The sequence below is a fragment of the Microbacterium sp. p3-SID336 genome (assembly GCF_025143365.1).
GTDB lineage: Bacteria > Actinomycetota > Actinomycetes > Actinomycetales > Microbacteriaceae > Microbacterium.
Genome location: NZ_JALXPE010000008.1, coordinates 1 through 57,671 on the forward strand (window position 1 = coordinate 1; position 57,671 = coordinate 57,671).

Below are 57,671 nucleotides of genomic sequence, written 5' to 3' on the forward strand. Positions count from 1 at the left end.
CTTCAGCTGCGCGTTCTCGAGGTGCAGCTGACCGCCGCCCTCGACCCAGACGCCGTCGACCTTCGTGCTGGTCGCGGTGACCACGGTGGACTGCAGCGGCACGATCAGCGGCACCTGCTGGTTGATGATCGTCTGCACGGTGCCCCACTTCTCGGCGCGTGCGGCCTCGTCCGGCTCGGCGACCGCGGCCGCGAAGGCGGACTGGAACTCGGGGTCAGCCCAGTTGCACTCGCAGCGCCCCTCCAGATAGAAGTTCAGCGAGTAGGCGGGCTCGGGCGGCGTGGACTGGAAGTTCGGCACGATGTAGCCCGGGTAGCTCTTGCCCGCCGGGTAGAAGGAGTCCACCCAGGTGCCGATGTCGTTGTTGTCGATCTTCAGCGTGATGCCGATCTCCTTCAGGCTGGCCTGCAGGATCTCGCCGCTGGTGTTCCACTCCGGGTACTGCCCGGCGACGCCCCACCAGGTGAGCGTGCTGCCCTCGGTGACGCCGGCTTCGGCGAACAGTTCCTTCGCCTTGTCGAGGTCGTAGGAGTAGTCGGTCAGGTCGCCGCCGTACCACGGGTTGACTTCGCCGAGCGCGTTGTTCGTCGGGGAGACGGTGCCCTGGCCGTAGTAGGCCGCGTCGAGGATGGCCTCGCGGTCGACCGCGTAGGCCAGAGCCTGGCGGGCGCGCACGTCGTCGAACGGCGGGGACGTCGTGTCCACCTCCCACGACGGCCACTGGCTCGGATTCTCCGGCTTGACGAGCGCGATGTCTCCGCCGCCCTCGAGCCCGGCGACATCGCCCTGGGGGACCGACCACAGCACGTCGATGTCTCCCGACCGCAGGCCCGTGACGGCGGCGGTCGACTCGGCGGCCTTGACGATGGTGATCTCGTCGAGCGCCGGCGCCTCGCCGAAGTACTCGGGGTTCGGCACGAGCGTCAGGCTGTCGTCCGGTGTGAACTTCTCGACGACGTAGGGACCGGTGCCGATGGGCTCCTTGTCGATCGTGTCGAGCGCGTCGACGTCGAGCATCTTCACCCAGACGATGCCCGCGTCGAACGTGGCGATCGGCTCGGACAGCGTGACGACGACGGTCTTGTCGTCGGGAGCGGCGACGTCGGTCACCATCTCGATCTTGTTCTTCTCCTGCGTCGCCGTCTCCGGGTCGAGGTAGTAGTCGAACGAGGCGACCGCGTCCTGTGCGGTGAACGGCTCTCCGTTCGAGAACGTCACTCCGTCGCGGAGGGTGAAGGTCCAGGTCATCTGGTCGTCCGAGGTCTCCCAGCTCTCGGCGAGATCACCGACCACCTCGCCGGACTCGTCGGTCTTGGTCAGGCCGTTCCAGAGGAGGGGGAAGAGCACCTCCTCCCACGCGAACGTGCGGATGGCGGGGTTCAGCTGCGGGATGCCCTGGGCGGCGGCCACGGTGAGCGTGCCGCCCTCCTGGGCCTGGCCGTCGGGGGCGGACGAGGTGCTGCAACCGGCGGTGACGAGCGCTGCGGTGAGCAGCACTGCTCCACCGAGCAAAAGGCGACGACGCGACATGGGTGCCTCCAGGTGTCGGGTGACGATTCGGGTGAGAGGTGTTTCGCTATAGCATGTAGCAAGTGGGTGAGGTTGTCGAGAGGCAATCGCGTGGACGAGGTCACGTTCTCGTCACGCCCCATCGATTCCGCGGCATTCCGCTTCGTCGCCCGCGAATGCCATAGCATCGAGCGAGCGAAAGAGCCGCCGCTCGACGAGCGGACGGCACCGCCGACCGGGAAGGGCTCAACGATGCGCAGCGTGTCGGATCAGAACATCGCCGAACAGGTCGCGGACGAACTGCGCGCCGCCATCCACTCCGGCGAGCTCGCCCCCGGCGAGCGCCTGGTCGAGCGCAAGCTCGCCGACCGCCTCGGCGTCAGCCACATCCCGGTGCGCGAGGCTCTGACCCGTCTCGCCGAAGAGCGCCTCATCACGCGCGAACCCCGACGCGGCGCACGCGTCGCCAGCCTCACCGCGCAGGACCTGGAGGAGATCTCGAGCCTGCGGATCGTGCTCGAGCAGTACATGGCCGTGCGCGTGCAGGAGAGGTGGAATGCGGAGTCCGCCGAGCGGCTCGGCGCGATCATCCGCGCCATGTCCGCCGCGGCTCCCGGCGACATCGACGAGGTGCTGCGCCAGGACCGGCTGTTCCACGAGGCACTGGCCGACCTCGCCGAGCACCGATTCCTGGATGAGCTGAGCGCCCAGCTGCGCGGCCGCATCGCGGGCTTCCTGCACGCCGCGAACGCCGCCCTCGACCCTGCGGAGCAGGAGGAGCACGTGCGGAGCCACCAGCAGATCGTCGATGCCATCGCGAGCGGAGACCCGGACCGCGCACGCACGGTCATCGCGGAGCACGTCACGCGCGCCGTCGAGCGCATCACGCCCTCCCCTGAGGCCTGAGCCGGCACACGTCGCACGCCGAGCGCATCGGGCTGCGCCGCCGCCCCCGCACACATCGTGCGCCTCACTCCCCCGGAGCGTGAGGCTTCGCCCCGCGCCGCACCCCACGGAGCCCGACGGCCCGACCCTCGTCGGCCCGGGCTGCCCCGCGTCGGACTCCGCCGCCGCAGGCCCGGGCTCCCGCGTGGGACTCCGTGCTCAGTCCTCGCGAGTGTTGACGTAGGGATCGAGTCCGGCGTCGCGGAACGAGTCGAGCATCCCGGCGCCGTTGTCGATCTGCAGCTGGCACGGCTCCCCCGACCCGAGCGCGCCGCCGGCGTTGAACCGCACGAGCGCCTTGAGGTTCGGGTGCTCCTTGAGCGCCGCCGGGATCTCGCGGTGCCACCGGGCCGCCAGGTCAGGATCGCTGACGTTGTACGACGTGCCGTACTCGGTGAGGATCTGCGGCTTGGTGGCGAGGCTGCCCTCGGTGAAGAAGTGGTACTTCTGGTCGATCTTGTCGCCGAAGGTCGTCCACGGGGTGCCGTTGCAGGTGTAGAAGTTGTACGGGTCGTACCCCACCCAGTCGACATAGGCATCACCGGGGTACGCGGCCCTGATCCGATCGTCGTTGCCGTCGCCGAGGTACCCCGAGGAGACCCACGCCCACGCCACGTTCGTGACGCCCTTTGCGGCGAAACGGTCGTGCACCCGCCGATACGCCGCGACGTAATCGGCCATCGACCCCTTGTCGCGATTCGGCTCGATGTCGAACTCCGGGTCGAAGGCGATCATGACGTCGTGCCCGAAGGCCGCGATCCGATCCGCCGCGGAGTCGATGTAGCCATCGAGCTCCCCGCGGGCGATGCGCGACCAGGCGATGTCGGTGTCGGTGTCGGACACCCGCGCCTGCCACGAGAACAGCAGGGTGCGATCCTGCCCCAGCTCGCGCTCCGCCTCATCGGGGAAGACGCCCTGCTGAGGGTGCGTCGAGAAGTCGTGGTACCGCATCGTCATGTCGAACCGGCGGCCCACCGTGGCCTCGAGGTCGGTGACGCCCGCCGCGAGATCGTCGCCGTCACCGGTGTCGTACACGCCCCAGAGTGCGCCGCACTGCGGTGCGAGCATGCCCTGCGCGCCGCAGGTCTCACCCTCCGGCTCCGGAGAGCTGGAGGCGGACGGCGACGGGGAGAGGGACGGTGCCGGCGACGGGGAGGCGGGCGGTGTCGGCGACGGGGACAGGGAAGGACTGGGGGACGGCGCGGGGGAGCTGGACGGTGCCGGGACTCCGGCACCGCCGATGTCTTCGCGGACCAGGTGCGCGTCGAAGCTGAGATTCCGCGTCCGGCGGTGGTGCGCGAGCACCTGCACGGCGATGGTGTTCACGCCTTGGTGCAGCAGCGCCACGGGAACCGAGAACGAGGTCGGGTTCGAGCGGGCCGCGCGGGACGACGGTGCGGCGGTCGCCGCGCTGTCGGCCGTGACCTCGCCCTTCGGCGCGTTCTTACGACCGACCTCGACGCCGTTCACCCAGACCACGATGCCGTCGTCGGCCCAGGTGTTGATCCAGCTCCACTCGGGCAGGTCGTCCGTGAGGGTGAAGCTCTTCGAGAAGTACACGGACGGCGGTCGCTCCGGTCCGGCGTCGATGCGGGTGGTGATCCGCCCCGCCCTGGACCCGAGGCCGAACGGCGCGCTGCCCACATCCCACGGGAGCGCGGCGGTCTGCCACCCCTCGGCGGGTGCGTGGCCGGAGGCGTCGTACGACCACTCCGACCCGCGTTCGATGATCGAGGAGATGACGTCCGAGGGCTCGCTCGCGGCGGCAGGCGGCGCGGCGATCACCGCCCCCACGAGGGCGGCGGCCGCCGTGAGAGCGGCGGCCAGGATTCGACGGGATCGCGCTCGTGCGCGGAGGAAAGCGTTCATCATCTCGCAGGGTGTCGGGAGGCCCGGCCGCATCAGTCAGCCGGAGCCCGCAGGGTTAGACGAGTCCGGCGGCATCGCGCAGCCGGAGCCCGCAGGTTCGGTAGGAGCCGAGCCCGCAGGGGTGGGACGAGCCCGGCGGCATCGCGGAGTCGGAGCCCCAGGGTTCGGGAGGGGCCCGGTCGCATTGCGCGGCAGAGTCGCGTGTTCGCGGGAGTGCCCGCCGCCGGGCCGACCGAAGTCGCGCCGACGGCGGGCGTCGCGGCGGTCAGTCCTTCCGCGTGTTCACGTAGGGGTCGAGCCCTGCGTCACGGAAGGAGTCGAGCATGCCCGCTCCGTTCTCGATCTGCAGCTGGCACTGCTCCCCGGTGCCGAGCTCGCCCTCCGAGTTGAAGCGCACGAGGGCCTTCAGGTTGGGGAACCCCTTGAGGGCGTCGGGGATGTCGCGGTGCCATGCGGTGGCCAGTGCGGGGTCGCTCACGTTGTACGAGGTGCCGTACTCCGAGAGCAGCTGCGGCTTGTCACCCAGGCCGTGCTCCACGAAGAAGTCGTACTTCGGCTGGATCTTGTCCTTGAAGGTCGTCCACTCGGTGTCGTTGCACGTGTAGAAGTTGTACGGGTCGTACCCGATCCAGTCGACGTAGTCGTCGCCCGGATACCCGTCGAGGATCCGATCGTCGTTGCCTGCCCCGAGGTACCCGGTGGAGACCCAGGCCCACGCGACGTTCGTGACTCCCCGCGCGGCGAACCGGTCGTGGACGCGGCGGTACGCGGCCGCGTAGTCGCTCATCGAGCCCTTCATGCGGTTGGGCTCGTTGTCGAACTCGGGGTCGAACGCGATCATGACGGGCTTGGCGTACGCCTTGATGCGGTCGGCGGCCGCATCGATGTAGTAGTCCTCGTCACCGGCGATGATCTTCGACCACGGGATGTTCGTGTCGGTGTCGGACACCCGCGCCTGCCACGAGAACAGCAGGGTGCGGTCCTGACCCAGCTCCTGCTCCGCGATGTCAGGGAAGACGCCCTGGTGCTGGTGCTCGGAGAAGTCGTGGTACCGCATGGTGATGTCGAAGGTGCGGTCGACCTTGTCCTCCAACCCCGTCACCGAGGCGGTCAGCGAGTCGCCGCCCGTGGCGTAGACGCCCCACAGCGCGCCGCACGCCGGTGCCAGCAGCGCTTGCGCCCCGCACTTCTCCTCGTCGTCCGCGGGCGGCTCGGTGGCCGGCTCGGTCGGCTCCGTCGTCGGCTCCGCGGCCGGCTCGGTCGTGGGCTCCGTCGCAGGCTCCGTCGTCGGTTCCGTCGATGGGGACGGGGACGGAGACGGAGACGGGGCGACGGTCGGCTCCGGCGCAGGAGCCACCGCGGCGCCATCCGTCGTCGCGTCCTCGCGCACGAGGTGGGCGTCGAACGTCAGGTTCGGGGTGTCGTGGTAGTTGGCGAGCACCTGCACGGCGATGGTGTTCTCGCCCTCGTGCAGCGCCGTGATCGGCACCGAGAACGACACCGGGTTGCTGCGGGCGGTCTTCGACGACGGTGCCGCGGTCGCGTAGCTCTTCGGCGTGATGTCGCCCTCGGGCGCGTTCTTGCGGCCGATCTCCACGCCGTTGATCCACACCACGATGCCGTCGTCGGCCCAGGTGTTGATCCACGACCACTCCGGGAGGTCGTCGGTGAGCGTGAAGCTCTTGGTGAAGTAGGCCGCGAGCGGGCGATCGGAGCCCGACACGATCGTGGTGGCGACCTTGCCGGTGCTGGTGCCGACGCCGAACGGAGCCGTTCCCACCGCCCAGGTGGTCGAGCCGGACTGCCACTCATCACCCGGGGCCTCGCCCGATCGGTAGTACGACCAGTCAGAGCCCCGAGTGATGATCGACGAGATCACGTTCGTGGTGTCGGAAGCCGCCGCAGGTTGTGCGACGACGGCACCGCCCAGCAGCGAGAGGGCTGCGAGAGAGGCGAAGAGGGTACGGCGGATTCTGGTGTGTGCGTAGGGTAGGGCTTTCATCTTCTCGAAGGGTATGGAAGACCACCCGGATGCCTCGGGAACAGCCGGGTCTCTTCTGGGCGGATGCCGAGCCCCCTCGATGCACCCTGTGAACATTTCTGGCGCGTCCACCCTATGTCATCTGATGGGTAACACGCTACTTCGCCCTCCGAAAGGCGGGCTCGGCCCGGGAGAGCCGCGTCGACTCCCCCAGGCCGGGCGCCTCAGACCACCAGGTTCGCGGTGTCGACCACGCGGTCGCCCGCCGCCGGGAATGCCGCCCGGGTGACGCCTGCCTCCACGTTGCCCGTGTGCAGCAGGGTCGAGGCGGAGCCGAACGCATCGTCCCTCAGGTCGAGCGACCCGCCCTCGAAGCGGTTGCCCACGGCGCGGTAGTGGGTCTTGCCTCCCGCCAGTGACACGTGGACGGCGTCGGCTTCCGCCCGGAGGGTGCTGTCGGTGAGGGTCACGTGCAGCTCACCCTCCCCCGACCTTTCCACTCCCGTGCCACCCTTCCACGCCACGTCGGAGCCGGCGACCTCGACCGCGTGCCGCCCGGCCGTCGCCGCCGCGATCCGCACGTTCCGCAGTGTCGAGCCCTCGAACCGCAACCGTTCCGAGGAGGTCGCGATCGGCGCCGCATCGTCCGCAGCAGACAGGGTCGAGCCGCGGAACGTGACCGCCCCGGCGCCGAGCACCTTCATCCCGCCGACACCCGTCAGCACCGTGTCGACGAAGGTCACGGGCGTCGCGACGGTCGCGTTCGTGAGCTCGCCAGGGGCCGTGAACGTGAAGTGCGAGTCGGCGATCACGGTCGGGCGCGCCGAATTGTCCGACGCCTGCGTGAGGATCAGCGTGTCCGAGGCTGTGCAGCCGCGCAGCTGCGCACCGTCGGCGTTCACCCACAGCATGCCGGAGCCGGAGAGGGAGGGCTTGCCGATGACCTGCACGTCTTCCAGCGTCAGATCGGTGATGCGCACGCGCGCCACGAACCAGGAGCACACGTGCTTGCGCACCGTGATGCGCTTGGCAGCCGACCCCCAGGCCGCGCCGGAGTTCGCGAACGTCATCAGCCCCGAGTTGCCGGTGTAGGTGAGGTCGTGCTCGTACTGGCCGTGCGTGACGAAGGGGCCCTGGTCGTCGCCGTCGCCGTGGCAGTTCTCCACCAGGCAGTAGGCGCTCGCGGTGAAGTCGTTCAGGTGCCGCGCGTTCGCGGTGTGGCAGTTCGCGACGTATCCGTAGAGGCAGTAGATCTGCTGCGTGAGGTACCCCGCGCCGCCCCAGGTGACCGAGGTCGGGTTCTTGAGCGTGCAGCTCTCGGTCGTGAAGTAGGTGTTCCACCGGCGCTGGATCAGCGGCCAGAACGTCGCGGTGCCGTCGATGTGATCCACGTCGCAGCGCACCGCATACTCGAACGCCAGCGGGTGCGAGCCGGTGTACTCGTCGGTACCGCCGCCCAGGAACCGCAGATTCGACACGCGCACGTCCTGCACCGGGACGACGTGCCGCCACGTCATCGTGCGGTCCTTGCCGAGCGGCCAGCCGTTCTTGTAGTTCACGCGGATGTGGGTGCCGTCGACGATCTGCGTCACCTGGACGAGGCGCTGCAGCTCGCGTTCCCAGCGGCCGGACAGCGCGTTCACCTCGGCGGCGTACCACTCGCCCACCGCGAAGAACGAGGAGTCGGCGACCGGGAACACGTCGGCGAGATCGGGCACGGTCTCGCCCAGCCGAGCCTCCTGCACGGCCTCGGTCACCTCGCCGCGGAAGAACATCACCGCCGCGAACGGGTCGTCCTTGCCGGCGTTCTCGATGCCCTCCGTGGTCATCAGGTGATTGCCGAAGTCGAAGGCGATGTTCGACCGGGAGAATCGGTGGCGGCGCACGAAGTTCAGGTCGGTGTGCGCCTCCACGCGGTGCACCGCGGGGTCGAGCACCATCGCGTCGAGCGCGTCGTCCGCGGGAACGGAGGCGTCCATGATGCCGAACTGGCGGAACTCGACCACGCCGCCGTGCACGAGCACCCAGACGCCACCCTTGGCCCCCGCGAGCACCGTGCCGCCGTTCGCCGCCGGGCCGTCCTTCTTCACGAAACGGTAGAGGCCGCCGCCGCCGTCACCCGGTGCCGCGTAGCCGGCCGTGCGAACCAGGTCGCCGTCCTTGCCCTTGCGCGCCGCGAGCGCCGTCGCCGTGCCGCCGTTCGCGACGGACTTCGAGCCGGCCGCCTCCAGGGGTACCGCGGGGCCGGACGCCTGGGCAGCGGCGGGGGCGCCGACCGCCGCGACACCGCCGAGCGCGGCGGCCCCGAATCCGGCGAGCAGCATGCGCCTGCTCCGCAGGGCCGCGGTGTCCGTGTTGTCGAGCTGGGTCATGCTCATCCTCCTTGCGGCGTCGTCGCCGCGGTCAGGCGTCCGGCCGTCCGGCCGAGCCGCATTCTCCGTTCAGTCCCCCGACCCCAGAGCCGTCCGAGCGGTCGCCCGGAAGCGTCGTGCCGCCGTCAGCGGGCGGCCATGCCCCTGCCCCGCACGCTCAGGCCATCGAGGCCAGGCGCGCGCGGTCCACCGTGTGCGCGAGCGAACGACCCTGCAGGAACGCGGTGACCTCGTCCGCGACGATCCGCCCCTGACGCAGCCGCCCCTCCTGCGTGCCGGCCGCCCGGTGCGGCGTCACCAGGACACCGGGCAGCGTGCGCAACGGGCTGTCCGCGGCGAGCGGTTCCTCGTCGAACACGTCGATCGCGGCGGAGAGCCGGCCCGACCGCACCTCGGCGATCAGCGCGGCCTCGTGCACGAGCCAGGAGCGGGCGGTGTTCACGAGCCCGGCGCCATCCCGCATCAGCGCCAGCTCCCTGGCACCGATCAGGTGATGCGTCTCGGGCAGGGTCGGCGCGTGCACTGCGACGATGCGTGCGCGGCGGAGCGCCTCGTCGAGCGGCACCAGCTCGGCGCCGAGGGCGGCGGCAGCGGCGGCATCGAGGGTCGGATCGACCAGCAGCGGCTCCGCCCCGAGGGCGCGCACGAGCGAGAGGTACGCCCGACCGGTGCGCGAGGCGCCGATCACGGCGATGGGCGCGCCGAGGATCTCGTGCTGCACCCCCGCGGTCGCGGCGTCGTACCAGCCGCCTGCCCGCAGGCCGTTGTGCAGCGCCGGCAGCCGGTGCAGCAGCGCCAGGGTGAAGGCCAGCGACACCTCGGCGACCGGGCGCGCCATGGCGTCGCCCGCCTGGGTCACCCGGACCCCGCGGTCGTACAGGGCATCCGTCGCGAAGGCCTTGATCGAGGCTCCGGTGTGCGCGACGAGCTCCAGCGCCGGGAGGGCGTCCAGCAGCGCGGCGTCGAACGGCGGCGCGCCCCAGCTGGTGATCACGACCCTGGCCGCACGCAGGTCGGCCTCCTCCAGACGGGCGACGCGCACGAAACCGCCGCCGTGCTCCCCCGACATGGCGCGCAGCCGCTCCGCGTCCTCCGCGGAGAAGAACTCCGCGAACAGGTCGGAGGGGACCGCCGCCACCACGGTCGGGGCACCCACGGCCGCGCTCACCGCAGCCAGCCCTCGAGGTGCTCGGCGATGAACGCGTCGTCGTTCAGCGCCGGATACGCCCGGCGCACGCGGGCGATCTCCTCGGCCTGCCCCGGCGAGAGTCCCTCGGCGGGATCGAGGCACCAGGTGCCGTCGAGCAGGCCCTGCTGCCGCAGCATCTCGTGCACGCCGGCGATCACGCCGTGGAAGTCGTTGCCGGGGTCGAACACGGCCTGGTTCACGTCGACCATGTCGGAAGCGAGCAGGCCGAGCTCGCGGTACGCGACCGCGTCGCCCTCCATAGCCCGACGGGCGCGCTCCAGCAGTTCCACCGCGGCACGCGTGCCGACCGCCCACTGCCCCAGCAGACCGCCGACGAACCGCAGCGTACGCGGGCCGGACGGCGAGTCCACGTGGAACTCCGACAGCAGGTCGGCGACGATCGCGTCGTCGTTGCCGGTGTAGAGGGCGATCTCGTCGGCGCGACCGGATGCGGCGACCCCGCGGACCAGCTCCAGCGTGCGGTACCGGTCGAACGGCGCGGCCTTCACCGCCACCACGGACGGGATCGATGCGAACTCGCGCCAGAAGTCGCGGCCTAGCACGGGCCCGCCGATCGCGGTCTGCAGGTAGAAGCCCACCACGGGCAGCACCTCGCCGACGGCGCGGGCGCGTTCGAGCAGGGCACGCTCGTCGGCGCCCGCGACGCGGGGACTCACCAGCACGGCGTCGTAGCCGAGCCCGCGGGCGAGCTCGGCCTCCGCCACCGCCTGGGCGGTGCCGCCGGCGACACCGGCGATGCGCACGACCTCGGCGCCCGCGCGGGCGTCCAGCTCCTCCGCCGCGAGCGCCAGCACGGGCTCGAACAGCGCGTGCTCCGGGTCGCGGATCTCGAACTGGGTCGTGTGCACGCCCACCGCGATGCCGCCGGCGCCCGCATCCAGGTAGTACCGGGTGAGGGCGCGCTGCCGGCGCTCGTCGAGCGTGCGGTCGGCGGTCAGCGCCAGCGGGTGCGCGGGGATCACGGCACCGCGGGCGAGCGTGGCCGCCGCCTCGGGGCGCAGGGCGGGCACGGTGGCCGTGCCCGGAGCGGACGCCATCAGAACTTCCCGTCCCGCACGGCCCACTTGGTGGGCTTGGCGATCATCGGCAGCTCGTCGCGGATCCACCCGGCCTGCAGGCGGATCAGCTGCTCCGCCGACACGGACGGGTAGCCGAACAGGGCCATGCAGCGGCGGGCGTCGCTGAGCAGCGCGGTCGGCTGCGGTTCGTCGACGATCGTCACCTCCCGCTCGAACAGTTCGCCGAAGCGGCGGGCGATCGACGCGACGCTCAGCAGCTCGGGCCCGGTGAGGTTCACCACGAACGGCTCGGTCGAGGCGTGCACCAGGCTGCGCAGCACGACCTCGTTCGCGTAGCCCTGCCAGATCACGTTGACGTTGGCGGTCGCGACCGAGACCGGCTCCCCCGCATGCACCGCGCTGCCGATGTCGGCCAGCACGCCGTAGCGCAGGTCCACGGCGTAGTTCAGGCGGATGATCGCGACCTTCGTGCCGCGCTCCTGCGCCCCGAACTCGAACACCCGCTCGCGGCCGAGGCAGGACTGCGCGTACTCCCCGATCGGGGCCGGCGTCACGTCCTCCGACGCCCCTCCCGAGGACGCGGGCAGGAACGGGTAGACGTTGCCGGTGGAGAGCACCGAGATGGCGCTGTCACGGTAGCGGCGGGCGATCCGGTCGGGCAGGGCGGCGTTGACCTCCCACGCCCACGACGCGTTGGTCGCTGCGCCGAACTTCGCGCCCACCATGAACACCACGTTGGGGGCGTCGGGGAGGCCGGAGAGGTCGTCGTTCTCGATCAGGTCGAACGGCACGACGCGCACGCCCGCAGCCTCCAGGCGCTCACGGATCGCAGCGTCCCCGAACCGGGAGACCGCGTGCACGGCGTCGTCCTTCCGGTCGGCCGCGTCCAGCCCGCGGCGGGCGAGCATCGCGAGGGTCGGCCCCATCTTGCCGCCCGCGCCGAGGATCACGAGGTCGCCGGAGCCGCGCGCCAGGTCGGCGACGAGCCCCTCGCTCGGCGTGGCCAGGGCTTCTTCGAGCTCGGCCTCGGAGGCGAAGCTGTGCGGAGTCATGTGTGGTGCTTTCCCTTCTTCTCAGCCCTTGATCCCGGTGCCGGTGACACCCTCCTGCACGTAGCGCTGAGCGATCAGGTACGCGAGGAAGATGGGCAGCAGCGCCACCACGGAGCCGGCGAGCATGGTGCTGAGCGGCACGTTCTGCTGCTGCAGCGATGAGATGCCCACGGTGAGGGTGAACATCGAGTTGGACTTGGCGATGATGAGCGGCCACAGGAAGTCGTTCCAGTGCCACAGGAACACGAAGATGCCGAGCGTCGCGAGGATCGGCTTGCACAGCGGCAGCACGATCCGCAGGAAGATGCGGAACTCGCCCGCGCCGTCGATCCGCGCCGCCTCGAACAGCTCGTCCGGCAGCCCCTGGATGAACTGCCGCATCAGGAACACGGCCTGCGCGTTGGCGAGCGTCGGCAGGATCAGGCCCCAGTAGGTGTCGATGCCGCCGAGGTTCGCCATCAGGATGAACGTCGGGATGAGGGTCACGTGGAACGGCACCATGACCATCGCCAGGAACGACCAGAACATGACCTCCTTGCCGCGGAAGCGCTTCTTGGCGAAGGCGTATCCGGCGAGCGCGGAGAGGAACAGCACGGCCACGACCGACACGAGCGAGTACACGAGCGTGTTGAACAGCCAGCCGAGGATGTTCTGTCCGCCGAGCACCTGCTCGTACGCCTCGAACGAGATGTCCTTCCAGGGCAGCAGCGAGCCCGGGAGCTCCACGACCATGCCGGGCTTCAGGCTCAGCACGACCATCGCGTAGAACGGGAAGAAGCTGAGGATGCCGGCGAGGCTCAGCCAGATCCACCGGACGACGACGCCCCAGCCGGTGGGCTCGAGAGCGCGGAACGAGCGGCGCTTCCGGGCGGAGGGCTGCGGGGTCGGCGCCGCGGTCTGCGTCGGCGGCTGCAGGAGGGCGGTCATTTCTGCTTTCCGATCACGAGGCGCTGGATGAGGGCGACCACGAGGGTCATCAGGAACAGGGCGACGCCGACCGCGGCCGCGTAGCCGTAGTCGAAGTAGCGGAAGCCCTGGTCGTACAGCAGGTAGACGAGCGAGTAGCTGGCGTTCGCGGGGCCGCCCTGGGTCATCACGTAGATCACGTCGAAGACCTGGAAGGCGGCGGTCGTCTCGATCACCGCGAGGAAGAAGAACGTGGGGCGCAGGTGCGGCAGGATGATCCACCGGAACCGCTGCCAGGCATTCGCGCCGTCCACCAGCGCGGCCTCCTCCAGCTCACGAGGCACGTCCTGCAGCGCGGCGATGAGGATCATCATGCCGTAGCCGAACCGGGACCAGACGCCGACCACGACGATCGCGGGGATCACGAGCACGGTGCTGCCGAGCCAGGAGCCGCCGAGCCCGAGCGGGGTCATCAGCGCCGACCACGGGCCGTTCGCCGAGAAGATCCACACGAAGATCGAGCCGGCGAGCACCAGCGAGGTGATGACGGGGAGGAAGAAGATCGAGCGGAAGAAGCGTGCACCGCGGAACGCCCGCCGCACGCCGAGCGCCATCACGGTCGACAGCACCAGGGCGATCGGCACCGCGAGCACCGTGTAGATGACGGTGGTGCCCAGCGCCCGCCAGAAGAGCGGATCGGCGACCAGGCGCTGGAAGTGATCGAGCCCGCGCCAGGCGATCTCGCCCGAGATGTCGTAGTCGAAGAAGCTCAGCGCCACGCCCGCGATGCTCGGGCCGAAGCGGAAGGCGATGAAGAGCAGGAAGGCGGGGAGCACGAACAGGAACGCGATGCGCGCTTCCCGTCGGGCCAGCACCCGGGCGACGCGCCCTGCGGGCTTCGGTGCCGTGGTGGCCGTCGTCATTGTCCATTCCTCACGTCGGGGGCGGGGAGGAGGGGGCGTGCGGCGGGTGACCGCACGCCCCCGTGGTGTCACTTCTGCAGCAGCGGGGCTGCGGCGGCCGCGGCGTCCTTGAGCGCGTCGGCCGGCGACTTCTGGCCGAGCAGGGCGGCCTGGATCTCGGGCGACAGCACGCCCATCAGCGCACGGGAGCTGGCGTCGAGCTCGCCCACCGTGGTGTCGGGCACGTACTTCTCCACCTCGCCCAGCAGCGGGTCGTCCGCATACAGCGGGTCGGTGGTGCTGAGTGCCGAGAAGAACCCGGCGGCCTTCAGGTACGGCTCGACCACGTCGGCGCCGGTCGCGTACTCCGCGAAGGTGGCGGCGGCGTCCTTCGCCTTGGAGCCCTTGAGCACGGAGAGCGAGCCGACGGTGCCGTAGGCCACGGACTCCTTCTCCGTGAGCGGCGCGAGGACCTCCACGTTCTCCTCGCCCCAGAACGGCGCGACCTCGGTCACGGCGTTGTTCCAGGTGCAGCCCACCTTGCCCTGCGCGACGGCGGTCTGCTCGAGGGGCACGTTGGTGGTGAGGGCCTCGGGGTCCAGCGCACCCTCCTCGGCCAGGTCGGTGAGGAACGTGAGCGCCTTCTCGCCGGCCTTGCTGTCGAAGCCGACCTCGCCGTCCTCGGTGTAGACGGCGCCGCCCGCCTGCCACAGCAGCGGGTAGTACGTGAGGTTGAGGGTGTTCTCGGCGGAGGCCGGGTAGTTCAGGGCGTACATGCCCTTCTCGACGAACTTCGGCGCCATGGCGGCGACGTCGTCCCAGGTCTCCGGGAACTCGGTGACGCCCGCGGCCTCGAACGCGGCGGCGTTGCAGATGAGCGGCATCGCGCTGGTGAGGATCGGAGCGCCGAGGATGTCGCCGTCGATCGTGACGGAGGTCTTCACGTTCGGCAGCAGGTCGTCCTGGCGCTCGTCGCTGAGGAGATCGTTCAGCGGTGCGATCGACTTCTGGTACGCCGCGAGCTGGTCGGGGATCAGGTAGACGACGTCGGGGCCCTTGCCCGCCGCGATGGCGGTCTGCAGCGCCTCGTCGCGGTTGGCCCACGGGAAGATCTCGTACTTCACGGTGATGTTCTCGTGCTCTTCCTCGAACGCGGCGATCGTCGAGTCCCAGAAGTCCTTGTGCACCGCCTCGTCGGCGATGACCGGGTAGAGCCAGACCGTGATGTCCTGCTCGCCCTCTGCGGTGTTGCCTCCGCCGGCCGAACATCCGGCCAACAGGGTGGCGGCCGCGACTCCCGCGACGACGCCGGTGATCTTGCTGACGCGCATGGTGCTCCTTTGCGTAAACCGTGCTGAGTACGGTTCATTATGACATTGACGTGGGATAATTCGTCAAGCACAAGTTCTCAGACCCGTGTTTCAGGCATGTTTCCCGGCAATCAACAACAAAACTCGATCTGAGAATTCGGTGTGCTAATTTGATCGCACCAACGACGGGGACGAAGGAGGGACGGCACATGGGCGTGACACATCCGCTCTCGATCGTGGCGCGATCCGCGCTGCGACTGCGCGATGCCGGACCCGCGACCGTCAGCGACCTCTCCCGCTCCCTCGAGATCTCCCGCACCTCGGTCGAGAACGCGGTCACGGTGCTCAGCGAGTCCGGGCTCCTGGTCGACGCCCCGGCGCAGAACGGCGGCGGCGCCGGACGCCCGGCCAGGCGCTACTCCTTCCACGCCGCCGCCGGCATCGTCGCCGGGGTCGACATCGGCGTCGCCAGCGTGCGCATCGTGCTCGCCGACCTCGCCGGAGCCGTCGTCGCCCAGCGCGGCTACCCCGGGGTGGCCGATCAGCCCGACGGCCCGGCCAAGCTCACCGCCGTGATCGGTCACGTGCGCGACAGCCTCGCCGCTGCCGGGATCCCCGCATCGCGCATGCGCGCCATCGGCGTCTCCCTGCCCGGCATCGTCGACGACGCCGGCCGGGTCACCACCTCGGTCGTGATCCCGGAATGGTCGGGCATCGACATCGGCTCGCAGCTGCGCCAGGCGTTCGGCTGCCCTGTCGCGGTCGACAACGGCGTGCGCCTGGCCGCCGTGGCCGAGCATCACCTGGGGGTCGCGCAGCTCGTCGACGACGTCATCTACCTCTCCGTCGGCAACCGCATCGCGATGGGACTGATCCTCGGCGGACGCCCGCGGCGCGGCATCCACAACGCGGCCGGCGACATCGGCCGCCTCGCCTTCCGCGGTCTCAACACCGAGACGGGGCAGATCTCCTGGCGCGCCGCGCCGACGGCCGCGGAGGTGTTCGCGCTCGCGCGCCAGGGGGACGCCGCGGCGCGGCAGGAGCTCGACGGCTTCATCGACGAGCTCGCGCACGGCATCGCCACCCTGATCATGACGGTCGACCCGGCCATGGTCGTGATCGGCGGCGGTCTCTCCGCCGCCCACGAGCAGCTGCTGGACCCGTTGCGCGCCGCCCTCCCCGGGCACCTCGGACTGCCGTTCCAGGTGCCGGTCGCCGAAGCCCGCCTGGGAGCCGAGGCCGCAGCGCACGGTGCCGTGGTGCACGCGTTCCAGCGGCACCCGTCCGCCATCTACGGCATCGAAGACATGCCGGCGCCGCCGATCACCCCGCTGCCGCCCGAACAGGCGGCCGCCGACGACACCGAGGAGAAGCAGTGAGCACGTTGAAGGTCGGACTCATCGGCGCGGGAGGGATCTCCCGCGTGCACGCCGACGCGTGGCGGGCCCTCGGCGCGCGGGGCTACGTGACCTCGCTCGACGGCGCCGAGGACATCGCCGCCGAGTACGGCTTCGAGGTGGTGGCCGATGTGGACGCCCTCATTGAGCTGGTCGACCTCGTCGACATCGTGACGCCGAGCAGCACCCACGCCGACTTCGCCCTGCGCGCCATCCGCCGCGGGCGCGACGTGATCTGCGAGAAGCCGCTCGCCGCGACCGCCGACGCCGCGACCGCCGTGTCCGCCGCCGCAGCCGAGGCGGGCGTGCGCCTCTTCCCCGCGCACGTCGTGCGGTACATGGGCGAGTACGCCCGGATCAAGGCCGGCATCGACGCCGGGCAGGTCGGCGCGCTCGCGGTGCAGCGGTTCAGCAGAGCAGGCTCCGCGCCGCAGACGCCCTGGTTCTTCTCCGAGCGCGCCGGCGGCGGCGTGATCCGCGACCTCATGATCCACGACATCGACCAGGCGCTGTGGTTCGCGGGGCCCGTGGAGTCGGTGTACGCCGTCCAGAACCCGCCGACCGCGGACGACCGGGTCCCCGCTCCGGTCACCGCGCACGTCGTGCTCACCCACCGGAACGGCGTCCTCAGCCACCTGCACGCGAGCTGGGTCGCCCCGGGCATGCCGTTCCGCACGAGCGTCGAGGTCGCGGGCTCCGCGGGCCGCCTCCGCTACGACAGCGCCGAGGACCACACGCTGCGCACCGACGCCGTGCTGGCCGAGGGCGCCACGGACTACCTGCCGCCGATGTCACCGGAAGAGAGCCCGTACTACGCCGAGATCGCCGATTTCGTGTCGGCGCTGACCTCCGGACGGGATGCCAGGGTGAGCCCGGCCGACGGTATCGCCGCGGTCGCGGTGGCCGAGGCCGCGTATGCCTCCATCGCCGCGGGCGCCCCGGTCGCCCCGGTCGCCCTCCCTGCCGCCGAGGCCCAGGACGCGGAGGGTGACCCCGTGCCGCGCGCCACCCCGTCCGATCCCACCGCGCCCGTCACCGAGGAGGCCGCCCGATGACCGCCCCCGCCCCACTGCGCATCGCCGTCCTGTCCTTCGCGCACACCCATGCCCTGAGCTACGTGCACGCACTCAGCTCGATGCCCGGCGTCGAGCTGATCGCCGCCGACCCGGACGGTGCGACCGCGCCCGACGACGCGCCTCGCGGTGCCGCCCTGGCCGCCGAGCTCGGCGTGGCCTATGTCGACAGCTACGACGCGGCGTTCGCGTGGAGGCCCGATGCGGTGGTGATCGCCGCCGAGAACTCCCGACACCGTGCGCTCGTGGAGCAGGCGGCCGCCGCCGACGTGCACGTGCTGTGCGAGAAGCCGCTCGCCACCACGGTCGAGGACGCGATCGCGATGCGCGACGCGTGTGAGGCCGCGGGCGTGCTGCTCATGGTCGCCTATCCGGTGCGGTTCTCCCCCGCCGTGCGCGATGCCATCGCCGAGCTGCGCAGCGGGCGTCTCGGCCGCATCCTCGGCGTGACGGGCATCAACAACGGCAAGCTGCCGCAGGATCGCGCCTGGTTCACCGACCCCGCGCTCGCCGGCGGCGGGGCCCTGGTGGATCACGTGGTGCACTGCGCCGACCTGCTCGACGAGTTGCTGGGCGAGCGTGCGCAGAGCGTGCGCGCCGTGTCGAACCGCATCCTGCACGCCGACCGCGAGGTCGCCGTCGAGACGGGCGGACTCGTCACGGTCCGGTACCCGGGCGGCGTGGTCGCCACGATCGACTGCTCCTGGAGCTGGCCGATGAGCTCCGCCACCTGGGGCGGTCTCACGCTGCAGGTGATGGCCGAACGCGGCACGGTCACCGTGAGCCCGTTCGCCAAGGGTGTCGCGGGTCACGACGCGCACGGCGAGACCTGGACGCCGGTGGGCGCCGACCTCGACGCGCTGCTGCTCGACGAGTTCCTGCGCGCGGTGCGCGAGGGGCGCCAGCCGCAGCCGGACGCCGGCGTAGGCATCCGCACCGTGGAGATCGTCACGGCGGCACAGGCCTCCGCCGAGCGCGGCGGCGAGGTCGTGACGCTCTCCTGAACCCCGGCGCCCAGCCCCGCGCCGCACCCGCACCGCTCCCCGGCAGAGAGGCCCTGGAATGGACACCGACACCCCCACGACGACCGGCTGGCGTGCCCGCGCGCTCGCGGTGATGCCCGTCGGCTCCAGCACGAACTCGAAGGCGCCGACGCTGCTGCCCGAGGAGCCCGAGGTGATCGTGCGCGGGAACGGCTGCCGCGTGTGGGACCAGCGCGGCCGCGAGTTCATCGACTACCGCTGCGCGCTCGGCCCCGTCACGCTCGGCTACGCCGACCCCGCGGTCGATGCCGCGATCAGGGCGCAGCTCGACGACGGCATCCTGTTCGGCCACCCGCATCCGCTGGAGACCACGACCGCGGAACTGTTCTGCGCGCTGGTGCCGGGCGCGGAGGCCGCGCGCTTCCTGAAGACCGGCGGGGAGGCCCTCGCCGCGATCATCCGCATCGCCCGGGCGCACACCGGACGCGACCGCGTGGTGCAGATCGGGTACAACGGCTGGCTCAACTCCCTGGCCGCCGGGGCGCGCGTGCTCCCCGGTGCGACGAGCGACGCGGTACCCGGGGTGCCCGCAGCCCTCGCCGCCCTGCATCACGCCGTCGACTGGGAGGACCGCGCCGCCCTCGACGCGCTGTTCGCAGAGCGCGGCGCCGAGGTCGCGCTGATCCTGGTCGCCGCGGACTACCCGGGGCTGCCGGACGCCGCGGGCTTCTACCGGTATCTGCGTGAGCTCGCCGACCGGCATGGCGCACTGCTCGCCTACGACGAGATGGTCACCGGGTTCCGCGTGGCCCTCGGCGGCATGGGCGAGGCGACCGGGGTGCTGCCGGATCTCGCCGTGTTCGGCAAGGGCATCGCGAACGGCATGCCGCTCGCCGTGTACAGCGGCCGGCGCGACGTGCTGGGCGTGCTCGACCGCGGCGAGGTCGTGGTCACCTCGACCTACGGCGGGGAGACCCTGTCCCTCGCGGCCGCGACCGCCACCATGACCGCGATCCGCGACGGGGATGTGATCGGTCGGCTGCACCGCACCGGCGCCCGGCTGCAGCAGGGCCTGAACGCGCTGTTCGACGGCGCGGCTGCGGGCTTCCGCCTCGAGGGACACCCTGCGTGCCCGCAGTTCGTGGGAGACGACGCGGCCGTGCGGGCGTTCCTGCGGGCGGCCTTCCGGCACGGGCTGTCTCTCTACCGTGTGGTGTATGTGAACGCCGCGCACACCGACGCCGACGTCGACGAGACGCTGCGCCGCGCCGCGCTCGCCCTGCGGGAGTGCGCATGACCGGCATCGACGCGCACACCCACCTCGACGGCGGGCGCTTCGACCCCGCCATCCTCGACCTCGGCGAGCGCCTGGGCATCGAGCTGTTCCTGTGCAGCAACCTCGGCGCGTTCCAGGCGCATCCCTCGCTCGACGAGGTGCGCGACATGAACGCCGACCTGGCGCGCGAGCTCGACCGGCACCCGGACCGGCTGCGCGGCTACTGCTACGTGAACCCCCGGTTCGGGGCGGACAGCCTCGACGACCTGCGCCGCAACGTCGAGGACCGCGGCATGGTGGGCATCAAGCTGTGGATCGCGACGCTCGCGGACGACCCGCTGTGCGACCCGATCCTGGAGTACGCGGCGGAGCATCGGCTGATCGTGCTGGCGCACGCGTGGCGGAAGACCGTCGGCCGTTTCCCCTACGAGTCGACCGCCGACCACATCGCCGCCGCCGCGCGCCGGCATCCGGAGGTGCGGTTCCTGATGGCGCATCTGGGCGGGCAGCCGGAGTCGGCGGTGAACACGGTGCGACCGCTGCCGAACGTCGCCGTCGACACCTCCGGCACCATCATCGGCGCGGGCGAGGTGGCGCTCGCGGTGCAGCGGCTCGGGGCCGACCGGGTCGTGTTCGGCTCCGACCTCCCGCACATCGACCTGGCCGCGAACGTGGGCAAGGTGCTCGGTGCGGGGCTGGACGCTCAGGCCGAGGAGCGCGTGTTCGGCGGCACCGTCCGCCGCTGGCTCGCGGAGGTGGCGGCATGACCGCCGAGGCGCGACGGCTGCTGGCGCGCTTCCGCGACCTCGGGGCGACCGACACGACCTGCTTCCTCGGCCAGTGGCCGTACCGGCTCGGAGCGAGCGCGGACGCGGACGCCCTACGGGGGCACGCGGACCGCCTCGGTCTGCGCACGCTGTGGGTGTCGCACCTGGCCTCGCTGTTCGGCTTCGACACCCGCACCGGCAACGAGGCCGCGCTCGCCGCCTGCGCGGACGACCCGCTGTTCCGTGTCTTCGCCACGGTCGACCCGCGCGACTCGGACTGGACGCGCGAGCTCGACGACCTCACCGCCGGAGGAGCCGTCGGTGTGCGCGTGGCGCCGGGGTTCCACCGCTACGACGTGGCCCTGGTCGGCGCCGTGCTCGATGCGTGTGCCGAACGCGGCCTGCCCGTGCAGCTGATCGCACGGCTCGACGACGCCCGCGTCCGTCACCCCCTGTCGCCCGCCGTCGACCTGGAGCTGCATCGCCTCGCCGACCTCGTGCGCTCCCGCCCGAGCGCACCGCTGCTGCTCAGCGGTCTCAACCGCGCGGACTGGACGGAGCTGAACCGGCACCTCGGCGACGCGGCGCCCCCCGCCCTGCGCCTGGACCTGTGGCACGTGAACGGCCCCACCCCCGTGGCGGAACGCCTGGGCGACGACCCCGACCGCTGGGCCTTCGGCACCGCCTTCCCCGTGCAGACCCCCGAGGCGACCGCACTGCAGCTCGCCGCCGCCCTCGCCCCGCTCGCGCTCACCGCGATCACGAGCGGGACGGCCGCCGGAGCGCTGCCCTGACCCCGTGCGGGCATGGATCGAACGGTGGCACTGTTGCACCAGGGGCCGCACCGACACGGAGGAGACCGCATGCGCATCGATCTGACCGGGAAGACCGCCCTCGTCACGGGCTCGACACAGGGCATCGGCCGTGCGATCGCGACCACGCTCGCCGACGCCGGGGCACGGGTGGCGGTGAACGGCCGCAGCGCCGAGACCGTGCAGAGGGTGGTCGCCGAGCTGCAGGACGAGAGCCCCGAGCGGAACCTCGTGGCCGCTGCCGGCGACGTCACCACACCGGAGGGGGCGGATGCGGTGCTCGCCGCCACGGGCGACGTCGACATCCTCGTGAACAACCTCGGCGTCTTCGGCGCGACCCCCGCCCTGGACATCTCCGACGACGAGTGGCGCCGGTACTTCGACGTGAACGTGCTCGCCGCGGTCCGGCTGATCCGGGCGACGCTGCCGGGCATGATGGCGCGCGGCTGGGGGCGGGTGCTCGACATCGCCAGTGACTCGGCCGTGGTGATCCCGGCCGAGATGATCCACTACGGCATGTCCAAGACTGCGCTGCTCGCGGTGTCGCGCGGCTTCGCGAAGGAGGCGGCCGGCACCGGCGTGACCGTGAACTCGGTGCTCGCCGGGCCGACGCACACCGGCGGCGTGGAGGACTTCGTGTACTCCCTGGTAGACCCGGCGCTGCCGTGGGACGAGGCGCAGCGCGAGTTCATGCGCCTGCACCGCCCCCAGTCGCTGCTGCAGCGGCTGATCGAGCCCGAGGAGATCGCGAACATGGTCGCCTACCTCGCCTCCCCGCTGGCCTCCGCCACCACGGGTGCCGCCGTGCGCGTGGACGGCGGCTACATCGACGCGATCGTCCCCTAGAGCGGACTCGCCAGCACCTCGTCGAGCACTCTCCGACTGTCGTCCGCTCCCGGTCCCGGCTCCCCGGCGAGAGTCACCAGGGCTTTCCAGAGCGCCCACCCTCTGGCGCGCTGCCACGTCGCGTCATCGAGGCCCACCGCATCGCGGAACGCCTCCCGCGCGTCCCCGTCGAAGAACGTCCACGCCATCACGAGGTCGCAGGCGGGATCACCGACCCCGCAGGTACCGAAGTCGATCAGCGCCGACAGCCGACCGTCGCGGACGAGGAGGTTGCCGACGGCGACGTCGCCGTGGAACCAGACGGGCGGGGAGCCCCAGGCACTGGTCGTCGCGGTGAGCCACACACTCCGGCAGCGTTCCGCGTCCACCGTGCCGTCCAGCTGCGCGAGCGCGGCCTGCACCTCATCGCTGTACGCGCTCGGATGCGACCCGCGATAGAACGAGTGCCGCCCGGCCGCGGTCCCCGCGTCGATTGGGAGAGCTCTCAGGGCGCGGAGGAGTCCGCCGAGATCATTCGCGAGTCGGACGCGGTCGAGGCCCTCCGCGCGGTCGACCGTGTCGCCGGCCAGCCACCGGCGGACCGACCAGGGAAATGGATAGCCCCTCCCCGGCTCGCCGAGCGCCACGACGGAGGGAACGGTGACCGGCAACCTTCCGTCGAGGAAGTCGAGCGCCTGCCTCTCTTTCCGGACGGCCGCCGCATAGGACTCCGCGCTCGGCAGCCGGACCGACAGCTCATCACCCAGACGGAACGTCCGGTTGTCCCACCCCTGGCGCGCCACCGCGCGCACGGGCAGGTCCGCCCAGCGCGGGAACTGCTCCTGGACGAGCTCGGCCACCAGGAGCTCATCGATGTCGACGGATCGGCTCACCCCCACATGCTCGCAGACGACCCGCTCGACCCGCCCCCGCACCCCGCTTCGGAGACGCCTCCGGACGTTCGCGACCTCTCCGGCCCGCCTCCCAGGAGGGAGGAGTATGCTGGCGCGTCGGGTCGTGTGACCCCCGAGAGCGCGAAAGGCGGTGATGGCGATGTCCGACGATAGTAACGACGCCGCCCTCGCTGCGTCGCGACTCCCTGCGCTCGCGCGTTGAGCATCCGCTCCGCGCCCGCCTGTCCGTTCCGCAGCCGTCGGCGGCGTCATCCGCCCCCTGACGAATCCGCGCACGGAGCCCTCGGCTGCCGTGCGCCCGCGAGAACGGAGCCGCATCATGGCGCTCATCGACAACGGCGTGTACGTCCACGGACGTCGCGTGGAGACCCCGAAGAACCTGGACGAGACCTACCGCATGCTGGATGCCGCCGGCGGCATCGCGTGGATCGGGCTGTACCGGCCCAGCCCCGAGGAGGTGGAGTCCGTCGCCCGCGAGTTCGACCTGCATCCCCTCGCCGTGGAGGACGCGCTCTCCGGCCACCAGCGTTCGAAGGTCGAGCGGTACGGCGACACCCTCTTCGCCGTGCTGCGTCCCGCGCGCTACCGCGACAAGGAGGAGTCGATCGAGTTCGGCGAGCTGCACCTCTTCGTCGGCCCCGACTTCGTGGTCACGATCCGGCACGCCGAATCCCCGAACCTCGCGGCCGTGCGCGCCCGCATGGAGGCGAACCCCGAGCTGCTCGCGATGGGGCCGGAGGCGGTGCTGTACGCGATCCTCGACGAGGTCGTCGACGGCTACGAGCCGATCGTCGCCGGGCTGCTGAACGACATCGACGAGATCGAGGACCAGCTCTTCGGCGACAGCGACGACGACGCCCTCTCCCGGCGCATCTACGAGCTGTCCCGCGAGGTCATCAACTTCCAGCGCGCGGTGCACCCGCTCAGCGGGATGCTCGAGTGGCTGCGACGCGGCTCCGCGAAGTACCGCATCGACGAGGAGCTGCAGCGGTCGCTGCGCGACGTGCTCGACCACACGATCCGTGTCAACGAGCGCGTGGACTCATTCCGCGCCATCCTGGAGAACGCGCTGACCGTGCACTCCGCGCTCGTCGCCCGCCGGCAGACCGAGGCGGGCCTGGCGCAGAACGACGAGATCAAGAAGATCTCCTCATGGGCGGCGATCATCTTCGCCCCGACGCTCGTCGGCACGGTGTACGGCATGAACTTCGACGTGATGCCCGAGCTGCACTGGGCGTTCGGCTACCCGATGGCGATCGGCGCGATGGCCGCGTTCGCGGTCGGACTCTACGGCGTCTTCAAGTACAAGAAGTGGCTGTGACGCTCACTCCGCGTCGCGGGTGAGGTGGTCGAGCAGGTCGTCCAGGGAGTCGAATTCGGCGGTCGCGCTGCCGTCGAGTTCGCGCACCTCGATGCCGTCGACCTCGAGATCCGCGTCGAGCTGCACCAGGATGCGCGACTCGGGGAACTGCTTCGGCGCGAGGAACGCGAGCAGCACGGCGTCTGCGAACACCACGACAGACGAGGCCTCCAGGTCGTCGCGGAGGTCGATCTGCTCGGCGACCGGCTCGTCGTCCACCGCCTCCTCGATGTCGGCGGCGACCTCGTCGACGATCGCCCGCCAGCGCGACTCGCTGACCGACAGCACCCGCTCGACCGCCGCCATCAGCGCGTCCTCATCGACCTCGTCGTGCTCGTCGAGCTCGGGATCGACGTTCACGTTCACGTCCGTCCCCGCGGCTTCGATGCGGGCCCGACCGTAGACGAGGTCGTTCTCGGCGACCGGTTCGTCGAGCAGGCCGCTGTCGACGATGCGGGTGAGGAGGGCGTCGAGCGCGGGGGAGGTCATCCCTCCAGTCTGGCGCATCCGTCGCGGCGCCGGTCGGCCGATAGGCTCGGAGCCGTGTCGAACGCCGAATCCCCCGCTCCCGCCTCCGCCGCCGCCGACCTCCAGCGACTGACCGCCGCCCTGGCCGACCCGGCGCCGCTGAACTGGCTCCTCACGGGCGACTCGATCACGCACGGACTCGTGCACACGCAGGGCGGCCGCAGCTACCCGGAGCACCTGCACGAGCTGGTGCGCGGCGAACTCGCCCGGGTGCGGGACATCGTGGTCAACTCGGCGATCAGCGGCAACCGCATCGAGGACATCCTCGACGACTGGGAGCGCCGCGTCGCCTCCTGGAACCCCGACGTGGTGACCCTCATGATCGGCACGAACGACGTCTCGACGGCCGGCGTGCGCCCCGTGCTCACCGCCGAGGAGTATGCAGCGTCGCTGCGCGAGTTCGTGACGCGGGCCCGCGGGATCGGTGCGATCGTGGTGCTGCAGACGCCCCCTGCGGTGGACGGCCTGAACGCCCCCGAGCGCGCCCGCATCGGCGAGTTCGCGGAGGCCGTGCGCCAGGTCGCCGCCGCGGAGGACGTGCTCCTGGTGGACCAGTACGCGCGCTACGCGGAGCTCGGCAACGGCGGTGTGCCGTGGGGACTGATGGGCGACCCGTTCCACCCGAACGCCGCCGGTCACGCCGCCCTCGCGCTGGAGCTCGCGACCGTGCTCGGTATCCGTCCGCAGCCCAGCCGCACGCTGCAGCTCCTGGAGGCGCTGGTCGCGACCGCCCGCCTCAACGCCTGAGCCGATCGCCCGCGGCGCTCGCCCCGGACCTGCGGATTCCGGCTCCCGCGGTCGGCGCGCGCCGCCGTCGCTCGTCTCGGGCCGACCGCAGCTCGACGCGCGCCGCCGTCGCTCAGCTCCGGCCGCCCGCAGCGCCGCGGTCAGCGCCGCGGCAACGGCTCGATCCACATCGCGCCGGGAATCCGCGTGCTCGCGGCGACCTCGCCCGTGGGCACACCGTCGCGCAGCCGCAGCGCCACGACCGCGCCGTCCTCGGAGTGCACCGCGAACAGATGCTCCCCATCGAGCGCGAGATGCTCGGGCCGCACGCCGCCGCTGGGCACTTCGGCGAGCCGTGTCAGCCGGTCGCCATTGACCCGGGCCGTGAGGATCGTGTCGGCGCCGCGGTTCGCGAGATGCACGAGGCCGCGCGCGGCGTCGTGCACCACGCCGCTCGGGGTGTTCGGCGCCGCCGTCGCGCGCGTGGTGGCGGGCAGCACGTCGAGCACGCGGCGCTCCGGGAGCGAGGCCAGCAGCAGCGTCGACGCCAGCTCCCCCGCGATCGCCACCCGCCCGGAACCCAGGTCGACGGCGTGCCGCGGGCCGCTCCCGGGCGGGAGCACGAGCGGTTCCCGCGCAGCCAGCGTCTCCCCGTCGAGGATCCGCAGCACGTCGGCCCCCAGGTCGACCACCCCGATGCCCTCCGCCAGTGCGAGGGCGTCATGCGCGTGCGGACCGTCCTGCCGCACGGGGTCGGGGCCGCGACCGGCGAACATGGCCGTGCGCGGCGGTCCGGCCAGGGTGCCGTCATCGTGCAGGTCGACCACGGCGAGCGCCCCGGAGCCGTAGCCGGCGACCAGCAGCCGACGGTCGTGCCCGTCGAGACGCACCCGGCACGGCAGCTCCACACCCGGCAGCGCCACCGCCTCCCGCACCGTGAAGCCCGCCGCGGGATCGCGGTCGTCCCGCTCCAGCCGATGCAGCGCACCGCGGCGCGTGAGCCCGACCGCGTAGAGCGAGCCGCGCGGATGGGCGGCGAGCGCGAACGCCCGGTCGAGGCGCACCGCGGAGGGCGCCGCCTCCCACCGCTCCCCGCCGGGATGCCAGGCGGCGGTCCACACGGACGCCCCGCCGGTCATCGCGCACACCGCGAACTCTCTCGACCCCGCCACGGGCGGCCCTCCTGCTCCTCGCCGACACTCCTCCTCCCACTATGGCGTGCGGCGGCAACGCCGGCGGGCACCGCCTCCCCGGGATGAGGAGTGGTGGACGCGGGTGCGACGGACCACTATGTTGACGCCTGAGAGCAGTCGTCGAGCGGGGGTCAACGATGTCGCACGTCGTCGCCACAGGTGCCGGGAAGGCCATGATGGAGCGCCGGAACGATCCGACGCACGACTACATCCTGAAGCTCACCGGCAAGGAGAGACCCCGAGTGCTGTTCGTCGGCACCGCCACCGGCGACGACACCGCCTACATCGTCAGCTTCTACTCCACGTACGACTCGGACCGCTGCGCGCCGCATCACCTGCCGCTGTTCCACCGCGCCGTGGACGACCTGGCCGGCTTCGTGAAGGGCTTCGACGTGATCCACGTCGGCGGCGGCAACACCGCCAACATGCTCGACGTGTGGAAGCGTCAGGGCCTGGACGACATCATGCGCGAGATGTGGGAGGACCCCGACTCGAACGTGGTGTTCACGGGCGGGAGCGCGGGCGGCATCTGCTGGTTCGAGGGCGGCACCACGGACAGCTACGGCCCCACGCTGCAGGTGCTCCCCGAAGGGCTCGGGTTCCTGCACGGCAGCTTCTGCCCGCACTACGACGCCGAGGACCAGCGGCGGCCCCTCTTCCATGCCTCCCTGCTCAGCGGGGAGCTCGCCACCGGGTACGCCGTCGGCAACCTGCAGTCGCTGCACTTCGAGAACAGCGAGTTCGTCACGGCGATCAGCCCGGTCGAGGAATCCCTGGCGCTGCGGGTCGAGGCGGTCGACGGGAAGATCGTGGAGACCTCGCTGCCGACGACGCACCTCACGGGCGCCGCGCCCGTCGTGAAGGGACCGTCGTCGTGAACGGGCGGCGCGACCGGCGCGACGTCGTGAACGGGGCGGCGTCGTGGACGCGGTGGCACCGAGACCGGGGCGTCATCGTGAACGGGGCGGCATCATGAACGACAACGTCTTCATCCTCATCGCCCAGCTGATCGTCGTCGTCCTGGCGATCTTCATGGGCACCCGCACGAGCGGGATCGGCCTCGGCGTATGGGGCCTCGTCGGCGTCGCGGTGCTGGTCTTCGTCTTCGGGGAGGCCCCGGGCAACGCCCCGGTCGACGCGGTCTTCATCGTGATCACCGTGATCACGGCGGCCTCCACCATGCAGGCCGCCGGCGGCATCGACTGGATGGTGTCGGTCGCGGCGAAGGTGATCCGCAAGAGGCCCAAGTCGGTCGTGTTCCTCGCCCCGGCCATGTCCTTCCTCTTCACGGTCGGCGCCGGCACGGGCAACATCTTCTATCCGCTGCTGCCCGTGATCTACGACGTGTCGTACCAGCAGAAGATCCGGCCGGAGCGGGCGCTGTCCGTCTCGGCGGTCGCCTCGCAGGTCGGCATCCTCTGCTCGCCCGTCTCGGCGGCGACCGCCTCGATGGTGGTGCTGCTGGCGCCGCAGGGCGTCGACCTCGGCGGGCTCCTCCTCATCATGTGGCCGGCATCCATCGCGGGCCTCTTCCTCGCCGCACTCGTCATGATGCGGCACGGCAAGGACCTGGAGGACGACCCGGAGTTCCAGCGCCGCCTGGCGGAGGGACAGATCAAGCCGCCGGTCGTCGACGCGCACGAGAACAAGCTGCCGCGCACCGCCGTGCTCTCGGCATCCCTGTTCCTCGCGGGCGTCGCCGTCATCGTGATCTTCGGCCTCTTCGAGAACCTGCGCCCCGTGATCGGCACGAACGACGACGGCGACCCGGTGCGCCTCAGCGTCACGGTCATCATCGAGGTGACCATGGGCATCATCGCCGCCCTGATCTTCGTGTTCTGCAAGGTGAAGGCGGCCGACGTGCCCAAGCAGGCCACGTTCCCCGCCGGCATCGTGGGCGCCATCGCCCTGTTCGGCATCGCCTGGCTGGCCAACACGTTCGTGGCGGCCAACCAGACGCTGATCGTGGACGGCCTCGGCTCCGTGGTCTCCGGCTCCTCCGCCTTCCTGGGCGCCCTGCTGTTCGCCCTCGCCCTGTTCACGGTCGCGATGCTGACGACCAGCCAGTCCAGCGCCACCAACGCCATCGTCCCGATCGGCATCACCATCGGCCTGCCCGCCCCGCTGCTGGTGGGACTGTGGCCGGCGACCATGGGCATCTACACGCTGCCGGCGAACGGCAGCCAGGTCGCCACGGTCGCCTTCGATCAGACCGGTACGACCAGGATGGGCAGGTTCGTGGTCGATCACTCGTTCCAGCTGCCGAACCTCGTGTACGTCGGCACGGCGATCGTGGTAGGCGTGACGCTGTCGTTCCTCTTCTCCTGACCGGAAGCCGATCGCGTGACGGGGGCAGGGGCGCGGGTCCCGGGGCGGAGAGCGTGAGATGACGGAGATCCTGGATCGGTCGGCGCTGCGCCAGTTCCTGCTCGGACTGGCGCAGGGCATGAACGCCTCGGCGGAGTCCGTCGACCGGATCAGGGACACGATCGCCGAGGTCGCCCGCGCCTCCGGCGGAGACGACACCGACTTCGTGGTGCTGCCGACGATCATCATCGTGGAGACCGGCGACGACGAGGAGGAGCGGGTCGCGATCCGCTCGGCCACCAACGCCTCGTTCCGGTTCGACCAGATCGCGGCACTGTACGAGCTGATCGCGCAGGCGAAGACCGGGGCCGTGCCCCCGCGGGAGGGTATCGCCCGGCTCAACGAGATCGGAGCGATGCGGCCCCGACTCGGCTGGTTCACCCGCACCCTCGGGCACGCGGTCCTCACCACCGGCCTGGCGCTGCTGCTCGCACCCACCTGGCAGGGCGCGATCGTCGCTTTCGTCCTGGGCTTCGGCATCGGCCTGCTGAAGCTCGTGCGCTCGCCGACGCTGCAGCTGATCATGCCGATCGCCGCCGCTTTCGTGTGCGCCGCCGCCGTGTTCCTGCTCGCGGAGGTGATCGAGATCGGCGATCCCATCCGACTTCTGATCGCCCCGCTGGTCACGTTCCTCCCCGGGGGCGTGCTCACGACCGCGACCGTCGAGCTGGCGGCCGGGCAGATGATCTCCGGCGCCGCGCGGCTCGTCTACGGCTTCGTGCAGCTGGCTCTCCTGGCCTTCGGCATCCTCGCCGCCGGTGCCGTGGTCGGCGTCGACTCCGCGTCGTACGAGGCGCTCGACGCGTCCTCTTTCCTGCCCTGGTGGGTGCCGCTGCTCGGCATCCTCGTGTTCGCCGCCGGCAACTATCTGCACTTCTCCGCGCCGCCCTCCACGTTCGGCTGGGTGCTGCTGGCGCTCGTGGTCGCCTACCTCGGCCAGTGGGCCGGCACCGAGTTCATCGACCCCGCGGTGGGCGGGTTCGTTGGCGCCGTGGCGGTGACGCCTGTCGTGTTCTGGATCGCGGGGCTGCGGCACGGCGCCCCGTCGCAGCTGACGTTCCTTCCTGCCTTCTGGCTGCTGGTGCCGGGTGCCGCGGGGCTGGTCGGGCTCACCGAGGCGTTCGCCACCGACGACGGGCTCGCCGACTTCGCCGCCGCGCTCGTCTCGGTCATGTCCATCGCGCTCGGAGTGCTGATCGGCACCGCCCTGTACCGCGTGGTGCACCACGGCGCCGCGGAGTTCGTGCAGTTCGCGGTCGCCCCGCCGCCCTCCGACGACGCGCCGACCCCGACCTTCTGGTCGCGCCTGTCGGCACCCCTGCGCCGGCTCCGCCGCCCCCGCTGACCACGCGCGGCTGTGTCAGCCGGGGATCAGCGCGGCGCCGCCGCCATCGCTGAGGCGGGGGTGTCAGCGGGGGAGCGGGCGGTAGCGCGTGACGACGACGCCCGAGCGGAACGGGCGGCGCTCCACGAGCTCGAGCGTCAGGCGCTCGCGAAGACCGGCGAGCAGCGTCGGGCCATGCCCCGCGACGACCGGATGCACCACGAACTCGTACTCGTCGATCAGTCCGAGGTCGGCGAGCGCGAGCGGCAGCGTGACCCCGCCCACCCACAGGCGCTCCCCCGGCTGCTCCTTGAGGCGCTGCACGGCGGTCCCGAGGTCGCCCGTCAGCAGCTCCGCGTTCCAGTCCACCGCGTCGAGCGTCTGCGACACCACGTACTTGGCGGCGCGGTCGATGGTCTCCGCGAAGGGGACGTCCGCCTCCCCCATCCAGTCCGGCCACACCCCGGACTCCGGCCGCCGCCACGCCGACTGCATCATCTCGTAGGTCACCCGGCCCATCAGCAGCGCGTCTGCATGCTGCATCTCCGCGGTCCAGTACGCCATGGACTCCTCGTCCGGCGGAAGCCCGGCCTCATGGTGGCAGCAGCCGTCCAGAGTGACGTTGATCGAGTAACGCAGCGGTCTCATCGCACGGCTCTCCTCTGATGCACGCGCCTGATGCACGCGGTGCGGGCCATGATCCCACGCGTCCGCCCCGCAGACCACCCCGGTCCCGCACCGCACGGGCGATGCGGGACCGGGGCACGCGTCAGAGGCTCGCGAGCAGCTCGCGCATCTCGGCGATCTCCGCGGTCTGGGCGTCGACGATCTCCTGAGCCAGCGCGACCGCGTCGGCGTCCTCCCCGTCGGCGATCTGCGCCTCGGCCATCTCCACGGCGCCCTCATGGTGCATGATCATCTGCTCCAGGAACAGCCGGGAGGCCTCGGGCCCGGCGGCGGCCTCCAGCGCGGCGAGGTCGTCCTCGCTCATCATGCCGTCGCCGTGGTCCATGCCGGAGCCGTCGTCCGGCTCCACACCCCACTCGTCGAGCCAGCCCTGCAGCTGCTCGATCTCCGGCGACTGGGCGGCCTTGATGCGCTCGGCGAGGTCGACGACCCGCGGGTCGACGCCCTCCTTCGCCAGCACGATGTCGGACATCTCCACCGCCTGCTGGTGGTGCACGATCATCATCGACGCGAACATCGCATCCGCGTCGTTCGCCCCGGAGCTCGGTGCGTCCGACGCGGAGTGGCCCATGTTCGAGTGGTCGGCCGGGTCGGCGGGCTGAGCGGGAGCGCATCCGGCGAGCGCGAGGGTTCCGGCGATCAGCAGTGCGGCGGGCGCCGCGATTCGGTTCTTCATGTGTCTCTCTTCTCGTCGTTGTGGTGCCGCGACCGCGAGTGCGGTCGGGCGGGTGCGCGATCCGCGCGATTCACGTGCGACTGATGCAGAGGACGACGAGGGAGGGCGGTCGAGCGCGCGGAGCACGGCCGCCGAGGCGAGGCACGGACGGCCGGGCGGGTAGCGCTCCCCACGCAGCGACGCGCCGGCGCAGGAGGAGCAGGATCCCCCCGAGCAACGCCAGCACGCACGCAGCACCCCCGTCGCCGCTTGGAGACCCCGGGTCCGCGGACGGAGGTGCGGGCGGGGCGACGGCGACGGCGGCGACCGGAGAAGCCGCGTGTGCGGCGGCGAGCGGGATGGCCGCGTGGGCGGCGGCGAGCGGGAGGGCCGCGTGCGCGGGGGCGTGCGCCGGAACGGCGGGGGCGGCGGCGACCGGCGGAGCCGCGGGGGCAGCGGCGACCGGGACGGCGGCGACGGCGGCGACCGGCGGATCCGCGTGTGCGGCGGCGAGCGGGATGGCCGCGGGGGCGGCGGCGAGCGGGAGGGCCGCGGAGGAGGCGGGGGGCGCTGCGGCGGCGGCCGGGGGCGCGTGGGCGACACCGTGGGCGCCGGGCGTGCCGTGGGTGTCGAGCACGTGCATGCCCAGCAGGCCGAGGAGCACCCCGCCCACGAGCACGACCGCGAGCAGAGCGCCCTGCAGAGCCTGCTGACGCCTCATGCCTTCATGGTACCTTCTGGGGGTATGGGTATGCCGTCGTCAGCGGGCGACTCCGGCTCTGGCGAGCAGACGTCGCAGGGCGATCACGGCCGCGGCGATGAGGAGCTCTCCGGCGATCCGCGCGAGCAGGGTGGCCACGAGCACCCCCGGCACCAGATGATCGGGCGAGAACACGGGCAGGGCGACGAGGAAGAGCACGACCCCCGCGGCCGCGCCCGCCAGCAGGATACGCACAGGGTGCGCCCGCACGTCGCGCCGCAGGGGCAGCGTCGCATCGAGCACGAGTCCGCCGATCAGCAGCGGCACGACGCCGAGCAGGCCGATCGGCGAGACCGCGACGGTCAGCACTCCGCACACGAACGCGGTGAACGCCGCCATCCCCGGGGTCCTGGTCACGACGCGCGCCAGCAGCGGCAGCGCGGTGTGCACCGCGGCCACCAGCGCATACGCGGGCGGCGAGGACACGGCCAGCACGCTCGTCACCGGCACCACGGCGACGAAGACGAGAGCCTGGATCGCGCCGAGCGCGGCGCTCACGAGCAGGGCGCTCGTGGGCACCCGTCGCACCGTCGTCTGCCCCCGCGCGTTCGTCACTCCTCCGAGCTTAGGGCCGCCGGTGCGCGCGGCTCCCCGCGGCTCCGACCGATTGCATTTCGGAATATCGTAGGGGGCAGGGGACGGACCTGGGGAGGGACGATGTCGGCTTCTGTCGCGCGCACGCACACACGGATCCCGCGGGTGTCCGCGCACGTCATCGGGCGTCCTCGGCTGAACGCCGCCCTCGAGACGTCCATCCCGCTCACTCTGCTCCGCGGAGCCTCCGGCGCCGGCAAGACCACCGCCCTCGTGGGCTGGGCGTTCACGACGCGGTCCCGCGTGGCCTGGCTCACCGCGACCCCCGCCATGCAGGGCAGCCACGGCCTCGCGACCGCCGTGCTGCGCGCGCTGCGCCCGCACGCCCCCGCCGGCACCGCACCCCCGCACACCCCCGCCGGCGCCGCCCCCGCGCACGCCCCCGCGGGCACCACGGGCATCGAGGACGCGGCCCCCGCAAGCGACGCGACCGCCGACGGCGCGGCGCCCGGGCACCCCGCGCACGCCCATCCCGCGCCCGAGCCAGACCCCCACCCGCTGCCGGAGGCGGATTCCGCCCTCGAGCCCCTCGCGTCCGCCCACCTCTGGGCCGACATCTCGGACCTCCTGCACAGCACGGAGGAGCCGCTGGCGCTCGTGCTCGACGACGCCAGCGTCCTCGACCGGGAAGCCGTCTTCGATCTGTGCCGCACGGTCGCCGCCGCGCCACTCGCCCGTCTGCTCGTGGCCACCAACCGACCCAGCGCGTTCGACAGCGCCGGGCTCGACCTCGTCATCGACACCGCGATCATCACGCCGGAAGACCTCATGTTCGACCTCGACGAGATCCGCCGCGCACTCGACGTGGACGAGGAGGGCGCCGCCGCCGTGCAGCGCGCGAGCGGCGGCTTCCCGGCGGTGGTCCGCGCGGTATCCCTGCGGGACGTCGGGCAGGACGGAGCTGCACTGACCGACGCCGCCTCTGCGGCCATCGAGGACTTCCTGCAGACGCGGATCGAGGCCGGAGCCTTCGACGAGCGGATGCTGCGGGGGCTGATCCGGCTCAGCATCACCGACACCGTCGACCACGCCCTCGCGATCGCGCTCACCGGCGACGAGGGCATCGCGGAGGCGCTCGACCAGGCCGAGGCGTTCGGCTTCGGCCGGTGGTCCCCGGGCGGTCGCCGCACCTTCACCATGGCCCCGCTCGCCAGGACCCTGCTGCTGCGCGAGCTGCGGCGCTCCCGCCGCGCCGAGATCCCGCAGCTGCGCCGCGTCGCCGTGGAAGGAGCCCTGCGTCGCGGGGCGCCGTTCGAAGGGCTCCGTCTCGCCGTGGAACAGGACGACCTCGCTCTCGCCTCCCACGTCATCATGTCCGGATGGAGCCACCTGCTGGACCACCACGGCCGCGCGGTCGTGGCCCTGCTCGGCGACCTGCCCCTCTCCCGCCTGAAGCACGAGCCCCTCGTGGCCATGCTGCTGGGCATCTGCCTGAACGCCAACCGCCTCCGTCGCCTGCGCGGCTTACAGCTGCTGCGCCTGGCGGTGTCGGCCGCGAACGCCAGACGCACCACGCTCTCCCCCGCCGAGCGTCTGTTCATCTGGACGGCCGAGAGCGCCGCACTCCGCGTCATCGGCATGCCCGACCGCGCGGGCCAGGTGGCCGCCCGTGCCTTGGCGCTGTACACCGAGACCCCTGAGGCGAAGTGGCAGCGCTACGCCACGGAGATGCCGCTGCTGTGCACGCACCTCGGGCTCTCGCTGTACTACGGCGGCCGCAAGGAGCAGGCCGTGCAGCTGTTCGACGAGGCCGCCGCACTCGCCGCCGTCCACGGCAGCGGCAACGCGTTCCACGCCATCAGCCTGCTCAGCGGCATCCGCGCCCTCGACGGAGACCTGCCGGAGGCGCGGCACCTCGCGGAGCTCATCCGCCAGGGCGACTGGGACCCGGCACTGCTCGACGGCTACCGCGGCACGTTCTACCGTGTGGCGGAGGCGCTGCTGGCCGTGGAGGCCGGTGACACGAGCGCCGCCGCACGGCACGTCAGGGCGTTCGAGCCGCACCGCGCGACGAGCGAGCACTGGACGACCATGGCCGCCGTCGAAGCGTGGGTGGCGCTGCATGCGGGGGAGGCGGCCGCCGGGCTCGAACGGCTCGAGTCGTTCGCACGGCTGCGGGGACGCGAGGCCGCGAGTGCGCACGCACGGCACGCCCTCAGCCGCGCGAGGGTGCTGCTGCACCTGGCTCTCGGCGACGTGAGCGCGGCACGGCACGTGCTGCAGCGGGACGCGACGACCGACCGGTTCAGCACACTGCTGGAACGCGCCCGCCTGGCCCTGGTCGACGGACGCGCCCCCGAGGCCGCGCGGCTGCTCGCGCAGTCCCGGCTCCGGCCCGGCACCGCGCGCGAACGCGCCGAGGCCGCTGCCGTGCAGAGCGCCGCGCTGCACCGGGCCTCCCCTGCCGCGGCACAGCGGGTGAGCGATGCGCTGTCCGCGCAGCTCGCCGACCGCGAGCTGAGCACCCCGCTCGCCCTGCTCGCCGCGGAGGACTTCGCCACGGTCCGCGCGGATCTCGCCCCCAGCTCCCGCGTCGCGTACCCCCGCAGCGCCGCGCTGCCGTCGTTCGCGACGCGGCCACGGCTGTCCTCGCGCGAGCAGGTGGTGCTGCACGCCCTCGCCTCCGGCGCCCCGCTCCCTGCGATCGCCGCGGAGCTGCGCGTCTCCCCGAACACTCTCAAGGCGCAGCTGCGCAGCATCTACCGCAAGCTCGAGGTCGGCAGCCGTGCCGAGGCGCTGGAGCAGGCCGCGCGCCACGGGCTGCTGTCCCCCTGACGCCCACGGGCCCCGACCGTCACTGGGACGACGGCCGGGGCCCGCGGGGGTTCGGTCAGGCCTGAGCCCTGCGGCGACGCAGGATCAGCAGGGCCGCCCCACCGAGCAGCAGCGCCAGCGCGAGGCCCAGCACCCACGGCGCGAGCTGCCCGCCCGTGATGGCGAGCGGCGTCAGCACCGGGTTCTCGGTCGTGCTCGCCGGAGGGGTGATGGTCTCGCCACCGGGAGGCGTGGCGGAGGCCACCGCGACGTTCCGCAGCGAGGCCCCTGCCGCGTCGGCGTGCACGGTCACCGCGTAGGTGATCGTCACGCTCTCCCCTTCGGCGAGGCTGCCCGTCCACCGGAGACCCGTGCCCTCGACGACCGGGGCGGCGACAGCGCGCTCCCCGACCGTCGCGGTCATGCTGCCGCGGAGGTCCGCGTGGCGCAGCACTCCGGCCAGGTCGTCGGTGATGACGACCTCGTCAAGCCCGGTCTCGCCGGTGTTGGTGCCGGTGAGGGTGTAGGTCACGACGCTGCCCGCGGCGACCGCGGTCCCGGTGCCGGGGTCGGCGGTCTTCGCGAACACGAAGCCCGGAGTGCCGACGCGGTGCTCGGTGGTGGCCGGCGGCGGCGTGAGCTCCGCGCCGCCGGGGGCGGTCGCAGTGCCGACGGCCAGGTTCGCGACCGTCGCTCCCGCGGCATCGCCGTGCACGGTCACGGAGTACGTGATCGTGACGCGCTGCCCGAGCCCGAGCACGCCCTGCCAGCTCAGCTCCTCCCCCGACACGACCGGCGTGGACACCGTGCCGTCGGAGAGGGTCGCGGTCGCATCGTCGTTGTACGCGGCGTGGGCGAGCACGCCGGACAGGTCGTCCGCGATCGTCACGGGGTCGAGCGCGGTCTCGCCCGTGTTCACGCCGGTCACCGTGTAGGTGATGACGCTGCCGGGGTCGACACGGCTGCCGGTGGCGGGGTCGGCGCTCTTGCTCAGCGCGAAGCCGGGCTCGTTCACCGGGTTCTCCGTGGTCGCCGGCGGGGTCTCGATCGGCGGCACGCCACCGGGCGGGGTCGCCGACCCGGAGGCCGTGTTCTCCAGCACGGAGCCGCCGGCGTCGGCCGCCACGGTCACCGAGTAGGTGACGGTGACCGTCGCGCCGACCGGCAGGGCGCCCGTCCACGTCAGTCGGTCGCCCGCGAGAGCCGGAGCATTCGCGGGATCGCCGTCGACGGTCGCCGCGGCGTCGCCGTTGTACGCGGCGTGGGCGAGCACGCCGGACAGGTCGTCCACGATCTCGACGGGGTCGAGTGCCGTCTCTCCGGTGTTCACGCCGGTCACCGTGTAGGTGAGGACGGCGCCGGGGTCCACGGCGGTGCCGCTCGACGGGTCCACGCTCTTGGAGAGCGCGAAGCCGGGCTGGTTGACCGGGGTGGTCGTGGTGCCGGGCGGCGGCGTGAGCTCCTCACCACCGGGCGGGGTGGCGGTCGCGCGGGCGGCGTTCTCGATCACAGCGCCGGCGGCGTCGGGGCCGACGGTCACGGAGTAGGTGACCGTGACGGTCTGTCCCACCGCGAGGGCGCCGGTCCAGGTGAGCCGGTCGCCGTCGAGGGCGATCGTGCCCGCCGTCGCCGTGCCGATGGTCGCCACGGCATCCGCGTTGTACGCGGCGTGCGGCAGCACACCGGACAGGTCGTCCACGATCTCGACCGGGTCGAGCGCCGTCTGGCCGGTGTTCGCGGCGGTGAGGGTGTAGGTGAGGACGGCGCCGGGGTCGACGGCCGTGCCCGCTGCCGGGTCAACGGTCTTCGCAAAGGCGAAGCCGGGCTCGTTCACCGGGTGCTCGGTGGTCGCCGGCGGGGGCGCGATCGGCGTGCCGGGCGTGGTCGGGCTGCCGGGGTCGCTCGGGTCCGTCGGGATCAGCGGGGTCGCCGAGCCGGTCGCCGTGTTGGCGACGGTCTCGCCGCCCGCGCCGGCGTCGATCGTGACCGAGTAGGTGATCACGACGTCCTGACCCGGCTGCAGCGCACCCGTCCAGCGCAGGGTGCCGTCCGCCACGGTGGCCGTGCCGCGCGAGGACTGCACGTCGCCGTTGTATGCGGCGTGGGCCAGCACACGGCCGAGGTCGTCGGTGAGGGTCACCGGGTCGAGCACGGTGTCACCGGTGTTCGTGCCGGTCACGGTGTAGGTGATCACGGCGCCGGGGTCGACGCGCGTGCCCGTGGCCGGGTCGGCCGACTTGGCCACGGTGAACCCGGGCGTCGCGACGGGGTGCTCGGTCGTCGCCGGGGGCGGCGTCACGGGCGTGCCCGGCGTGGTCGGGCTGCCCGGGTCGGTGGGGTCGGCCGGGATGAGGGGCGTGCCCTCGCCCTGGACCGTATTGCGCAGGAGGACCCCGGTGGCGTCGGCCGCCACGGTCACCGAGTAGGTGATCACGACGCGGTCGCCCGGTGCGAGTGCCCCCGTCCAGGTGAGGGTGCTGCCGGTGAGGTCCACGACGCCGGTCGACGCGGTCACATCGCCGCCGTACTGGGCGTCCGCGAGCACGGCCGAGAGGTCGTCGACGATCGTGGCCGGGTCGAGCACCGTGTTGCCGGTGTTCACGCCCGTGATCGTGTAGGCGATGGTGTCGCCCGCGCGGACGGCGGTGCCGGACGCGGGGTCGGCCGACTTCTCGACCTCGAAGCCCGTGGCGACGACGGGGTGCGCGGTCTCCGCGGTCGGCGGCGTGATCGGCGTTCCGGGCGTGGTCGGGCCGTCCGGGTCGGTCGGGTCGACGGGCACCCGCGGGGTGGCCTCGCCGTTCACGACGTTGCGCAGCAGCGCCTGCTCCACGTCAGCGTCGACGGTCACGGTGTAGCGGATCGACACGGACGCGCCCTTCGGGAGGGTGCCCGTCCAGGTGAGGGTGCCGCCCGAGACCGAGACGGTGCCGCGGTCGGCGGTCGCGTCGTCGTTGTAGGCCGCGTCGTCGAGCACGCCCGACAGGTCGTCGACGATCTCGGCCGGACGCAGCTCGGTGTCGCCCGTGTTGGTGCCGGTGATCGTGTACTCGATGGTGTCGCCCGCGGACACGGCCGTCCCGGAGGCGGGGTCGGCGGTCTTGCTGACGGTGAAGCCGGAGCCGATCACGGGGTGCTGCGTGGTGACGGCGGGCGGCACGATCGGCTCGCCGGGCACCTGCGGACCGGTGGGGTCGCCGGGGTTCGGCGTGGTCGGCGTCGCGCTGCCGGTCACGGTGTTGCGCAGGACCTCGCCGGAGGTCTCCGCGTTCACGGCGACGGTGTACGTGACGGTCACGGTCTGGCCGGGCTGCAGGGCGCCGGTCCAGGCGAGGGTGCTGCCGGTCAGGGTGGCGCCGCCCGTGGTGAGGGCGGTGCCGTCGATCGCGGTCGTGATGGCGCCGGTGGCCGCGGCGTGGGCGAGCACGCCGGAGAGGTCGTCGCTGATCGTGACGGGGTTCAGCGCGGTGGCGCCGGTGTTCGTGCCGGTGAGGGTGTACGTGATGCTCTGGCGGGGCTCGACGACCGTGCCGGTGGCGGGGTCAGCGGTCTTCGCGAGACGGAAGCCCGCGACCGGGTGCTCGGTGACGACGGCGGGAGGGACGATCGGGTCGAACCCGCCGGGCGGGGTGCCGGAGGCGGTGACGCTGTTGGCGATGCGCTCCCCCTCCACGCCGGCGTCGACGATCACCGAGTAGGTGATGGTGAGGACCTGCCCGGGCTCGAGGGCACCGGTCCAGGCGAGGTCGTCGCCGGTGACGGTGGCGGCGCCGGAGGAGACCGGGTCGCCGTCGATGGCGGTGGCCACGTCGCCCTGGTACCCCGCGAAGGCGAGCACGCCGGACAGGTCGTCGGTCACCGAGACCGGGTCGAGGCGGGTGTTGCCGGTGTTCGCGGCCTGCACCGTGTAGCTGATGCGCTGACCGGCGCTCACGGCCGTGCCGGTGGCGGGGTCGGAGGTCTTGCTCAGCTCGAGCCCCGGCATGAGCCGCAGGTTCGTGAACGTGCAGGTCACGTCGGTGCCGAGCGGACCGGAGGGCTGCGTGACCTGGCCGTCGGCGGTCACGGCCACCGGGGTGGTCGAGCCGTCGGGACGCACCTGCACGCAGATCAGCGATTCGTCGTAGCGGGTGGGGTCGGTGGTGCCTGCCGCGGCCTCGGACAGCCGGAACGTGTCGCCCTGGTTGGTGAACACGGGTCCCGCGTAGTCGGACTGCAGGCCGGGGCGGTCGCCGCGCGTGGTCGCATCGGTCTGCGCCACCTGGTAGCCCGCGGGCGACTGGATGCGCAGCGCGAACTGGTCGGTCGCGGCCTGGCGTCCGGCCGGCAGATCCTTCTTCAGCGTGAGCGTGTTGGGGAACGTGCAGCTGGCCATGTCGGTGGGCGAGAAGCCGCCGAGCGACGTGGAGTTGACGGTCTCGCCGCGCGGCAGGTCGACCTCGATGATGCGGTTGCCGCCGCCGGAGACCGACACGAAGATGTGGCCGAGGTTTCCGAACGCGATGCCGTTGCCCTGCACGCCGGCGCCCATGTCGTGCACCTGCTTGGCGTCGATGGTCGCGGTGCTGGGCTCCAGCGTCGCGGGGAGGTCGGCGGAATAGATGTAGTTGTCGGCGACGAGCACGAGCTGACCGGAGGCGCTGAAGGCCATGTCGCCGTTGGCGCCGAACGGGCTGCTGCCGGTGGTCGGGCGGAGGGTGCCGACCTGCACGTAGTCCTGCGGGGCGATGCTCTCGTTCCAGGCGTACAGGTTGATCGCTCCGCCGATGGTGCCGCTGGCGAAGTAGTACACGCCGGTGACGGGGTGCACGGCGCCGCGCAGCACGGAGGACTCGAGCCGGAACGCGGTGCGGCTGGTGGTGTCGGTCAGCCGGTCGTGCTTCGCGAGCTGCTTGACCCCGGCGGCGTTGGTGACCGTGTAGGCGTAGCGGCCGTTGGAGGAGAGCCCGAGCGCGTTGTTGGAGTGGTTCGCGCCGAGGTTGATCGAGCCGAGGGTGCCGCCGTCGCCCGGGGCCCCGCCCTGCTCGTTCACCGCGAACTCGCGCACCTCGGTGGTGCTCTGCACGTAGACCGCACCGGGGGTGCAGAGGAAGGGCTCTGCGGCCGCAGCGGGTGCGGCGGTCATCGTGCCGCCGATCACGACCATCGAAGTGGCGACGAGGGCCGTGCTCACGGCCCCGCCGATCAGTCTCCTCGCGCGGCGGCGCCAGCGGCCGTGCCGCTCCGGCGCCAGGTCTTCGGACGTGTGGTCCCTGCGGGCGACACGGAATCCCATGACTGCTCTCCCCATCCATCGCTTCCCCGGTGCGCGAGCGCGCACACGGAAGCCCCCGCCCCCTCAGGCGACCGCCGAGCACCACCGGGCATGGCGAACTCGGTCCGGGCCTCCGCCAGCCTGGCCGCGGCTCGGGCGGGCCCCTCGCCGATCGGCGAGAATTCACCCCGCCCTTTCACCCCACCCGGCGGGGGCCGCGGCGTCTGCCGCAGCGCCCCGCCGCGTTCACTCGCGGGAGCCGATCTCCTCGATGGGCTTCCGGCGCAGCGTCTGGCCGGTCGCGACCAGGAGCGCCAGCAGCGCGAGCGCGCCCATGCCTCCGACGATCGCGAGCGAGCCGAGCACGGGCATCGCGGGGATCGGCTGCCCGGAGATGCCGTAGCTCATGCCCATGAGCGGCGGGATGGCGACCAGCACGCCGAACACCATCGACACGGCCGCCACCAGCACCGCCTCCAGCCGCATCATCGATCGCACCTGCCCGCGCGAGGCGCCGATCAGCTGCAGCAGCGCGAACTCCCTGGAGCGCTCGCCGGTCGCCATCACCAGCGTGTTGACCACGGCGATCGCGATGTAGCCGAGGATCACGAGCAGCGCGATGAGATTCACCCACCCCTGCTGGGTGAGCGCCTCGGCCCCCGTGGCCCGCTGCCCCGAGGCCGCGGTCGCCGTGAGGCCGTGGTCGGCCAGGGCCTGCGCGACCGCGTCGGTGCCGCCGTCCGCCGAGACGAGCGCGAACCCGTCGAGCCCCGCCGTGGTGTGCGCACGCACCTGTTCGACGTGCATGGTGAGGTCGCCGAAGCCGAGCCCGCGCTCGTACAGCGCGACCACCGTGGACTCCAGCGGCGTACCGTCGCCGAGCATCCCGGAGACCGTGTCGCCCACGCCGACGCCGAGGTTGTGCGCGGCGTCCGAACTCAGCGCCACCGTGGCACCGCCGTCGTCCAGAGCGGCCAGGGAGCCCTCGCGCACGTTCAGGTCGAGCAGCCCGTCGACCGTGGCAGGATCGATGCCCTGCAGCACGAGCTCGGTCCGCTCCAGCTGCCCCTCGATGTCGTACGAGTCGACCACGGCCGCACTCACCACGACGCCGGAAGCCGCGGTCACGCCCGGCACGTCGCGGAGACCTGCCACGACCGCGGGGGAGAGCCCGGCGGTCGACGACACCCGCAGCTCCGCGGTGACCCCTGCGCGCGTCTGGTGCGCGGCCTCGTCGGCCATGATCGCGGGACCGCCGATCTGCACGAGACCGAGCCCGATCCCCAGGGCGATGGGGAGGATGGCGGCCGCCATGCGCCGGCTCGCGGCGTTCGCGTTGGCCGCGGCGAGGAACCCCGGTGCCGACAGTCGGCGCAGCACCGGGCCGAGCAGCCGCGCGCACACCGCGACCAGCCACGGTCCGAGCAGGCCGAGCGCGACGATCAGCATCAGCGCGGCACCCGCGGAGGCGCCGATCGCGGCATCTCCGCGCACGACCAGCGGCACAGTGGACACCGACACCCCCGCCGCGGCGAACACGATGCCTGTGATGATGCGCGGCAGCCCGATCGAGCCCGGCCCTGTCGAGGATTCGCGGAGCGCTTCGACGGGGTCCAGCTTCGCCGGCCGCCGTGCGGCGATCCGCGCCGCGCCCCAGGCCGCTCCGAGCACCAGCAGCACCGCCGCGACCGCGGGGCTCGGGCCGAGCGCCAGGGCGAAGTCGCCGGGGATGACGCCACCGGCGACGAAGGCCGACTGCAGCGCCGACGACAGCAGGTAGCCGGGGACGATCCCCAGCAGCACCGCGGCTCCGGCGACGACCAGCACCTCCCTGGCGATGATCGCGTGCACCTGCTGCGCCGTGGCGCCGACCGCCCGCAGCAGCGCGTACTCCCGCCGTCGCGACTGCACCGACAGGGACAGGGTCCCCGCGACGATGAACAGCGCCACGAGGATGCACGTGCCGACGAAGGCGCTGCCGATCGCGATCAGGGTGGTGCGCGCGGCCCCCGAGTCGAGGAACTCCACGTCGCCCCTGGCGTCGCCGGTCCGCACGACCAGGCCGGGGAGGGCCTCGCGGATCGCTGTCGCGGTCTGCTCCGCGTCGGCGCCGCCGTCGAGCAGCACGCCGAGCGCCTGTGGTCGTCCGCCGTGCGGGTCGAGGTCGGCGATGCGGTCGTCGGCGAGGAAGACATGCGTGCCGCGCTGCGGCAGCACGGGGGCCGTGACCTCCCCCGTCACCCGGTAGGTCGCCGGCTCTCCGCCGTGCGCGAGCACCGTGGTGTCGCCGATCTCGAGCGACGACCCCGCGACGACGGCGATCTCGTCCGCGGCGGTCGGCTCCGCGCCCTCCGTGAGCGCGAAGCCGGTGAGGGCTGTCGACGACCACGGGTGCGCCTGCAGGGTGGGGGCGGCGGCAGAGTCGCCGGCGGCGGCGAGGGGCACGGTCGCGTCGGGGACGACGGCCTGCACCCCGGCGATGTCGGCGATGCCGTCCGCGACGTCATCCGGCAGCGGCGCGCGCTCGCGCAGCGGCACCGGAAGGTCTTCCGGCACGTCGGCCTGCTGCGGTGCGCCCACCACGATGTCGGCCGCGGTGTACCGCTCGGGGGCGAGCCCGCCGCGGATGCCGGACTCCACCAGCACGCCGAGGCCCGTCACGAGCGCGCTCGCCACGAAGATCGCGACGAACACCCCGGTCAGACTCCCCCGGTGGTGCCGGAGGTCCGCGCGGACCAGCCGCCCGAGGCCCAGATGCCGCGCCGACATCACCACTCCCCCAGGGTGCTCATGCGCGCCGTGATCTGCTGCGGCGTCGCGCCGTCGAGGTGTCCGGCGAAGGCGCCGTCGGCGAGGAAGATCACGCGGTCGGCGTGTGCCGCGACGACGGGGTCGTGCGTGACGACCACGACCGTCTGATGCAGTTCGCGGGCCGTGTGCGCCAGCAGGTCGAGCACCTGCGCGCCCGTGCGCGAGTCGAGCGCCCCGGTCGGCTCGTCGCCGAAGACCACGTGCGGCCGGGTGATGAGCGCCCGCGCGATCGCCACCCGCTGCTGCTGCCCTCCGGAGAGCTCGGCGGGGCGGCGGTGCCGGCGGTCGCTCAGCCCCACAGCGGCGAGCAGCGTCTCCAGCCAGGCGCTGTCGAGGGTGCGTCGGCCGAGCCGCAGCGGCAGCGTGATGTTGTCCTCCACCGTGAGCGCGGGCAGCAGGTTGTACGCCTGGAAGACGAAGCCGACGTGGTCGCGGCGGAAGGCCGAGAGCTGCCGGGGCTTGAGCGCTGAGATCTCGGTGCCGCCCAGGTGCACGGTGCCGCTCGTGGGCCGGTCGAGCCCCGCCGCGCTGTGCAGCAGCGTGCTCTTGCCCGAGCCGGACGGACCCATGATCGCGGTGAAGGAGCCCTTCGCGATGGCGAGGTTCACGCCGCGCAGGGCGGTGACCTGGGCGCTGCCGGAGCCGTAGGTCTTGACGAGGGCCGACAGCCGCAGGGCTTCGGTCGGTGCCGCTTCGACGAGCGGCGCAGGGGATGTCGTGGTCATGCTTCGACGCTAGGAACCGCGGGCGTCGCACCCCATCCCGCCCGCTGCCGCATCGATGGTGGAGCTGGCTATACCGTCCCGCGCTCCCCGCTCCGGCAGACTTGCAGGGTGAAGGACGGATGGATGCGCCGCTGGCTGCGCGATGCGCGCTTCCTCGGCGTCGAGCTGGGGGCCACCGTCGTATCGCTGGGGCTGTTCTGCGTGCTGGTGGTGCTGCTGCCGCTCATGCTCATCACCGGCGGCGTGCTGCTGCTGCCGCAGGCCGTGCAGGTGCTGCACCGCTGGAGCGACAGGGCGCGGCGGCGGATCGGGCGGCGGCGCGGCGAGGAGCTTCCGGCCCTCGCACGGACTCTGCCCCGCGGCGCCACGCTCGACGAGCGGCTGCGCTTCGCCTTCTCCCGTGCGTCCGCCCGTGACGCCCTGTGGCTGCTGATCCACGCGTTTCCGGTGATGTGGGTGTCGCTGCTGACGCTCGCGCTGCCCCTCTCGGCCGTGAACACGCTCGCGACCACCTGGTACTGGCAGTTCGCGCCCGCCGACGACCCGGTGGGCTCGCCGTACCCCGTGACGTCGTGGGAGCTGGCGTGGACGATGCCGCTGGTGGCACTGGCGTACGCCGTGGCCTCGGCCTTCCTGGTGCCGGCGGTCGCGCGACTCGTGGCGTTCGTCTCGGCGAAGCTGCTGGCCACGCCTGCGAAGTCGCGTCTCGCGGCCAGGGTCGACGCGCTGACGCTGAGCCGTGCCGCTGCGCTCGACGCCCACGCGGCGGAGCTGCGGCGCATCGAACGCGATCTGCACGACGGTGCGCAGAACCGGCTGGTGAACGTGGTGATGATGCTGGGGATCGCGGAGCGCGCGGACGAGACGGGCGGCGATGTGCGCGAACCGCTGCGGCGGGCGCAGGACGCGGCGGCCGACGCCCTGGCGGGACTGCGGCGCACGGTGCACGACATCTATCCGCCGATCCTCGACGAACTGGGGCTGGAGGGGGCCCTGGCCTCGCTCGCCGGGCGCAGCGTCGTGCCGTGCACGGTGGAGACCTCCGGGGTGGGCCGAGTGCCGGCCGCCGTGGAGTCGGCGAGCTACTTCGTGGTGGCGGAGGCGCTGACGAATGTGAACAAGTACAGCGGGGCCACCCGGGCGACGGTGCACGTGGAGCGTGAGGGCGAGCTGCTGCTGATCGCGGTGGAGGACGACGGCATGGGCGGCGCCGCCGAGCGGCCGGGCGGGGGTCTTGCGGGGATCCGCCGTCGGGTCGAGGCGTTCGAGGGCACCATGGAGGTGTCGAGTCCCGCGGGCGGGCCGACCATCCTGAGGACGGAGCTGCCATGCGGGTCGTGATCGCCGAGGACGACACGCTGCTGCGGGAGGGCCTGGCGCTGCTGCTGCGCAGCGAGGGCTTCGACGTGGTGGGCGCGGTGCCGGACGCGGAGGGGTTCCTGGCGCTGCTCGACCAGGCGGATGCCGCCGTGCTCGACGTGCGGATGCCGCCCACCTTCACGAGCGAGGGCCTCAAGGCGGCCGCGGAGGCCAGGGCCCGGCGCCCCGGCTTCCCGGTGCTCGTGCTCTCCGCCTACGTGGAGGACCGCTACGCGGGCGAGCTGCTCGCCGCGGGGGCCGACGGCCTCGGGTATCTGCTGAAGGAACGCGTGGGCAAGGTCGCGGCGTTCGTGGATGCGCTGCGCCGCGTGGCCGCCGGGGGCACGGTGATGGACCCGGAGGTCATCTCGCAGCTGATGAGCCGCCGCCGGGCCGACGACCCCGTGCAGACCCTGACCCCGCGCGAGCGGGAGGTGCTCGGGCTGATGGCCGAGGGGTTGGACAACACCACGATCGCCGAGCGGCTGTTCGTGACCGAGACCGCGGTGAGCAAGCACATCGGCAACATCTTCGCCAAGCTCGGCCTCGCCTCGTCCGACAGCGGTCACCGTCGCGTGCTCGCCGTGCTCGCCTATCTCCGCACCTGACACCGCGGGGACCCTCTCCGGACATCTCTCGAAGAAGTTCGGTATTCGGTGTTGCTAAGTACCGGTACTCAGTGTTACTTTGTACCGGTACCCAGCAACACTGAGTACCCAACCGAGAACGAGAGGGGACCCGATGGGCAAGCAGATGACCGAGATGCTCAAGGGCACCCTGGAGGGCATCGTGCTGGCCCTCCTCGCCGAGCAGCCGGCATACGGCTATGAGATCACCACCCGCCTGCGCGAGCACGGCTTCACCGACACCGCCGAGGGCACCGTCTACGCCCTGCTGGTCAGGATCGAGCAGAAGAAGCTCGTCGACGTGGAGAAGGTGCCCAGCGAGAAGGGTCCGCCCCGCAAGGTGTACACGCTCAACGCGCAGGGCAGGCACGAGCTGGAGGAGTTCTGGACCACCTGGGACTTCCTCCGGACGCACATCGAACGACTCAACACGCACACCCCCGACAAGGAGAACTGACATGGCCGCCAAGTGGATCGAAGCCCTCACCGGCTCGCTCGAGCAGAAGAAGCAGTACAAGCAGGCGAAGGCCCGCATCGAGGCCCTGCCCTCGCCCTACCGCGAGGTCGCGAACGCCCAGTACCGGTACTACCTGTACTACGGCGGCATCACCGACGGCGACACCATCGTGACGATGTTCCTCGACCTCGCCGACCTCTGGGAGCGCGCCGCCCTCGACGGCACGCCGGTGAGCGCGATCGTGGGCGACGACCCCGTCGAGTACGCCGAGGAGTACGCCAGGGCGTACGGCGGGACGCAGTGGATCGACAAGGAGCGCGCACGCCTCATCAAGGCGTTCGACGACGCGAAGAAGAAGGAGGAGTCATGACGAACGCGGCCATCTCGGTGCGCGGCATCGAGAAGTCCTACAAAGATCTGCACGTGCTGCGCGGCGTCGACTTCGAGGTGGAGCGGGGATCGATCTTCGCCCTCCTCGGGTCGAACGGCGCCGGCAAGACCACCATGGTCCGCATCCTGTCCACGCTGCTGAAGGCCGACGCGGGTGCCGCGTCGGTGCAGGGCGTCGACGTCGCGGCGGACCCGCTGGGCGTGCGTGAGCGCATCAGCCTCACCGGGCAGTTCGCGGCGGTCGACGAGATCCTCACCGGGCGCGAGAACCTGGTGCTGGTCGCCAGGCTGCGGCACCTCTCCGACCCCGGCGCGGTGGCCGACCGGCTGCTGTCGACGTTCCGGCTCACGGATGCGGGCGGCCGCAAGGTCGGGACCTACTCCGGAGGCATGCGGCGCCGGCTCGACATCGCGATGAGCCTGGTCGGCGACCCCGAGGTGATCTACCTCGACGAGCCGACCACGGGCCTCGACCCCGAGGCGCGCATCGAGGTGTGGGACGTCGTGAAGCAGCTCGCCCAGAGCGGCACCACCGTGCTGCTCACCACGCAGTACCTCGACGAGGCGGAGCAGCTGGCCGACCGGATCGCGATCCTGCACGAGGGCCGCATCATCGCGAACGACACGCTCGCCGGGCTGAAGCAGCTGCTGCCGCCCGCGCAGGTCGAGTACGTCGAGAAGCAGCCCACGCTCGAGGAGATCTTCCTCACCCTGATCGGACCCTCACGAAAGGACGCCGCATGAGCACGCACTTCGCCGCCGACACGGCGACGCTCACCGGCCGCTCCATGCGGCACATCTTCCGCAGTCCCGACACGATCATCACCACAGCGGTCACCCCGATCGCGCTGATGCTCCTGTTCGTGTACGTCTTCGGCGGCGCTCTGCAGCAGAGCACCGGCGCCGAGAACTACGTGAACTACCTGCTGCCGGGCATCCTGCTCATCGCCATCGCCTCGGGCATCGCGTACACCGCGTTCCGGCTGTTCACCGACATGCAGAGCGGCATCTTCGAGCGCTTCCACTCCATGCCGATCGCCCGGTCGAGCGTGCTGTGGGCGCATGTGCTGACGTCGCTCACGGCGAACGCCATCACGCTCGCGATCATCTTCGCGGTCGGCTTCCTGATGGGGTTCCGCACCGGGGCGAGCGTCTGGGCGTGGCTCGGCGTGATCGGCATCCTGATGCTGTTCACCCTGGCGCTCACCTGGCTCGCGATCATCGCGGGGCTGAACGCCAAGACGGTCGACGGCGCGAGCGCGTTCTCCTATCCGCTGATCTTCCTGCCGTTCATCAGCTCGGCCTTCGTGCCGACCGACACGATGCCCGGCCCGGTGCAGTGGTTCGCCGAGCACCAGCCGGTCACCTCGATCGTCAACACCATCCAGGCACTGTTCGCCGAGCAGCCCGTGGGCGACGACATCTGGATCGCACTGGCCTGGTGCGTCGGCATCCTCGTGGTCGCCTACGTGTTCGCGATCATCTCGTACCGGAAGAAGGTCAGCTGATCGCCAAGCGGGACGGAACGCTCCGTCCGGGGTCTCGCACCCCGGCCGGGGCGTCTCGCTGCGCTCGGCGTCGACCGGTATGAAGCACGCCGCGGGGGTCGGCGGGAGCGGGGGATCTTCCTACGATGGTCGCCATGGCGTGTGCTTCTCGACTCGGTACGAATCATCTGACGGCCCGGGCGAGCATCGCCGACACGGAGCGTTCCTGACGTGGACGCCCTCCTCCAGATCCAGATCCTCGGTGGCCCCGTCCCCACCATCGTGTACACGGTGGCCGCCGCGTGCGCGCTGTACCTGCTGCTCCGCCGCCCGACCTGGCGCCGCGTGCTCACCTCCGCGATCGGCATCCTCGCGGGCGCTGCCGTGGGCCTCGGGGTGTACTTCATCGCGAATCAGACGAAGGCCTTCGGCGGCGAGCTCACCGTCGAAGTGCTCTTCCTCCTGCTCGCCACGTGCGGCGCGATCGGCTTCGCGGTCGTGAACCTGTGGGACTCGCGGTGGTGGCGCAAGGTGATCGCCGCCGTGTCCATCCCGGTGTTCGCCCTCGCCGGCGGCATCGGCATCAACGCCTTCTACGGCATCAACAAGACGGTGGCCGACGCGCTCGGCATCGTCGTCTCCAAGCCCATCGACCTTCCGAACGTCACGACCAGCGAGGCCCCGGAGCCGGAGAAGTCGCTGTACGACTCGTGGCAGCCCCCGGCGGACATGCCGGCGCAGGGGAAGGTCGGAACGGTCGTGATCCCCGGCGCGACCTCGGGCTTCCAGGCCCGGCAGGCGGGCGTGTATCTGCCGCCCGCCGCGCAGGTGAAGAATCCACCGCTGCTGCCGGTGATGGTGTTCATGCTCGGCTATCCCGGCACTCCGAGCCCGGACATGATCACGCCCACGCTCGACGCGTTCGCCGCGGCGCACAAGGGTCTCGCCCCGATCGTCGTCATCGCGGACCAGGTCGGCAACGGCCGCGATCCGGCGTGCGCCGACTCGAAGACGTACGGCAACGCGGAGACGTACATCCGCAAGGACGTGCCCGCCTGGATCCAGCAGAACCTGCACGTCGGGACGCAGCCCCAGGGCTGGATCCTGGGCGGCTACTCCAGCGGCGGCGTGTGCGCCGTGAAGTTCGCGGCACTCGACCCCACGGTCTGGGGCACGCTGGTCGCGGTCTCCCCGGAGGAGTTCCCCGGCGTGGAGTACGCCGACCGCGTCCGCGCCGACGTGTACGGCGGAGACTCCGCAGCCTGGGAGGCGGACAAGCCCGCGGCGATCCTGGCGCGGAACACCGGGCAGTACGCCGGAGTCACCGCCGCGATCACGACCGGCACCGAGGACGGCTCGTTCGGTCCCGGCACGAGACGGCTCGCCGACGCCGCCAAGGCCGCGGGCATGAACCTCACCCTGAACGAGATCCCGGGTGTGGGGCACATCGGCGACGCGCTGGCCCTGGGCCTCACCGCCGGCCTGAACACGGTCGCCCCCTCACTCGGCCTCGCCCCGGGCGCCCCCACCCCGTCCCCGTCCCCGTCCGACTGACCCCGTCCGACTGACCCCGTCCGACTGACCCCGCGCGGCTGACCCACCCCTTCGACCGCACGGCACGAAGGAGATCTCGCGACTTGCAGGACTGATCCCACCCATTCGTCCTTCATCTCGTGCGATCTCCTTCATCCCCGCATCCGCCCACCGCCCGCCCGCCGGACCGTCACCCACCGGGCCACCCCTTCACGAAAGCCGCACGAGTTGAAGGAGATCTCGCGCCTCGAAGGACTGATCCCACCCACCCGTCCTTCCATCCGTGCGATCTCCTTCAACTCGGCGCACGCCCACCGCCGCCCGCCCCGGCTGACCCCGCGTGCCCCACCCCTGCCCCACCCCGCGCGCGTCAGCGCAGTCCGACCGGGCCGAGCACCACGCGGCGGCCCGTGCGGACCCAGTGCACGCCCTCGGCACGGTGCTCGGCGCGGGTCGCGAAGCGGTATCGGTAGGACACGGCTCGCACCCACCGCGGCGGCTCTCCGTGGAACGGGTCCACCCGCAGCATGCGCAGGGTCGGGCCATCCGCCTCCAGCAGTCGCACGAGGAACACGGTGAACCAGTCGTCCAGCGAATGCCCGAGCGGCAGGAACCACATCAGCCAGTCCAGCCGCAGGTGGTACGGAGCGAACTGCCGCGGGATCCTCCGCACGTCGCCCGGCTTGCCGTGGAACTCATACTCGCGCCAGTGCAGCCCCTCCTCGTCGTCCGACCCCTCCACCACGATCTCGATGCGCTCGCGCGTGACCGTGCCGAAGGCGCCGTAGGCGTTGGCGAGCTGCCAGCGGTGGAAGCTCGCGTTCATCAGCTGTCGCCGTGCGAAGAGGTTGCGCACGGCCGGCACGCTCAGCACGACGAACAGCACCCCCACGACCGAGGTCACCACGACCCACCACAGCGGCAGCCCCGACAGCAGCCACGGGGCCGCGGTCTCCGGAACGGCAACGGCAGCCCCCACCCCCGGCAGCCCCACGGCGGAGAACCCGAGCACGATCGTCGCCCAGTTCAGCCACGCGAAGTTGCCGGTGAGCACGAGCCACAGCTGCGTCGCGATCACGATGCCCGCGGCCACCGTCCCCACGAGCTGCGGCACCGGCCCCGGCACCCACAGCGACAGCAGCGGCGCGAACAGGAAGAAGGGCACCACGAGCTGCGCGACGTGGTTGCCGATCACCTCCAGCCGGTGGAACCACCGCGGCAGCAGGTGCGCCTGGCGGCTGAGCGGCCCCGGCATGGGCTGCGTCTCGTGGTGGAAGGTCATGGCCGTGAGGTCGCGCCACTCCCTTCCTCCGCGGATCTTGATCATCCCGGCACCGAACTCGAGACGGAACAGCAGCCACCAGAACAGCACGATGACCACGACCGGCGGCGGCTGATCCCGCGAGCCGAGGAACGCCGCCAGGAACCCGGCTTCGAGCAGCAGCATCTCCCACCCGAAGGAGTAGAAGGTCTGCCCGATGCTCACGACCGACATGTACCCGAGCCACAGCCCCAGGAAGCACAGCATCGGGACCCAGGGCGGCCCGAGCTGCGGCACCCCGGCGACGAGCAGGGCCGCGAGCGCGATGCCCGCCCACGACAGCGCGACCAGGCGGCGGTCGGTGTAGCGGACACGCGTGAACAGCGTGGGGTGCAGCAGGCGTCGCCGCTCCTTCTTCTGCGCGACCCAGTCGAGGAGCGCCGGTGCGGGCAGCAGTCCGTGCTCGCCCAGCAGCGCCCGGAACTGGTTCAGCGTGGAGACGAACGCGACGAGGTACAGCGCCGCGATGCCCCGCTGCAGGACCTCGCGGGCGAACCCGTAGTCGACCGCCGCGAACCCGTCCACGCGCACAGGCTACGCCGCGCCCGCGGATCGGATGAGGGGCTTGCGGAAGTCGTGCCCGCACCGTTCGCACGAGCGCCTTGAGGGCCGCGGGCCCCCTCACTCACACACCCGCGCACACACCCACGCCGATGCCCCGGTCCGACGGGGGCTGTGTGGGCGGCGCGCCCACCGCTCGCACCCGCGCACCAGCGCCGAGATTCGGACCGGGAAGGCGCCGCTCAGTTCTGCATCGCGAGCTGCTGGCCCGTGACCAGGGGGTAGGTCACGAGCTCGGTGCCGTCGAGGTCCTCCGCGTGCATGTCCACCCCGGTGATCTGACTGTTCTCGTAGGTCGTGTAGTAGTAGATGCCCTTGTCGGTGTTGCAGCAGGAGGAGTAGATCGTGATCTCGTACTTCTCCTCGTCGCCGACCTGCACGCACCCGCGCTGCTGGGCGACGGAGCCGAGGATCTGGAAGAACTGGCTGAGCGACTCCGACTCGGAGGTGCCGCACACCGAGTTCATGCGCGTGAACACCGCCTTCACGAACCGGGAGGAGGAGGACAGGTCGCCGGGCAGTCCGATCCCGCCCATTCCGCGGCTGTACAGGTCGAGCGGCACCTCGGGCGCGAACGTGTTGTCCGGCTGCCGGTTCGACAGATGCGAGTAGTCGTTCAGCCGGAAGCTCTGGATGTCGAACGTGGGGTTGTTGGTGAGGACGCCCCACGGGTTGTCGTAGACCTTCAGCCCGTCGCGCACGCTCTCCACCACGATCGAGGCCGTGCGATCGGCGATGATCCAGTGCAGGGGCGACAGGGGGAACGCCTCACTGAAGGAGATGTCGACCAGGCTCACGGAACGCAACGCGTCCTTCACCTGCGCCACGGTCTCGAACTGGCCGAGCACCCAGGGGATGAACTCGAACGGCGTGACCTCCGGGCCGCCCGACCCCTCCGGCGGGTAGTACGCGTTGTCCGGGAAGTTGAGCCCCGCCATGCTCAGGCCCTTCTCGTTGCTCGCGTGGTAGTACAGCGGGTAGCCGTCGGAGACGGTGGCGATGCCGATGATCGCGTGATGGGTCGTGAGCTCCGGCAGTCGTCGGAACGGGAAGGTGAAGTTCCGCGGTGTCACGGTCACGGTCTCGTGATACGAGAACTCCAGATCCAGGTTGCGGCCGAAGTAGTGATCGGCGGTGGTGAAGCTCAGTCCTGTGCACATCGTTCCCCGCTCCGTTCCGGACCCGGCGGGTCCACGAGCGGCCATGGTCCCACCGTCGCGCGCGAACCGTAAGGGGGGGTGACCGACGACGAAGGAGGGCCTCCCCGTGGGGGAGACCCTCCTGTGCATGCCCTGGCGGGCGTCAGCTGGTGATGACCCAGTCGAACTGGTCGCCGTACTTCTCCAGCCACGCGTCGACCGCCGCGGCCTCTTCGCCCTCGCCGTACTCGTTCACCACGAGGTCCTCGAGCGCACCGTACTGCTCGTCGTCGAGCTTGATCTTCTCGATCAGCTCCGCCGCCTCGGGGAACTCCTCGGCGAAGCCCTTCGTGCCGAGGAAGTGCAGCGCCTCAGCCTCGCCCATCGCGCCCTTCGGGTCCTCGAGATCCTTGAGGGGGAAGGCGTCGTTGGCCCAGAACGGGCGCCACAGCGTGACGACGATGTCCTCCTGCTTGTCGGTCGCGGTCTTCAGCTCGGTCAGCATCGCCGCGGTCGAGGACGTGACGAGCTCGTACTCGCCGTCCAGGCCGTACTCCGGCATCATCTTCTGCGTCTGCGCGGTGAGACCCGCGCCCGGCTCGATGCCGTAGATCTTGCCGTCGAACGCGGCGCCCTGGCCCACGAGATCCTCGATCGAGGTGAGGTCGGAGTACTCCGGCACCGCGATCGTGAGCTTGGCGTTGTCGTAGTACGCGCCGAGGTCCTCGATGTCGTCGCCATACTCGTCCATGTATTCGGCGTGGGTGAGCTCGGGCCAGGCCGACGGGTACATGTCGACATCGCCCTGCGCGAGACCGGTGTAGAGGGGGCCGGCCTCGGTGAGCGTCTTCATCTCGACCGTGTAGCCGATCTTCTCGAGCTGGTCCTGCAGCAAGTAGGCGGTGCTGAGTCCGTCCGTCCAGGAGGGGAGGAATCCGAGGGTGATGGTGCCCTTGTCCTCGGCACCGTCTCCGCCGCCGCTGGTCCCGCCCGCGCCGTCGCCGCTGCATCCGGCGAGGGTGAGCGCTGCTGCGGCGCCGAGGGCGGTGAGGGTCAGGATCTTCTTCTTCATGTGCTTCTCTCTCTTGCGTTCCGTATGTGATTTCAGGGATGCGGACGACGGGATCTCCGGGCAGGCCGGAGCATCCCGCCGCTCCGCGGGAGGGGACGACGGATCAGGCGCGGGTGAGCTCGGCTTCGACGGGCGCGGGCTGCGACGGGGCTTCGGCGGCACCGGTGGAGGGCGCGGACGGGTGCTGCCCCGCAGCGCGACGCTTCCGCAGACCGAGCAGCGACGAGCGGTTCTCGCCCGCGGCCCCGAACGCCGCGGTCACCCGATCGAGGAACACGGCGATCAGCACGACACCGAGGCCCGCCTCGACGCCCTTCGGGATGTTGATGGTCGAGATGGCCTCGACGACCATCTTCCCGAGGCCGTCGGCACCGGCCATGCCGGCGATGACCGCCATCGACAGGGCGAGCATGATGACCTGGTTGACTCCGGCCATGATGGTCGGCATCGCGAGCGGCAGCTGGATCCCGCGGAGGATCTGCCCCGGGGTGGCGCCGAACGCGTGCCCGGCCTCCACGGTCTCGGAGTCCACACCGCGGATGCCGAGCTCGGTCAGGCGCACGCCCGGAGGCAGCGCGAAGATCACGGTCGCCACGAGGCCGGGCACCACGCCGATGCCGAAGAACACGATCGCGGGGATCAGGTACACGAAGGCGGGCATGGTCTGCATGAAGTCCAGCACGGGCTTGAGCACCGCGCGGACCGTGGCATTCCGGGCCGACCAGATGCCCAGCGGCACCGCGATCAGCACGGCCACCACGGCGGCGACGAGCACGAGCGCGAGCGTCTGCATCGCGGGCACCCACAGGTCCATGGCCACGATCAGCCCGAACGACAGCACGGTGCCCACGGCGAGCTGCCACGAGCGCACCAGCCATGCGATGAGTGCGGCGATCACGATGATCACGGCGAAGTGCGGCGTGAGCAGCGCGCGGGTGAGGCCGTCCACCAGGAAGCCCACCACGAACGACACCACGTCGAGCAGGCCGTCGAGGTTGTCCTTGATCCAGTCGACACCCGCGGCGACCCAGTCGCCCACAGGGATGCGGAACCCGTCCATCAGCGCACCTCCTCCGTCTCGGATGCCGTGGGCAGCGGCTCGGCCGTCCACCCGTCGTCGAGCACCGCGTCGATCTCCGCCTGCGGCATGGGGATCATCGGGAGCAGGATCTCCTCGGTGGCGCCGGGGCCGGGGCCGAGCGCCGCGAGCAGGGTGACCCGGGGGATCACGCCCACCAGGCGCCCGTCGCCGTCGGTGACCGCCAGCGGCAGCGGTGACTCCACGGCGGGCACGAAGAGGTTCATCAGCACCTCGTCCTCGCGCACGCTCTGGGGCACGGGCTTGATGACCGAGTCGAGCCGGGTGACGCCCTGGCGGACGAGCTTCACGGCGTCGCGGTCGGTGACCGCGCCGACCAGCTGACGGTCCTTGCCGACCACGTAGGTGGCCGACATGTAGGCGTCGCGCATCTGGCGGAGGGCCGTGCGGGGTCCGGCGGTCTCGGCGACGACGGGGCGCGGGCGTTCCATGACGTTCGCGGCCGTGAGCACGCGCGCGCGGTCGACGTCCTGCACGAACTGCTCGACGTAGTCGTTCGCCGGGTCCATCAGGATGTCCTCCGGCGTGCCGATCTGCACGATGCGGCCGTCCCGCATCACCGCGATCCGGTCGCCGAGGAACATGGCCTCGTTGAGGTCGTGCGTGATGAAGACGATGGTCTTCTGCAGCTTCTGCTGGAGCTCCAGCAGCTGCTCCTGCATCTCGCGGCGGATCAGCGGGTCGAGCGCGCTGAACGCCTCGTCCATCAGCAGGATGTCGCTGTCGGCGGCGAGCGCGCGGGCGATGCCGACGCGCTGCTGCATGCCACCGGAGAGCTCGGCCGGGAGCTTGTCGCCCTGGCCCTCGAGGCCGACGAGAGCGAGGATCTCCTCGGCCTTCGCCAGCCGCTCGGCCTTCGCCACGCCCTTGAGCTCGAGCGGGTAGGCCACGTTGGCGGCGACGGTGCGGTGCGGCAGCAGGGCGAAGTGCTGGAACACCATCGAGATGCGGTCGCGGCGGATCTCGCGCAGACGCCCGGCCGGGATGCCCGTGATGGCGTCGCCTCCCACGGTCACGGTGCCGTCGGTGATCTCGTGCAGGCCGTTGAGCATGCGAATGATGGTGGACTTGCCCGATCCGGACAGGCCCATGATGACGAAGATCTCACCGCGGGTCACGGTGAAGCTGGCGTCGATGACGGCGGCGGTCCCCGCGTCGGCGACGGCGGCGCGGCTCTCCCCCTCCTTCAGACGGCGGACGGCGGCGTTCGGATTCCTCCCGAACACCTTGTACAGATGGCGCGCTTCGAGTGCGATGTCGGACACGTTTCCCCTGCGGCTCGGCCTCGGGTGGCTGAGCCTGCTTCGGTCACGCCCGGGTGATCCTCACGAGGCCGTTCGACATCATCGCTGTGGCGGCGCAGGCGGTGGATTTCGGATCCGCCGCAGAGAGGACCAACCGTACGCCCACGCCTCTTCGCAGCACAGCTCATCGAAAGAAGGACGCGGTCGCGGACTGGTCTTCGGGCCGTCAGGCCCGCATTCCAACGTAACGAAATGGCCGGTCAGGGGCAAATCCCGCGGCTTCGACGCTCCCGGGTTTCCGCGGCTGACCGGGGGATAGTACGCCCGTCTAGCAATCCCGGCGGCAGGTGATTCACGGTCGCCGGACGCTGCGGGTCACGGTGAACTTGGGGGTGCGGCGCAGCTGCTCCGTGCGCCCGATCAGTCGCGTCAGCTCCGGCCGGTAGCCGAGGCTCGAGTTGTACACCGCGAGGAGCTCTCCCCCCGGCCGGAGCAGGCGCGCCGCGGCTTCGAACAGCCTGGT

47 protein-coding genes (1 of these 47 running past the window's edge) are annotated in these 57,671 nt (G+C 71.7%); 21 read left to right on the forward strand and 26 right to left on the reverse strand.

The window, feature by feature from the left end:
• Positions 1-1,530: ABC transporter substrate-binding protein (locus M3C17_RS03570; protein WP_259976267.1), on the reverse strand; the 1,530-nt coding region annotated here is incomplete at its 3' end.
• A gap of 231 nt (positions 1,531-1,761) precedes the next feature.
• Here M3C17_RS03570 and M3C17_RS03575 point away from each other — a divergent pair.
• Positions 1,762-2,415, forward strand: a complete 654-nt coding sequence (locus M3C17_RS03575) for a GntR family transcriptional regulator (protein ID WP_259976268.1) — start codon at positions 1,762-1,764, stop codon at positions 2,413-2,415.
• 198 nt (positions 2,416-2,613) lie between these two features.
• On the opposite strand, the gene M3C17_RS03580 is transcribed toward M3C17_RS03575, so the two are convergent.
• The 9 genes from M3C17_RS03580 to M3C17_RS03620 form a co-directional block, all read right to left on the reverse strand.
• Complete coding sequence (locus tag M3C17_RS03580) at positions 2,614-4,326, reverse strand: glycoside hydrolase family 26 protein (protein WP_259976269.1); 1,713 nt, start codon at positions 4,324-4,326, stop codon at positions 2,614-2,616.
• A 262-nt stretch (positions 4,327-4,588) separates the two neighbouring features.
• Positions 4,589-6,325, reverse strand: a complete 1,737-nt coding sequence (locus tag M3C17_RS03585; protein ID WP_259976270.1) for a glycoside hydrolase family 26 protein — start codon at positions 6,323-6,325, stop codon at positions 4,589-4,591.
• A gap of 203 nt (positions 6,326-6,528) precedes the next feature.
• Complete coding sequence (locus M3C17_RS03590; RefSeq protein ID WP_259976271.1) at positions 6,529-8,676, reverse strand: peptidase C14; 2,148 nt, start codon at positions 8,674-8,676, stop codon at positions 6,529-6,531.
• Positions 8,677-8,833: 157 nt separating this feature from the next.
• The gene (locus tag M3C17_RS03595) at positions 8,834-9,844 is read right to left on the reverse strand and encodes a hydroxyacid dehydrogenase (protein ID WP_259976272.1); all 1,011 of its coding nucleotides are present in this window, start codon (positions 9,842-9,844) and stop codon (positions 8,834-8,836) included.
• On the reverse strand, positions 9,841-10,923 hold the full coding sequence (locus M3C17_RS03600; protein WP_259976273.1) for a dihydrodipicolinate synthase family protein: 1,083 nt from the start codon (positions 10,921-10,923) through the stop codon (positions 9,841-9,843). The genes M3C17_RS03595 and M3C17_RS03600 overlap by 4 nt, the downstream gene beginning before the upstream one ends.
• On the reverse strand, positions 10,923-11,957 hold the full coding sequence (locus M3C17_RS03605; RefSeq protein ID WP_259976274.1) for an NAD(P)-dependent oxidoreductase: 1,035 nt from the start codon (positions 11,955-11,957) through the stop codon (positions 10,923-10,925). The genes M3C17_RS03600 and M3C17_RS03605 overlap by 1 nt, the downstream gene beginning before the upstream one ends.
• Before the next feature lie 21 nt (positions 11,958-11,978).
• Entirely contained in the window at positions 11,979-12,884 is a 906-nt protein-coding gene (locus tag M3C17_RS03610; protein WP_259976275.1) for a carbohydrate ABC transporter permease, read from the reverse strand.
• Positions 12,881-13,786, reverse strand: a complete 906-nt coding sequence (locus M3C17_RS03615; RefSeq protein ID WP_259976276.1) for a carbohydrate ABC transporter permease — start codon at positions 13,784-13,786, stop codon at positions 12,881-12,883. The genes M3C17_RS03610 and M3C17_RS03615 overlap by 4 nt, the downstream gene beginning before the upstream one ends.
• A gap of 68 nt (positions 13,787-13,854) precedes the next feature.
• Positions 13,855-15,096 carry an ABC transporter substrate-binding protein gene (locus M3C17_RS03620; RefSeq protein WP_259976277.1) on the reverse strand — a complete coding sequence of 414 codons (1,242 nt, stop codon included), beginning with the start codon at positions 15,094-15,096 and terminating at the stop codon, positions 13,855-13,857.
• Between the two features lie 188 nt (positions 15,097-15,284).
• Here M3C17_RS03620 and M3C17_RS03625 point away from each other — a divergent pair, with 188 nt between their 5' ends.
• The 7 genes from M3C17_RS03625 (at position 15,285) to M3C17_RS03655 (ending at position 22,229) form a co-directional block, all read left to right on the forward strand.
• Positions 15,285-16,454: an ROK family protein gene (locus M3C17_RS03625; protein WP_259976278.1), complete on the forward strand. Its 1,170-nt coding sequence runs from the start codon at positions 15,285-15,287 to the stop codon at positions 16,452-16,454.
• The gene (locus M3C17_RS03630; RefSeq protein WP_259976279.1) at positions 16,451-17,527 is read left to right on the forward strand and encodes a Gfo/Idh/MocA family protein; all 1,077 of its coding nucleotides are present in this window, start codon (positions 16,451-16,453) and stop codon (positions 17,525-17,527) included. Before M3C17_RS03625 ends, M3C17_RS03630 begins: the two co-directional genes overlap by 4 nt.
• A complete protein-coding gene (locus M3C17_RS03635) occupies positions 17,524-18,549 on the forward strand; it encodes a Gfo/Idh/MocA family protein (RefSeq protein ID WP_259976280.1) in 1,026 nt (341 codons plus the stop codon). The genes M3C17_RS03630 and M3C17_RS03635 overlap by 4 nt, the downstream gene beginning before the upstream one ends.
• Positions 18,550-18,607: 58 nt before the next feature.
• Positions 18,608-19,825 carry an aminotransferase class III-fold pyridoxal phosphate-dependent enzyme gene (locus M3C17_RS03640; RefSeq protein ID WP_259976281.1) on the forward strand — a complete coding sequence of 406 codons (1,218 nt, stop codon included), beginning with the start codon at positions 18,608-18,610 and terminating at the stop codon, positions 19,823-19,825.
• The gene (locus tag M3C17_RS03645; RefSeq protein WP_259976282.1) at positions 19,822-20,571 is read left to right on the forward strand and encodes an amidohydrolase family protein; all 750 of its coding nucleotides are present in this window, start codon (positions 19,822-19,824) and stop codon (positions 20,569-20,571) included. Before M3C17_RS03640 ends, M3C17_RS03645 begins: the two co-directional genes overlap by 4 nt.
• Entirely contained in the window at positions 20,568-21,365 is a 798-nt protein-coding gene (locus tag M3C17_RS03650) for a hypothetical protein (RefSeq protein WP_259976283.1), read from the forward strand. Before M3C17_RS03645 ends, M3C17_RS03650 begins: the two co-directional genes overlap by 4 nt.
• A 69-nt stretch (positions 21,366-21,434) precedes the next feature.
• Entirely contained in the window at positions 21,435-22,229 is a 795-nt protein-coding gene (locus M3C17_RS03655) for an SDR family NAD(P)-dependent oxidoreductase (protein WP_259976284.1), read from the forward strand.
• On the opposite strand, the gene M3C17_RS03660 is transcribed toward M3C17_RS03655, so the two are convergent.
• Positions 22,226-23,101, reverse strand: a complete 876-nt coding sequence (locus tag M3C17_RS03660; protein ID WP_259976285.1) for an aminoglycoside phosphotransferase family protein — start codon at positions 23,099-23,101, stop codon at positions 22,226-22,228. The genes M3C17_RS03655 and M3C17_RS03660 overlap by 4 nt on opposite strands.
• A 340-nt stretch (positions 23,102-23,441) precedes the next feature.
• Here M3C17_RS03660 and M3C17_RS03665 point away from each other — a divergent pair, with 340 nt between their 5' ends.
• Entirely contained in the window at positions 23,442-24,443 is a 1,002-nt protein-coding gene (locus tag M3C17_RS03665) for a magnesium and cobalt transport protein CorA (RefSeq protein WP_259976286.1), read from the forward strand.
• Positions 24,444-24,446: 3 nt separating this feature from the next.
• On the opposite strand, the gene M3C17_RS03670 is transcribed toward M3C17_RS03665, so the two are convergent.
• Positions 24,447-24,971: a cytochrome C5 gene (locus M3C17_RS03670; RefSeq protein WP_259976287.1), complete on the reverse strand. Its 525-nt coding sequence runs from the start codon at positions 24,969-24,971 to the stop codon at positions 24,447-24,449.
• A 54-nt stretch (positions 24,972-25,025) separates the two neighbouring features.
• Here M3C17_RS03670 and M3C17_RS03675 point away from each other — a divergent pair, with 54 nt between their 5' ends.
• On the forward strand, positions 25,026-25,757 hold the full coding sequence (locus M3C17_RS03675; RefSeq protein WP_259976288.1) for an SGNH/GDSL hydrolase family protein: 732 nt from the start codon (positions 25,026-25,028) through the stop codon (positions 25,755-25,757).
• A 140-nt stretch (positions 25,758-25,897) separates the two neighbouring features.
• Here the strand turns inward: M3C17_RS03675 and M3C17_RS03680 are convergent, their stop codons facing one another.
• A complete protein-coding gene (locus tag M3C17_RS03680; RefSeq protein WP_259976289.1) occupies positions 25,898-26,908 on the reverse strand; it encodes a lactonase family protein in 1,011 nt (336 codons plus the stop codon).
• A gap of 158 nt (positions 26,909-27,066) precedes the next feature.
• On the opposite strand from M3C17_RS03680, the gene M3C17_RS03685 reads away from it, so the two are divergent.
• From M3C17_RS03685 to M3C17_RS03695, 3 genes are all read left to right on the forward strand, one after another.
• Complete coding sequence (locus M3C17_RS03685) at positions 27,067-27,807, forward strand: peptidase E (protein ID WP_259976290.1); 741 nt, start codon at positions 27,067-27,069, stop codon at positions 27,805-27,807.
• A 94-nt stretch (positions 27,808-27,901) separates the two neighbouring features.
• Positions 27,902-29,257: an anaerobic C4-dicarboxylate transporter family protein gene (locus M3C17_RS03690; RefSeq protein ID WP_259976291.1), complete on the forward strand. Its 1,356-nt coding sequence runs from the start codon at positions 27,902-27,904 to the stop codon at positions 29,255-29,257.
• A 58-nt stretch (positions 29,258-29,315) separates the two neighbouring features.
• Positions 29,316-30,641: a threonine/serine exporter ThrE family protein gene (locus M3C17_RS03695; RefSeq protein WP_259976292.1), complete on the forward strand. Its 1,326-nt coding sequence runs from the start codon at positions 29,316-29,318 to the stop codon at positions 30,639-30,641.
• A 63-nt stretch (positions 30,642-30,704) separates the two neighbouring features.
• Here M3C17_RS03695 and M3C17_RS03700 read toward each other — a convergent pair whose 3' ends face one another.
• The 4 genes from M3C17_RS03700 to M3C17_RS03715 form a co-directional block, all read right to left on the reverse strand.
• Positions 30,705-31,268 carry a dihydrofolate reductase family protein gene (locus M3C17_RS03700; RefSeq protein ID WP_259976293.1) on the reverse strand — a complete coding sequence of 188 codons (564 nt, stop codon included), beginning with the start codon at positions 31,266-31,268 and terminating at the stop codon, positions 30,705-30,707.
• Between the two features lie 121 nt (positions 31,269-31,389).
• A complete protein-coding gene (locus tag M3C17_RS03705; RefSeq protein WP_259976294.1) occupies positions 31,390-31,983 on the reverse strand; it encodes a DUF305 domain-containing protein in 594 nt (197 codons plus the stop codon).
• A 70-nt stretch (positions 31,984-32,053) separates the two neighbouring features.
• Entirely contained in the window at positions 32,054-32,683 is a 630-nt protein-coding gene (locus M3C17_RS03710; RefSeq protein WP_259976295.1) for a hypothetical protein, read from the reverse strand.
• 39 nt (positions 32,684-32,722) lie between these two features.
• The gene (locus M3C17_RS03715; protein ID WP_259976296.1) at positions 32,723-33,277 is read right to left on the reverse strand and encodes an ECF transporter S component; all 555 of its coding nucleotides are present in this window, start codon (positions 33,275-33,277) and stop codon (positions 32,723-32,725) included.
• 102 nt (positions 33,278-33,379) lie between these two features.
• On the opposite strand from M3C17_RS03715, the gene M3C17_RS03720 reads away from it, so the two are divergent.
• Complete coding sequence (locus M3C17_RS03720) at positions 33,380-36,091, forward strand: LuxR C-terminal-related transcriptional regulator (protein WP_259976297.1); 2,712 nt, start codon at positions 33,380-33,382, stop codon at positions 36,089-36,091.
• A 55-nt stretch (positions 36,092-36,146) separates the two neighbouring features.
• Here the strand turns inward: M3C17_RS03720 and M3C17_RS03725 are convergent, their stop codons facing one another.
• The 3 genes from M3C17_RS03725 to M3C17_RS03735 all read right to left on the reverse strand — a co-directional run bounded on the left by M3C17_RS03725 (position 36,147) and on the right by M3C17_RS03735 (position 44,860).
• Positions 36,147-41,345, reverse strand: a complete 5,199-nt coding sequence (locus tag M3C17_RS03725) for an isopeptide-forming domain-containing fimbrial protein (RefSeq protein WP_259976298.1) — start codon at positions 41,343-41,345, stop codon at positions 36,147-36,149.
• Between the two features lie 225 nt (positions 41,346-41,570).
• Positions 41,571-44,093 (reverse strand): ABC transporter permease, encoded by a 2,523-nt coding sequence (locus tag M3C17_RS03730; protein WP_259976299.1) that lies wholly within the window; start codon positions 44,091-44,093, stop codon positions 41,571-41,573.
• On the reverse strand, positions 44,093-44,860 hold the full coding sequence (locus M3C17_RS03735; protein ID WP_259976300.1) for an ABC transporter ATP-binding protein: 768 nt from the start codon (positions 44,858-44,860) through the stop codon (positions 44,093-44,095). The genes M3C17_RS03730 and M3C17_RS03735 overlap by 1 nt, the downstream gene beginning before the upstream one ends.
• A gap of 108 nt (positions 44,861-44,968) precedes the next feature.
• Here M3C17_RS03735 and M3C17_RS03740 point away from each other — a divergent pair, with 108 nt between their 5' ends.
• The 7 genes from M3C17_RS03740 (at position 44,969) to M3C17_RS03770 (ending at position 50,733) form a co-directional block, all read left to right on the forward strand.
• Positions 44,969-46,201: a sensor domain-containing protein gene (locus tag M3C17_RS03740; protein WP_259976301.1), complete on the forward strand. Its 1,233-nt coding sequence runs from the start codon at positions 44,969-44,971 to the stop codon at positions 46,199-46,201.
• Positions 46,189-46,827, forward strand: a complete 639-nt coding sequence (locus M3C17_RS03745) for a response regulator transcription factor (RefSeq protein WP_259976302.1) — start codon at positions 46,189-46,191, stop codon at positions 46,825-46,827. The genes M3C17_RS03740 and M3C17_RS03745 overlap by 13 nt, the downstream gene beginning before the upstream one ends.
• Before the next feature lie 133 nt (positions 46,828-46,960).
• Entirely contained in the window at positions 46,961-47,302 is a 342-nt protein-coding gene (locus tag M3C17_RS03750) for a PadR family transcriptional regulator (protein WP_259976303.1), read from the forward strand.
• Position 47,303: 1 nt separating this feature from the next.
• A complete protein-coding gene (locus M3C17_RS03755) occupies positions 47,304-47,672 on the forward strand; it encodes a DUF1048 domain-containing protein (protein WP_259976304.1) in 369 nt (122 codons plus the stop codon).
• Positions 47,669-48,436 (forward strand): ABC transporter ATP-binding protein, encoded by a 768-nt coding sequence (locus tag M3C17_RS03760; RefSeq protein ID WP_259976305.1) that lies wholly within the window; start codon positions 47,669-47,671, stop codon positions 48,434-48,436. Before M3C17_RS03755 ends, M3C17_RS03760 begins: the two co-directional genes overlap by 4 nt.
• Entirely contained in the window at positions 48,433-49,200 is a 768-nt protein-coding gene (locus M3C17_RS03765) for an ABC transporter permease (protein ID WP_259976306.1), read from the forward strand. Before M3C17_RS03760 ends, M3C17_RS03765 begins: the two co-directional genes overlap by 4 nt.
• Before the next feature lie 210 nt (positions 49,201-49,410).
• Positions 49,411-50,733: an alpha/beta hydrolase family protein gene (locus M3C17_RS03770; RefSeq protein WP_259976307.1), complete on the forward strand. Its 1,323-nt coding sequence runs from the start codon at positions 49,411-49,413 to the stop codon at positions 50,731-50,733.
• A gap of 349 nt (positions 50,734-51,082) precedes the next feature.
• Here the strand turns inward: M3C17_RS03770 and M3C17_RS03775 are convergent, their stop codons facing one another.
• From M3C17_RS03775 to M3C17_RS03800, 6 genes are all read right to left on the reverse strand, one after another.
• On the reverse strand, positions 51,083-52,558 hold the full coding sequence (locus tag M3C17_RS03775) for a lipase maturation factor family protein (RefSeq protein ID WP_259976308.1): 1,476 nt from the start codon (positions 52,556-52,558) through the stop codon (positions 51,083-51,085).
• A gap of 218 nt (positions 52,559-52,776) precedes the next feature.
• Positions 52,777-53,754: a choloylglycine hydrolase gene (gene bsh, locus M3C17_RS03780; protein WP_259976309.1), complete on the reverse strand. Its 978-nt coding sequence runs from the start codon at positions 53,752-53,754 to the stop codon at positions 52,777-52,779.
• A gap of 142 nt (positions 53,755-53,896) precedes the next feature.
• Positions 53,897-54,805, reverse strand: a complete 909-nt coding sequence (locus M3C17_RS03785) for a glycine betaine ABC transporter substrate-binding protein (RefSeq protein WP_259976310.1) — start codon at positions 54,803-54,805, stop codon at positions 53,897-53,899.
• 103 nt (positions 54,806-54,908) lie between these two features.
• Complete coding sequence (locus M3C17_RS03790) at positions 54,909-55,865, reverse strand: proline/glycine betaine ABC transporter permease (protein WP_259976311.1); 957 nt, start codon at positions 55,863-55,865, stop codon at positions 54,909-54,911.
• Positions 55,865-57,169: a glycine betaine/L-proline ABC transporter ATP-binding protein gene (locus M3C17_RS03795; protein ID WP_259976312.1), complete on the reverse strand. Its 1,305-nt coding sequence runs from the start codon at positions 57,167-57,169 to the stop codon at positions 55,865-55,867. The genes M3C17_RS03790 and M3C17_RS03795 overlap by 1 nt, the downstream gene beginning before the upstream one ends.
• Positions 57,170-57,500: 331 nt before the next feature.
• Positions 57,501-57,671, reverse strand: partial view of a class I SAM-dependent methyltransferase gene (locus tag M3C17_RS03800; RefSeq protein ID WP_259976313.1) — the end only. Its footprint extends 1,170 nt past the window's final position; the window shows 171 of its 1,341 coding nt (coding positions 1,171-1,341); its start codon lies beyond the right edge, outside the window; it ends in the stop codon at positions 57,501-57,503.

Excerpts from the sequence above, each read along its gene's own strand:
- M3C17_RS03575 (WP_259976268.1), top strand. The coding sequence starts at position 1,762 with ATGCGCAGCGTGTCGGATCAGAACATCGCCGAACAGGTCGCGGACGAA.
- M3C17_RS03580 (WP_259976269.1), bottom strand. The coding sequence starts at position 4,326 with ATGATGAACGCTTTCCTCCGCGCACGAGCGCGATCCCGTCGAATCCTG.
- M3C17_RS03585 (WP_259976270.1), bottom strand. The coding sequence starts at position 6,325 with ATGAAAGCCCTACCCTACGCACACACCAGAATCCGCCGTACCCTCTTC.
- M3C17_RS03590 (WP_259976271.1), bottom strand. The coding sequence starts at position 8,676 with ATGACCCAGCTCGACAACACGGACACCGCGGCCCTGCGGAGCAGGCGC.
- M3C17_RS03600 (WP_259976273.1), bottom strand. The coding sequence starts at position 10,923 with ATGGCGTCCGCTCCGGGCACGGCCACCGTGCCCGCCCTGCGCCCCGAG.
- M3C17_RS03605 (WP_259976274.1), bottom strand. The coding sequence starts at position 11,957 with ATGACTCCGCACAGCTTCGCCTCCGAGGCCGAGCTCGAAGAAGCCCTG.
- M3C17_RS03610 (WP_259976275.1), bottom strand. The coding sequence starts at position 12,884 with ATGACCGCCCTCCTGCAGCCGCCGACGCAGACCGCGGCGCCGACCCCG.
- M3C17_RS03615 (WP_259976276.1), bottom strand. The coding sequence starts at position 13,786 with ATGACGACGGCCACCACGGCACCGAAGCCCGCAGGGCGCGTCGCCCGG.
- M3C17_RS03620 (WP_259976277.1), bottom strand. The coding sequence starts at position 15,096 with ATGCGCGTCAGCAAGATCACCGGCGTCGTCGCGGGAGTCGCGGCCGCC.
- M3C17_RS03625 (WP_259976278.1), top strand. The coding sequence starts at position 15,285 with ATGGGCGTGACACATCCGCTCTCGATCGTGGCGCGATCCGCGCTGCGA.
- M3C17_RS03635 (WP_259976280.1), top strand. The coding sequence starts at position 17,524 with ATGACCGCCCCCGCCCCACTGCGCATCGCCGTCCTGTCCTTCGCGCAC.
- M3C17_RS03640 (WP_259976281.1), top strand. The coding sequence starts at position 18,608 with ATGGACACCGACACCCCCACGACGACCGGCTGGCGTGCCCGCGCGCTC.
- M3C17_RS03645 (WP_259976282.1), top strand. The coding sequence starts at position 19,822 with ATGACCGGCATCGACGCGCACACCCACCTCGACGGCGGGCGCTTCGAC.
- M3C17_RS03650 (WP_259976283.1), top strand. The coding sequence starts at position 20,568 with ATGACCGCCGAGGCGCGACGGCTGCTGGCGCGCTTCCGCGACCTCGGG.
- M3C17_RS03655 (WP_259976284.1), top strand. The coding sequence starts at position 21,435 with ATGCGCATCGATCTGACCGGGAAGACCGCCCTCGTCACGGGCTCGACA.
- M3C17_RS03665 (WP_259976286.1), top strand. The coding sequence starts at position 23,442 with ATGGCGCTCATCGACAACGGCGTGTACGTCCACGGACGTCGCGTGGAG.
- M3C17_RS03670 (WP_259976287.1), bottom strand. The coding sequence starts at position 24,971 with ATGACCTCCCCCGCGCTCGACGCCCTCCTCACCCGCATCGTCGACAGC.
- M3C17_RS03685 (WP_259976290.1), top strand. The coding sequence starts at position 27,067 with ATGTCGCACGTCGTCGCCACAGGTGCCGGGAAGGCCATGATGGAGCGC.
- M3C17_RS03690 (WP_259976291.1), top strand. The coding sequence starts at position 27,902 with ATGAACGACAACGTCTTCATCCTCATCGCCCAGCTGATCGTCGTCGTC.
- M3C17_RS03695 (WP_259976292.1), top strand. The coding sequence starts at position 29,316 with ATGACGGAGATCCTGGATCGGTCGGCGCTGCGCCAGTTCCTGCTCGGA.
- M3C17_RS03700 (WP_259976293.1), bottom strand. The coding sequence starts at position 31,268 with ATGAGACCGCTGCGTTACTCGATCAACGTCACTCTGGACGGCTGCTGC.
- M3C17_RS03705 (WP_259976294.1), bottom strand. The coding sequence starts at position 31,983 with ATGAAGAACCGAATCGCGGCGCCCGCCGCACTGCTGATCGCCGGAACC.
- M3C17_RS03710 (WP_259976295.1), bottom strand. The coding sequence starts at position 32,683 with ATGAGGCGTCAGCAGGCTCTGCAGGGCGCTCTGCTCGCGGTCGTGCTC.
- M3C17_RS03720 (WP_259976297.1), top strand. The coding sequence starts at position 33,380 with ATGTCGGCTTCTGTCGCGCGCACGCACACACGGATCCCGCGGGTGTCC.
- M3C17_RS03725 (WP_259976298.1), bottom strand. The coding sequence starts at position 41,345 with ATGGGATTCCGTGTCGCCCGCAGGGACCACACGTCCGAAGACCTGGCG.
- M3C17_RS03730 (WP_259976299.1), bottom strand. The coding sequence starts at position 44,093 with ATGTCGGCGCGGCATCTGGGCCTCGGGCGGCTGGTCCGCGCGGACCTC.
- M3C17_RS03735 (WP_259976300.1), bottom strand. The coding sequence starts at position 44,860 with ATGACCACGACATCCCCTGCGCCGCTCGTCGAAGCGGCACCGACCGAA.
- M3C17_RS03745 (WP_259976302.1), top strand. The coding sequence starts at position 46,189 with ATGCGGGTCGTGATCGCCGAGGACGACACGCTGCTGCGGGAGGGCCTG.
- M3C17_RS03750 (WP_259976303.1), top strand. The coding sequence starts at position 46,961 with ATGGGCAAGCAGATGACCGAGATGCTCAAGGGCACCCTGGAGGGCATC.
- M3C17_RS03755 (WP_259976304.1), top strand. The coding sequence starts at position 47,304 with ATGGCCGCCAAGTGGATCGAAGCCCTCACCGGCTCGCTCGAGCAGAAG.
- M3C17_RS03760 (WP_259976305.1), top strand. The coding sequence starts at position 47,669 with ATGACGAACGCGGCCATCTCGGTGCGCGGCATCGAGAAGTCCTACAAA.
- M3C17_RS03765 (WP_259976306.1), top strand. The coding sequence starts at position 48,433 with ATGAGCACGCACTTCGCCGCCGACACGGCGACGCTCACCGGCCGCTCC.
- bsh (WP_259976309.1), bottom strand. The coding sequence starts at position 53,754 with ATGTGCACAGGACTGAGCTTCACCACCGCCGATCACTACTTCGGCCGC.
- M3C17_RS03785 (WP_259976310.1), bottom strand. The coding sequence starts at position 54,805 with ATGAAGAAGAAGATCCTGACCCTCACCGCCCTCGGCGCCGCAGCAGCG.
- M3C17_RS03790 (WP_259976311.1), bottom strand. The coding sequence starts at position 55,865 with ATGGACGGGTTCCGCATCCCTGTGGGCGACTGGGTCGCCGCGGGTGTC.